This window comes from Bombella saccharophila (assembly GCF_026385475.1).
Lineage (GTDB): Bacteria > Pseudomonadota > Alphaproteobacteria > Acetobacterales > Acetobacteraceae > Bombella > Bombella saccharophila.
The window spans coordinates 519,045-575,813 of record NZ_JANIDW010000001.1 but is presented as its reverse complement, the minus strand read 5'-3'; the positions used below and the strand labels follow the sequence as shown (position 1 = coordinate 575,813).

The 56,769-nt window shown below is 50.3% G+C and carries 53 protein-coding genes, 3 tRNA genes and 3 pseudogenes (2 of these 59 running past the window's edge); 26 read left to right on the top strand and 33 right to left on the bottom strand.

Annotation, left to right across the window (positions count from 1 at the left end):
* Positions 1–971, top strand: the 3' portion of a protein-coding gene (locus NQF64_RS02580) for an ABC-F family ATP-binding cassette domain-containing protein (RefSeq protein ID WP_266106362.1). 847 nt of this gene lie to the left of the window's left edge; only the last 971 of its 1,818 coding nucleotides appear in the window; its start codon lies beyond the left edge, outside the window; it ends in the stop codon at positions 969–971.
* A gap of 19 nt (positions 972–990) precedes the next feature.
* Here NQF64_RS02580 and NQF64_RS02575 read toward each other — a convergent pair whose 3' ends face one another.
* Both NQF64_RS02575 and NQF64_RS02570 read right to left on the bottom strand, forming a co-directional pair.
* Positions 991–1,413 (bottom strand): superinfection immunity protein, encoded by a 423-nt coding sequence (locus NQF64_RS02575; RefSeq protein WP_266106361.1) that lies wholly within the window; start codon positions 1,411–1,413, stop codon positions 991–993.
* Positions 1,414–1,445: 32 nt separating this feature from the next.
* A complete protein-coding gene (locus NQF64_RS02570) occupies positions 1,446–2,429 on the bottom strand; it encodes a Gfo/Idh/MocA family protein (protein WP_266106360.1) in 984 nt (327 codons plus the stop codon).
* A 169-nt stretch (positions 2,430–2,598) separates the two neighbouring features.
* Between NQF64_RS02570 and secD the strand changes: the two genes are divergently transcribed.
* Both secD and secF read left to right on the top strand, forming a co-directional pair.
* Entirely contained in the window at positions 2,599–4,137 is a 1,539-nt protein-coding gene (gene secD, locus NQF64_RS02565; protein WP_266106583.1) for a protein translocase subunit SecD, read from the top strand.
* A gap of 5 nt (positions 4,138–4,142) precedes the next feature.
* Positions 4,143–5,075: a protein translocase subunit SecF gene (secF, locus tag NQF64_RS02560; protein WP_266106359.1), complete on the top strand. Its 933-nt coding sequence runs from the start codon at positions 4,143–4,145 to the stop codon at positions 5,073–5,075.
* A 72-nt stretch (positions 5,076–5,147) separates the two neighbouring features.
* Here secF and NQF64_RS02555 read toward each other — a convergent pair whose 3' ends face one another.
* Complete coding sequence (locus NQF64_RS02555; RefSeq protein ID WP_266106358.1) at positions 5,148–5,486, bottom strand: hypothetical protein; 339 nt, start codon at positions 5,484–5,486, stop codon at positions 5,148–5,150.
* The gene (gene mscL, locus NQF64_RS02550; protein WP_099027347.1) at positions 5,483–5,935 is read right to left on the bottom strand and encodes a large conductance mechanosensitive channel protein MscL; all 453 of its coding nucleotides are present in this window, start codon (positions 5,933–5,935) and stop codon (positions 5,483–5,485) included. The genes NQF64_RS02555 and mscL overlap by 4 nt, the downstream gene beginning before the upstream one ends.
* Positions 5,936–6,168: 233 nt before the next feature.
* Between mscL and rpmE the strand changes: the two genes are divergently transcribed.
* The 4 genes from rpmE to NQF64_RS02530 all read left to right on the top strand — a co-directional run bounded on the left by rpmE (position 6,169) and on the right by NQF64_RS02530 (position 8,898).
* Positions 6,169–6,396: a 50S ribosomal protein L31 gene (rpmE, locus tag NQF64_RS02545; RefSeq protein WP_099027348.1), complete on the top strand. Its 228-nt coding sequence runs from the start codon at positions 6,169–6,171 to the stop codon at positions 6,394–6,396.
* Positions 6,397–6,658: 262 nt separating this feature from the next.
* Positions 6,659–7,267, top strand: a complete 609-nt coding sequence (locus NQF64_RS02540; protein WP_099027349.1) for a DUF1013 domain-containing protein — start codon at positions 6,659–6,661, stop codon at positions 7,265–7,267.
* A 3-nt stretch (positions 7,268–7,270) separates the two neighbouring features.
* Complete coding sequence (gene purE / locus NQF64_RS02535) at positions 7,271–7,762, top strand: 5-(carboxyamino)imidazole ribonucleotide mutase (RefSeq protein WP_266106357.1); 492 nt, start codon at positions 7,271–7,273, stop codon at positions 7,760–7,762.
* Complete coding sequence (locus NQF64_RS02530) at positions 7,762–8,898, top strand: 5-(carboxyamino)imidazole ribonucleotide synthase (RefSeq protein WP_266106356.1); 1,137 nt, start codon at positions 7,762–7,764, stop codon at positions 8,896–8,898. Before purE ends, NQF64_RS02530 begins: the two co-directional genes overlap by 1 nt.
* Before the next feature lie 27 nt (positions 8,899–8,925).
* Here the strand turns inward: NQF64_RS02530 and NQF64_RS02525 are convergent, their stop codons facing one another.
* Entirely contained in the window at positions 8,926–9,591 is a 666-nt protein-coding gene (locus NQF64_RS02525) for a JAB domain-containing protein (protein ID WP_266106355.1), read from the bottom strand.
* A gap of 3 nt (positions 9,592–9,594) precedes the next feature.
* On the bottom strand, positions 9,595–10,218 hold the full coding sequence (locus tag NQF64_RS02520) for a JAB domain-containing protein (protein ID WP_266106354.1): 624 nt from the start codon (positions 10,216–10,218) through the stop codon (positions 9,595–9,597).
* A gap of 96 nt (positions 10,219–10,314) precedes the next feature.
* On the opposite strand from NQF64_RS02520, the gene NQF64_RS02515 reads away from it, so the two are divergent.
* From NQF64_RS02515 to NQF64_RS02505, 3 genes are read left to right on the top strand one after another with little or no spacing between them, the layout of a single operon-like run.
* Positions 10,315–12,546 carry an ATP-dependent helicase gene (locus tag NQF64_RS02515; RefSeq protein WP_266106353.1) on the top strand — a complete coding sequence of 744 codons (2,232 nt, stop codon included), beginning with the start codon at positions 10,315–10,317 and terminating at the stop codon, positions 12,544–12,546.
* A complete protein-coding gene (locus tag NQF64_RS02510) occupies positions 12,543–13,469 on the top strand; it encodes a 50S ribosomal protein L11 methyltransferase (protein ID WP_266106352.1) in 927 nt (308 codons plus the stop codon). The genes NQF64_RS02515 and NQF64_RS02510 overlap by 4 nt, the downstream gene beginning before the upstream one ends.
* Before the next feature lie 33 nt (positions 13,470–13,502).
* Entirely contained in the window at positions 13,503–15,272 is a 1,770-nt protein-coding gene (locus NQF64_RS02505; RefSeq protein WP_266106351.1) for a M24 family metallopeptidase, read from the top strand.
* A gap of 33 nt (positions 15,273–15,305) precedes the next feature.
* On the opposite strand, the gene NQF64_RS02500 is transcribed toward NQF64_RS02505, so the two are convergent.
* The gene (locus tag NQF64_RS02500) at positions 15,306–15,530 is read right to left on the bottom strand and encodes a DUF3126 family protein (RefSeq protein ID WP_099027357.1); all 225 of its coding nucleotides are present in this window, start codon (positions 15,528–15,530) and stop codon (positions 15,306–15,308) included.
* Between the two features lie 139 nt (positions 15,531–15,669).
* On the opposite strand from NQF64_RS02500, the gene NQF64_RS02495 reads away from it, so the two are divergent.
* On the top strand, positions 15,670–16,365 hold the full coding sequence (locus tag NQF64_RS02495) for a hypothetical protein (RefSeq protein ID WP_257875188.1): 696 nt from the start codon (positions 15,670–15,672) through the stop codon (positions 16,363–16,365).
* Between the two features lie 11 nt (positions 16,366–16,376).
* Here the strand turns inward: NQF64_RS02495 and NQF64_RS02490 are convergent, their stop codons facing one another.
* From NQF64_RS02490 to NQF64_RS02475, 4 genes are read right to left on the bottom strand one after another with little or no spacing between them, the layout of a single operon-like run.
* Entirely contained in the window at positions 16,377–17,072 is a 696-nt protein-coding gene (locus NQF64_RS02490; protein WP_266106350.1) for a pyridoxine 5'-phosphate synthase, read from the bottom strand.
* 18 nt (positions 17,073–17,090) lie between these two features.
* Positions 17,091–18,098: a 4-hydroxythreonine-4-phosphate dehydrogenase PdxA gene (gene pdxA / locus NQF64_RS02485; protein ID WP_266106349.1), complete on the bottom strand. Its 1,008-nt coding sequence runs from the start codon at positions 18,096–18,098 to the stop codon at positions 17,091–17,093.
* 6 nt (positions 18,099–18,104) lie between these two features.
* Positions 18,105–19,520 (bottom strand): M20/M25/M40 family metallo-hydrolase, encoded by a 1,416-nt coding sequence (locus tag NQF64_RS02480; RefSeq protein ID WP_407651783.1) that lies wholly within the window; start codon positions 19,518–19,520, stop codon positions 18,105–18,107.
* On the bottom strand, positions 19,513–22,728 hold the full coding sequence (locus NQF64_RS02475; protein WP_266106348.1) for a glycosyltransferase: 3,216 nt from the start codon (positions 22,726–22,728) through the stop codon (positions 19,513–19,515). The genes NQF64_RS02480 and NQF64_RS02475 overlap by 8 nt, the downstream gene beginning before the upstream one ends.
* A 234-nt stretch (positions 22,729–22,962) precedes the next feature.
* On the opposite strand from NQF64_RS02475, the gene NQF64_RS02470 reads away from it, so the two are divergent.
* From NQF64_RS02470 to NQF64_RS02455, 4 genes are all read left to right on the top strand, one after another.
* Positions 22,963–23,292 (top strand): DUF1049 domain-containing protein, encoded by a 330-nt coding sequence (locus tag NQF64_RS02470; RefSeq protein ID WP_099027361.1) that lies wholly within the window; start codon positions 22,963–22,965, stop codon positions 23,290–23,292.
* Positions 23,293–23,303: 11 nt separating this feature from the next.
* Complete coding sequence (pyrF, locus tag NQF64_RS02465) at positions 23,304–24,023, top strand: orotidine-5'-phosphate decarboxylase (RefSeq protein WP_099027362.1); 720 nt, start codon at positions 23,304–23,306, stop codon at positions 24,021–24,023.
* Positions 24,020–24,673 (top strand): phosphoribosylanthranilate isomerase, encoded by a 654-nt coding sequence (locus tag NQF64_RS02460; protein ID WP_099027363.1) that lies wholly within the window; start codon positions 24,020–24,022, stop codon positions 24,671–24,673. The genes pyrF and NQF64_RS02460 overlap by 4 nt, the downstream gene beginning before the upstream one ends.
* A gap of 26 nt (positions 24,674–24,699) precedes the next feature.
* Positions 24,700–24,790, top strand: a tRNA-Ser gene (locus NQF64_RS02455).
* A 62-nt stretch (positions 24,791–24,852) separates the two neighbouring features.
* Here the strand turns inward: NQF64_RS02455 and nfsB are convergent.
* Complete coding sequence (gene nfsB / locus NQF64_RS02450; protein WP_257875189.1) at positions 24,853–25,512, bottom strand: oxygen-insensitive NAD(P)H nitroreductase; 660 nt, start codon at positions 25,510–25,512, stop codon at positions 24,853–24,855.
* A 349-nt stretch (positions 25,513–25,861) separates the two neighbouring features.
* Between nfsB and bfr the strand changes: the two genes are divergently transcribed.
* The gene (gene bfr, locus NQF64_RS02445; protein ID WP_099027365.1) at positions 25,862–26,356 is read left to right on the top strand and encodes a bacterioferritin; all 495 of its coding nucleotides are present in this window, start codon (positions 25,862–25,864) and stop codon (positions 26,354–26,356) included.
* Positions 26,357–26,396: 40 nt separating this feature from the next.
* Here the strand turns inward: bfr and NQF64_RS02440 are convergent, their stop codons facing one another.
* On the bottom strand, positions 26,397–26,660 hold the full coding sequence (locus NQF64_RS02440; RefSeq protein WP_099027366.1) for a (2Fe-2S)-binding protein: 264 nt from the start codon (positions 26,658–26,660) through the stop codon (positions 26,397–26,399).
* Between the two features lie 427 nt (positions 26,661–27,087).
* On the opposite strand from NQF64_RS02440, the gene NQF64_RS02435 reads away from it, so the two are divergent.
* The 3 genes from NQF64_RS02435 to NQF64_RS02425 all read left to right on the top strand — a co-directional run bounded on the left by NQF64_RS02435 (position 27,088) and on the right by NQF64_RS02425 (position 29,915).
* Complete coding sequence (locus NQF64_RS02435; RefSeq protein ID WP_266106347.1) at positions 27,088–28,377, top strand: MFS transporter; 1,290 nt, start codon at positions 27,088–27,090, stop codon at positions 28,375–28,377.
* Between the two features lie 162 nt (positions 28,378–28,539).
* Positions 28,540–29,292, top strand: a complete 753-nt coding sequence (gpmA, locus tag NQF64_RS02430) for a 2,3-diphosphoglycerate-dependent phosphoglycerate mutase (RefSeq protein WP_099027368.1) — start codon at positions 28,540–28,542, stop codon at positions 29,290–29,292.
* 131 nt (positions 29,293–29,423) lie between these two features.
* Complete coding sequence (locus NQF64_RS02425) at positions 29,424–29,915, top strand: hypothetical protein (protein WP_266106346.1); 492 nt, start codon at positions 29,424–29,426, stop codon at positions 29,913–29,915.
* 397 nt (positions 29,916–30,312) lie between these two features.
* Here NQF64_RS02425 and NQF64_RS02420 read toward each other — a convergent pair whose 3' ends face one another.
* The 5 genes and pseudogenes from NQF64_RS02420 to NQF64_RS02400 form a co-directional block, all read right to left on the bottom strand.
* Positions 30,313–30,471, bottom strand: coding sequence for a VOC family protein (locus NQF64_RS02420; protein ID WP_266106345.1), 159 nt, complete (start codon positions 30,469–30,471; stop codon positions 30,313–30,315).
* A 505-nt stretch (positions 30,472–30,976) separates the two neighbouring features.
* Complete coding sequence (locus NQF64_RS02415; RefSeq protein ID WP_266106344.1) at positions 30,977–31,507, bottom strand: LPD7 domain-containing protein; 531 nt, start codon at positions 31,505–31,507, stop codon at positions 30,977–30,979.
* A gap of 300 nt (positions 31,508–31,807) precedes the next feature.
* A pseudogene (locus NQF64_RS02410) lies at positions 31,808–32,215 on the bottom strand (hypothetical protein); the annotation flags it as partial.
* A gap of 155 nt (positions 32,216–32,370) precedes the next feature.
* A pseudogene (locus NQF64_RS09000) lies at positions 32,371–32,490 on the bottom strand (relaxase/mobilization nuclease domain-containing protein); the annotation flags it as partial.
* A gap of 438 nt (positions 32,491–32,928) precedes the next feature.
* Positions 32,929–33,336: a hypothetical protein gene (locus tag NQF64_RS02400; protein ID WP_143813667.1), complete on the bottom strand. Its 408-nt coding sequence runs from the start codon at positions 33,334–33,336 to the stop codon at positions 32,929–32,931.
* 489 nt (positions 33,337–33,825) lie between these two features.
* On the opposite strand from NQF64_RS02400, the gene NQF64_RS02395 reads away from it, so the two are divergent.
* A complete protein-coding gene (locus NQF64_RS02395) occupies positions 33,826–35,829 on the top strand; it encodes a GTPase (RefSeq protein ID WP_266106341.1) in 2,004 nt (667 codons plus the stop codon).
* Positions 35,822–37,609 (top strand): GTPase, encoded by a 1,788-nt coding sequence (locus NQF64_RS02390; protein ID WP_266106340.1) that lies wholly within the window; start codon positions 35,822–35,824, stop codon positions 37,607–37,609. The genes NQF64_RS02395 and NQF64_RS02390 overlap by 8 nt, the downstream gene beginning before the upstream one ends.
* A gap of 514 nt (positions 37,610–38,123) precedes the next feature.
* Here the strand turns inward: NQF64_RS02390 and NQF64_RS08995 are convergent.
* From NQF64_RS08995 to gatC, 8 genes are all read right to left on the bottom strand, one after another.
* Entirely contained in the window at positions 38,124–38,366 is a 243-nt protein-coding gene (locus tag NQF64_RS08995) for a transposase (RefSeq protein WP_099027376.1), read from the bottom strand.
* A 90-nt stretch (positions 38,367–38,456) separates the two neighbouring features.
* Entirely contained in the window at positions 38,457–38,825 is a 369-nt protein-coding gene (locus tag NQF64_RS02385) for a site-specific integrase (RefSeq protein ID WP_099027377.1), read from the bottom strand.
* Positions 38,826–38,854: 29 nt separating this feature from the next.
* The gene (locus NQF64_RS02380; RefSeq protein WP_266106339.1) at positions 38,855–39,130 is read right to left on the bottom strand and encodes a site-specific integrase; all 276 of its coding nucleotides are present in this window, start codon (positions 39,128–39,130) and stop codon (positions 38,855–38,857) included.
* Complete coding sequence (locus NQF64_RS02375; protein WP_266106338.1) at positions 39,127–39,336, bottom strand: hypothetical protein; 210 nt, start codon at positions 39,334–39,336, stop codon at positions 39,127–39,129. The genes NQF64_RS02380 and NQF64_RS02375 overlap by 4 nt, the downstream gene beginning before the upstream one ends.
* A gap of 613 nt (positions 39,337–39,949) precedes the next feature.
* Positions 39,950–40,042 (bottom strand) — tRNA-Ser (locus NQF64_RS02370).
* A gap of 92 nt (positions 40,043–40,134) precedes the next feature.
* On the bottom strand, positions 40,135–41,595 hold the full coding sequence (gene gatB, locus NQF64_RS02365; protein ID WP_155573098.1) for an Asp-tRNA(Asn)/Glu-tRNA(Gln) amidotransferase subunit GatB: 1,461 nt from the start codon (positions 41,593–41,595) through the stop codon (positions 40,135–40,137).
* A complete protein-coding gene (gene gatA / locus NQF64_RS02360; protein WP_266106337.1) occupies positions 41,592–43,079 on the bottom strand; it encodes an Asp-tRNA(Asn)/Glu-tRNA(Gln) amidotransferase subunit GatA in 1,488 nt (495 codons plus the stop codon). Before gatA ends, gatB begins: the two co-directional genes overlap by 4 nt.
* Positions 43,079–43,366 (bottom strand): Asp-tRNA(Asn)/Glu-tRNA(Gln) amidotransferase subunit GatC, encoded by a 288-nt coding sequence (gatC, locus tag NQF64_RS02355; protein WP_099027382.1) that lies wholly within the window; start codon positions 43,364–43,366, stop codon positions 43,079–43,081. The genes gatA and gatC overlap by 1 nt, the downstream gene beginning before the upstream one ends.
* Before the next feature lie 68 nt (positions 43,367–43,434).
* Between gatC and ruvX the strand changes: the two genes are divergently transcribed.
* Positions 43,435–43,902: a Holliday junction resolvase RuvX gene (gene ruvX, locus NQF64_RS02350; protein ID WP_266106336.1), complete on the top strand. Its 468-nt coding sequence runs from the start codon at positions 43,435–43,437 to the stop codon at positions 43,900–43,902.
* Positions 43,903–43,976: 74 nt separating this feature from the next.
* On the opposite strand, the gene NQF64_RS02345 is transcribed toward ruvX, so the two are convergent.
* Together NQF64_RS02345 and NQF64_RS02340 are read right to left on the bottom strand one after the other, a co-directional pair.
* Complete coding sequence (locus NQF64_RS02345) at positions 43,977–45,221, bottom strand: Gfo/Idh/MocA family protein (protein WP_099027384.1); 1,245 nt, start codon at positions 45,219–45,221, stop codon at positions 43,977–43,979.
* Positions 45,222–45,717: 496 nt separating this feature from the next.
* Positions 45,718–45,792: transfer RNA gene (locus NQF64_RS02340), tRNA-Val, on the bottom strand.
* Between the two features lie 37 nt (positions 45,793–45,829).
* On the opposite strand from NQF64_RS02340, the gene NQF64_RS02335 reads away from it, so the two are divergent.
* Positions 45,830–46,726, top strand: a complete 897-nt coding sequence (locus NQF64_RS02335) for an N-formylglutamate amidohydrolase (protein ID WP_099027385.1) — start codon at positions 45,830–45,832, stop codon at positions 46,724–46,726.
* Positions 46,727–46,746: 20 nt separating this feature from the next.
* On the opposite strand, the gene NQF64_RS02330 is transcribed toward NQF64_RS02335, so the two are convergent.
* The 4 genes from NQF64_RS02330 to NQF64_RS02315 form a co-directional block, all read right to left on the bottom strand.
* Positions 46,747–47,085, bottom strand: coding sequence for a hypothetical protein (locus NQF64_RS02330; protein WP_266106335.1), 339 nt, complete (start codon positions 47,083–47,085; stop codon positions 46,747–46,749).
* Between the two features lie 103 nt (positions 47,086–47,188).
* Positions 47,189–47,569, bottom strand: coding sequence for a VOC family protein (locus tag NQF64_RS02325; RefSeq protein ID WP_099027387.1), 381 nt, complete (start codon positions 47,567–47,569; stop codon positions 47,189–47,191).
* 109 nt (positions 47,570–47,678) lie between these two features.
* The gene (locus NQF64_RS02320) at positions 47,679–49,091 is read right to left on the bottom strand and encodes a mannose-1-phosphate guanylyltransferase/mannose-6-phosphate isomerase (protein WP_266106334.1); all 1,413 of its coding nucleotides are present in this window, start codon (positions 49,089–49,091) and stop codon (positions 47,679–47,681) included.
* A 402-nt stretch (positions 49,092–49,493) separates the two neighbouring features.
* Positions 49,494–50,630: a hypothetical protein gene (locus NQF64_RS02315; protein ID WP_266106333.1), complete on the bottom strand. Its 1,137-nt coding sequence runs from the start codon at positions 50,628–50,630 to the stop codon at positions 49,494–49,496.
* A 771-nt stretch (positions 50,631–51,401) separates the two neighbouring features.
* Here NQF64_RS02315 and NQF64_RS02310 point away from each other — a divergent pair.
* The 3 genes and pseudogenes from NQF64_RS02310 to NQF64_RS02305 form a co-directional block, all read left to right on the top strand.
* Positions 51,402–52,168, top strand: a pseudogene (locus tag NQF64_RS02310) (transposase); the annotation flags it as partial.
* Positions 52,169–52,305: 137 nt separating this feature from the next.
* The gene (locus NQF64_RS08990) at positions 52,306–52,491 is read left to right on the top strand and encodes a VOC family protein (RefSeq protein WP_407651781.1); all 186 of its coding nucleotides are present in this window, start codon (positions 52,306–52,308) and stop codon (positions 52,489–52,491) included.
* Positions 52,492–52,676: 185 nt separating this feature from the next.
* Positions 52,677–54,050 (top strand): site-specific integrase, encoded by a 1,374-nt coding sequence (locus tag NQF64_RS02305; RefSeq protein ID WP_103765506.1) that lies wholly within the window; start codon positions 52,677–52,679, stop codon positions 54,048–54,050.
* 163 nt (positions 54,051–54,213) lie between these two features.
* On the opposite strand, the gene NQF64_RS02300 is transcribed toward NQF64_RS02305, so the two are convergent.
* A protein-coding gene (locus NQF64_RS02300) for a BPTD_3080 family restriction endonuclease (protein ID WP_266106331.1) crosses the window boundary here: on the bottom strand, positions 54,214–56,769 show its 3' portion. Its footprint extends 594 nt past the window's final position; 2,556 of the gene's 3,150 nt are visible here — the last part of the coding sequence; its start codon lies off the right edge, out of view; it ends in the stop codon at positions 54,214–54,216.

Genomic DNA, 56,769 nt, shown 5'->3' with positions numbered 1-56,769 from the left:
TCGCTGCGGAAGATATTGGCTGGTCCTACCCGGAACGAACCCTCATAGACTCCCTAACTTTAACAGTAAGCAAAGGAGACCGGCTAGGGGTTTGCGGGGCCAATGGTGCGGGTAAAACAACCCTTCTTAAACTTCTTATTGGCACATTAGAGCCCCAAAAGGGCGAGATACGCCGTAGCCCCTCCATCCAGATGGTCACACTGGACCAACAACGTAGTGCTTTAGAAGGCGACCAAACGGTGGCTCATTTCCTCACCGATGGGCATGGCGACATGGTGCAGGTTGGCACGGAGAAGCGTCACGTCATCGGTTATATGAAGGACTTTCTCTTTCGCCCAGAGCAAGCACGCACACCTGTCAGCCATTTATCCGGGGGAGAGCGAGGCCGCCTTGCCCTTGCTGCGGCCCTTGCACGCCCGTCTAACTTGCTTGTTCTTGATGAACCAACAAATGACCTTGACTTAGAAACGTTGGACCTTCTCCAAGATATGCTCGGGGATTATACGGGCACTGTCTTGCTCGTAAGCCATGACCGTGACTTTTTGGACCGTCTCGCGACATCCACCTTAGTGGCGGAAGGTGATGGCCGTTGGATAGAATATGCTGGTGGCTATTCCGATATGCTCGCCCAACGCAAGGGTACCCCACCACAAGAGCGGCAGGAAAAAACGGCTCCCACTTCCTCATCGCAAGAGAAGGCAGAGGCTCCCCCTACGCGTAGCAACAAGACAACGCACAAACTTAGCTATAAAGAGCAGCGTGAGCTAGACCAACTCCCTCTCACAATCGAGGCGTTAGAGAAAGACGCTATGCTCTGCCGCAAAGCCCTCGCTGACCCAGAGCTTTATAGCCGTGACCCCGCACGATTTGAGAAGATCACGGCTATATTAGCTGAAACTGAGAAAAAACTCAGCGAAGCGGAGGAGCAATGGCTGGCGTTAGAAGCCAAACGTGAGAGTTTGGAATCCTAACAACCCAACCCTTACAGTTTTATTTATGCAGGAACCGCTCTTTAGCTTGCTCGAACTCAGCCTCGCTCAAAACACCACGTTCTTTGAGCTGAGCAAGTTTGGCCAACTCATCAGCTGCGCTCTGCCCGCCGAAAGATTGTTCCCGATTTTGATACGGGCCCCAATCCTGCCCGGATGACGCTAAACGCCGATTCACGGCCAAAAGCTCCTCACGCGGCCACAAAGACCACAGCAAGAGGGCAATCCATCCCAGCCCCGTCCAGCCTGAGAAGACGTTTAGTCCGACGAGTATCCATTTCTGCGGGTGCCGTCTGATGAGGGCAATCACGCTCGGCAGAAAATACAACCCGAACAAAGCGAGCATTAATACGGCAAAAATGAGCAGGCTAACAAACGGATTTAACCCACCAACATGTGCGTAAGAGTAATCAACCGCATTCATTCTAGAGAATCCTTCCTCTCCAAGGGAGAGATTTAATGAGATAAAAGGCCTGAACTCTGTAATAGCTGCCGTGCGCGTTGCATGTCTTCCCCAACGCGTAAAGCAGCATCCAAAGCACGCAAGCCAGCGTCTCCATCCACAATAACGGGTTTACCATCTAAGCAAGACGCAACAAACGCATCATGCTCGGCCGCCAAATTATCATGATCACGCCACTGCACGCTCTGACGCCGGAAGCCACCGCTCCCCGGCATTATCAGACCTTCTTTTCGGTTAATAAAGGATAATGTGCGGCTTGTAAAATCGGCTGAGAGGTAGCCTTCTTGGCCAAATAAACGCATCTTCCGCTCTGTTTTAAACGAGACGCGGCTTGCTGTGATAGACGCTACACAACCATTGGCAAATTGTACCCGCGCATTGGCAATATCCTCATGCGCACTGGAGACGGCAGCGCCCATCGCATTAATGTGATGAATGGGACTATCTACAAGGGCTAGGATGAGATCAAGATCGTGAATCATGAGATCCAGCACAACGGAAACATCCGTCCCGCGCAATTTATATGGGGCAATGCGTGTTGCCTCTATGTAAAGAGGGTTTTTAATGCGCGCGCTAATGGCCTCATACTCAGCTGAATAGCGTAAAAGGTGCCCTACTTGCAGGATTAACCCTTTATCGTCCGCACAACGGACAAGAGCCTCTCCATCCTGCCGCGTAGAGGCGAGAGGCTTCTCAACAAGAACATGACATCCTGCTTCAAGAGCCTGACAAGCTAGGCTGTAATGCGCCTCCGCTGGTGCGGCAATAATAACCGCATCGCAATGCGATAACAGCGAAGCGTAATCTTTAAACGCAATGGTACCAACCTCATGCGCTATTTTTTGAGCGCGCACATGATCGGAATCGTACACACCTGATAAAACTTCCCGTGAATGACGGCTGGCTTGCAAGGCATGAAACCGGCCAAAATACCCAGTCCCTACCACTGCGACATTAAGGCTTTGTTTCTTCATCATGCTTTGGAGCATATCAACAAGGTGATGTCGCGCAAGCCACTAACGCCCTACATTCCATATCTGTGTATAATGGTTGCATTAAAATCGCTAAAAGGGCATGGTCTGCACCATCTATGGGATGGCCTTTGGCCTCTTCATTATTAACGTTTTTGAGGTTCTTGAACCCCCTATGTTGTATTATAGCCGCCTCAGGATGTTGGGCGTGGCGGGTGTCTGCCTTATTGCTGCCCTGCTTTGCCTACCTAACTTTATGAAGTCCCCCTTGCCTTCATTGCCTTGGCATCAAGTGCATCTGGGCCTCGACTTACGGGGCGGTTCTTACTTGCTATTGCAGCTTGATACACAAACCCTTCAGCATGACCGCCTACAATCTTTAGAAGGCCAAGTCCGCCAGAGCCTATTAGACTCCCATGTAGGCTATCGCGACATACGACGTGATGACGCTCAAGCCTCGCTAATCGTTACACCACGTGCAGCTATGGAGCATGATGCAGACCGTAACGCATTAGAAGCCTTAATCTCTGCAACACCGGGGGAAGTTACTCTTGAGGAACAAGCTGGTAGTTTCATCCTTCGCCTGACGAAAGAGTCCATTCGTAACCGTGCACGGGAGGCCGTAACACGCTCTATCGAGATTGTCCGCCGCCGTATTGATAGCACCGGGGCCATCGACCCCAGTATCGCCCGTGAAGGGGAAGACCGCATCGTCCTGGAGCTACCGGGCATTAGCGATCCACAGCGTATTAAAGCTCTGCTCGGCACAACAGCACGGATGACCTTCCATCTTCTCTCCCCTGACCTAACCCATGCAGGGCCCGGTACCACCTTACTTCCACTTGCCGATGGACATGGGCAACTTGCTGTAGAAGATAAAATTGACGTTGATGGTGCCAACCTTGCCGATGCCGCTGCGACAATGAGCGATAATCAATGGGTTGTGTCCCTAAAGTTCGACAATAAAGGGGCAGAAGATTTCGCGCGCATCACCACAGCAAATGTTGGCAAGCCATTCGCCATTGTGCTTGATGGCCGTATCCTAACCAGCCCCGTCATTAATGGCCCCATCACAGCAGGGCAAGGCATCATTACAGGGAGCTTCTCCGCACGTTCTGCTTCAGACTTGGCGTTGTTGCTCCGCGCCGGGGCTCTCCCTGCGCCACTCACTGTGGTGGAGCAACGCAGCATCGGCCCAAGCCTTGGGGCGGCCTCTATCCATGCGGGGATTATCAGCCTGGCGGTTGGATTTGTTCTCGTTGTGCTATTTATGCTCCTCTTTTACGCTCGGTTTGGCTTCTATGCTGATATAGCTCTGTTTGCCAACTTAGTGCTTATCTTGGCTGTGCTGTCACTCTTTGAAGCAACACTGACCCTACCGGGTATGGCCGGTATTCTCCTCACACTCGGTATGGCTGTGGATGCGAACATCCTCATTAACGAGCGTATCCGAGAGGAAGTACGCCTTGGGCGCAAGCCACTCCAAGCGTTGCAGGTTGGCTTCCAACGCGCGACAGGGACCATTATTGATAGTAATGCCACTGCGTTTCTTGCCCATGTGATGCTCTTTGTCTTTGGTACAGGGGCAGTGCGTAACTTCGCGCTCACCATTACCATTGGTATCGCCACGACGTTGTTCACAACCCTCATTGTCTCGCGCATGCTTATCATTCGTTGGTATGCACATAAACGCCCACAAGAATTGCCGGTCTAATCATCATGTTTTCTCATCCCCTTCTTCGTTTTGTACGTGATGACCGTCAGATCCACTTTATGCGTGGACGTCATGCAGGTCTGATCATCTCTGCGCTACTCTCTATCGCGTCTCTCCTATTGTTCTTTAAGCCAGGTTTAAATCTCGGCTTGGACTTCCGCGGTGGGGTAATTGTGGAGACACACTCCCCTTCCGCAGAGGACCCCGCCCATATGCGGGCCATCCTCAAAGCTGGACAGGTTAATGCAGCCTCAGTTCAAACATTTGGCTCGCCACAAGATATTCGTATTGCCATCAATCTCCCCCGCGGCGGAGAGGATGAGCATGTGACCCAAAAACTCGTCGATCATGTTCGTTCAGTAATCACTCAAGCCATCCCCGGTGTGCAGATTCAACGTGCTGATGCTGTTGGTGGCTCTGTCTCCTCTGAATTATTTCGTGATGGTATTCTGGCCCTGCTCTTTAGCTTGGGCATGATTCTCGTCTATATCTGGTTCCGTTTTGAACGTGAGTTCGCCCTTAGCGCAGTCATCACCTTGATTTTGGACCTTACCAAAACGATTGGCTTTCTCGTCATCACACGTTTTGAGTTTGACCTTGTGATGGTCGCAGCGCTTTTGACCATCCTCGGCTATTCTACGAATGATAAGGTGGTTGTGTATGACCGCGTACGGGAAAATCTGCGTAAATACCGCACCATGCCTTTGCGGGATTTGTTAGACCTTTCTATCAATGAGACCCTTAATAGAACTTTAGGGACTTCAATGACGGTCTTCCTCGCCGCACTGCCCCTCGCCCTTTTTGGCGGGAGTACGTTAACAGGTTTTGCAACCGTGATGCTCTTTGGCATCGTCGTTGGAACATCATCCTCCATTTTTATTGCGGCCCCGCTCCTTCTCTTAATGGGACGCAAACGATTAAGACCAGCCGAGCAATAAAATTTACCAGCCTTAAAAAAAGGGAGCATTTGCTCCCTTTTACGTATTGATCTGTCCTCTTTTCAAGGTGGGTCAATGCGGGAAAAGATCTAAATAATTCTTCAATACTTGATCTGCTTGAAAATCAGAACGGATCGTCTGAGCGCTCAGGTTATGGAGAATGATCTTCCGCGTTACCTCATCCATATGAATAAGCACCGGCATATCTTTTTGACGTAGTCTACCTAGCATAAACTCCCCTCGAGCCATCCCATTTATGACAAAATACGTATAGAGATGAGCATTGGGAGAAATAGGTATACCAAAAGCAGCATCACCTGCCTTGCTGACATCAATGAAAACCAAAGAATAAAGGGCAACGCTTAGCATTGCCCAATATTTCATTATCTTATGAACAGAAAATCTCTTCATTGTTCGGAAGTACGTCCAGCAAGAATGTCGCGAATTTCTGTCAAAAGAATTTCTTCTTTTGTAGGCGCTGGAGGTGGAGTTGGCTTTTCTTCTTCTTTGCGATGTAATTTGCTAATTAAACGCATAACCCAAAAGACAAAAAAGGCAATGATTAAAAATTGGATTACCGCATTAAGGAACAAACCAACATTAATTGTCACAGATCCAGCTTTTTGCGCCTCTGCCAACGTATCCTTTACAGGCCCTTTTAACGTAATAAATACGTTGGAGAAATCTACACCGCCAGTCAGGCAGCCTAAGACTGGTGTCAGAATGTCCTTAACCGCACTATTTACAATGGCAGTAAAAGCAGCACCGACAACCACACCGATAGCGAGGTCCATCACGTTGCCGCGCATAATAAACTTCTGGAAGTCGGCAACCCAACCAGGAGATTTAATACGACTCATAAACTCGACCTAACTCTTAAAGTGAAACGCCCTAACAAGCCCATGCCTATAGAGGCGTAAGACAATAGAGAGACATATTGTATATGTTCGCCAAAACCACAAGCGGCCCTCCTCATAAGAACCCCATAAAAAGAGAGGAAACGCGCTTTATTTTATAGAAAAAATCCTGTAAGAGAGCTGCGTCTGCTCCGGTCGGCATCGGAGTTTCTTTTTTTATAGATTCAGGAAATACTATGAAATCCGGCATCCACCCCGACTATCATGAAATCACAGTCGTGATGGCTGATGGCAGCGAATATAAAACCCGCTCCTGCTATGGCGAGCCTGGTGCTACGCTACGCCTTGATATCGACCCCAAAACCCATCCAGCGTGGACAGGTGTTCAGCGTATCTTGGATACAGGGGGACAGGTTGCAAAGTTCAACAAACGTTTCTCCGGTATTGGTAATATTAAGAAGTAATATCTTCTTTTTACACAGACCTCTGTTATGGAACCCTCTCTTTCTTCTGAAAGTAGAGGGTTTTTTATAAGCTGGAGGATTTATCTAACTATATCATATTATTCTACGCTTGACGTTACCTCCATCCTCAAGCATTGTAGCGGGACTGTCGTGCATTATGCAGGCACCGCCTCTTTCTAGGTGGCGGGTGATTCTTTTTCAGAGTGGCCCGGGCTTGCCAAATGCCGGACCATATACCGCTCTATAAAAGGACCGCCTTGACATGACTCTACCGTTAATGCCCAAAGCGACCGCCGTTTGGCTTATTGAAAAAACTGCCCTCACATTTGACCAAATTGCCGTCTTTTGCGGCATGCATCCCTTAGAAATTCAAGCTATTGCGGATGGTGAAGTTGGCGGGGGAATTAATGGTTATGACCCCATCAAAAATAATCAACTCACCGAGGCAGAAATTAAACGCTGTGAGGCCAATCCTACCGCTCGCCTCACGCTAAAAGCGGCTCCCAATCCTGTTGCACGACGCGCTAAGGGCGCACGTTATACCCCAGTCGCAAAACGGCATGATCGGCCAGATGCTATCGCCTTTATTCTGCGCCAATTCCCCCAACTTAATGATACGCAAATCGTCCGTTTATTAGGGACAACAAAAGATACTATTGCCAAAATCCGTAATCGTGAGCACTGGAACAGCCCAAATATTAAACCGCGCGATCCTGTTATCCTAGGCTTATGCACACAAACAGACCTTAACGCCGCTGTCCAAGCAGCAAATGACCGTCTTGTACGTGAAGGAACACCTTTGCAGGATATGCATGAGAATGATCCAAACCGTCTTTTTTCCTCTCATGATGAAACAACCGACGGTTTTTAAAAGATGAAGCACAACTCAGCCCCCTTAGTGGGTGTGATTATGGGTAGCCAATCTGATTGGGAGACAATGCACCATGGGTGCGAGCTGCTAGAGAAGCTCGCCATCCCTTACGAGGCACGTATCGTCTCCGCCCATCGAACCCCGGACCGCCTCGCTTCATACGCGAAATCGGCCCATGATAGGGGGCTGAAGGTGATTATCGCCGGAGCAGGTGGTGCGGCTCATCTCCCGGGTATGTGTGCCGCTTGGACAAGCCTACCTGTCTTTGGTGTACCGGTCGAAAGTCGAAGTTTAAAAGGGCAAGATAGCTTGCTCTCCATCGTCCAGATGCCTGCCGGTGTCCCTGTTGGAACTTTAGCGATTGGTCGTGCAGGGGCTGTTAATGCGGCTTTGCTAGCGGCGTCTGTTCTGGCCCTCTCTGATGCAGAGTTGGCCAAACGCCTTATTGCTTATAGAGAGACTCAAACAGCTTCAGTCGCGGAGGTCCCCGTTTAATGGCACAGCAGCCCTTACAACCCGGCGCGTGGATTGGCATCGTAGGGGGCGGGCAGCTCGGCCGCATGTCCGCTATGGCTGCGGCGCGGCTTGGCTATAAGGTCCATATCCTCTCCAACACAGCCCCCAGCCCAGCGGCGGAAACATCTGCCAAAGTAACGATCGGCTCTTATGATGACCCTTCATGCTTAGAGAACTTCGCCCAGAGCTGTGATGTCATTAGTTTTGAGTTTGAGAATATCAGTGCCAGCGGCTTAAAACATTTAGCACGTTTTTGCACTGTTCATCCTTCAGGGCATATTTTGGAGACCAGTCAGGACCGCATTGCTGAAAAAACAATGTTGGGTTCTTATGGTTTACCTGTCGCCCCGTGGCGTGAAATCAAAGGGGCTGAAAACCTCGCAGCACTAGCCTCCTTCGGCTTCCCATGTATTTTAAAGACAACCCGCTTCGGATATGACGGCAAAGGGCAATTCCGCCTTCCAGATGAGGAGGCGTTTCAGGCTCTATTACGCCAAGCTGATACCCTCCCTTACCCCCTCGTTGCCGAGCAGCATATTGATTTCGCACGAGAGATAAGCGTCATGGTCGTGCGCGGTCATGATGGGACTGTCCGGTGTTTTGATGTAGCGGAAAATCACCATCGTGAAGGGATTTTACGCGTCTCCATCGTCCCTGCCCCTATCATGCCTGCCTTAGCTGAGGAGGCGCAAAAACTCGCTGCACAGCTTGCTGAAAAACTAGGTTTAATCGGCATTATGGGGGTAGAACTTTTTGAAGATAAAAATGGCAAGCTCCTTGTTAATGAGATTGCCCCTCGCCCTCATAATTCTGGCCATTGGACGATGAATGCCTGTCTGGTGGATCAATTTGAGATGCATATACGCGCGGTTGCAGGGTTACCGCTCCCTCCGCCTCGGCGTCATTCTGATGTGTATATGCATAATCTCATTGGCCCTGAAGATATGGCCCTCCTGCCAGAGATTGTAGCGGAGGAAAATGCCTCTCTCCATCTTTATGGTAAAGAAGATGCCCGCCCGGGCCGTAAGATGGGCCATGTAAACCGCATCTTCCCACGCGGGGGATTACCTGGTGCTATGGTTTTACAAAATTATAAACCGTGCCTGAAACAATAAGATTCACAATGTCTATTATCTGGTAGATCATCCCTCGGACAATAAACCAAGTTGGCGAAAACTCGTTAGATTTTTGCGCGTTACAATAAGATGATCTACCAATTTAACATCTATCACATCTAAAGCTTGTTCAATATTTTGAGTCATCACGACATCCCCTTGAGAAGGCGTAATTTGTCCCGAAGGATGATTATGCACCATAATGATGCTGTATGCTTTTAGCTCGATACATCGTTTTGCAACTTCACGCGGATAGACAGGAGCATGGTTGATTGTCCCTCTGCTTTGGATTTCATCTAAAATAAGACGGTGATCTTTATCAAGAAATAAAAGCCGAAATTGCTCTATACGCTCTCGTGCCATATGCACCATAAGATAATCATAAAGTAATTCAGAATGTTTCAAGAGGTCCCCTTTTGGTAAAAGAGCGCGACTATATCGATGTGCTAACTCTTTTAACACCGCACATAAAACCGGAAGTGCGATTGTTTCTTTTGGTATTTTCTGCCAATCACTAGAGGATGTACATAATAACTCGGCTAATGAGGTGTAATGCTCCTCCAAGTAACATGCTAACTCTTTTTGAGACTCAGATGCAGCAAAAACGAACGAAGCAAGATCTTTAAAAAGATCCTCACGCGCTGGCTGGCTTAAACATGTTTGTGAAAATTTTAGAACATTTTGCTGGGACACGTTCTATAATAATCCAGCCTCACTCATGCTTACACTCCATTCCGGTGCGATTAAAATACCTTCGTGCAACGTAATAGACAAAGCCCGTAATGCCTGTTTCAACCCTCGCACATCTGCGGCCAATGCAGTAGCAGGGGCTTGAGGATGATAATAAACAACAATGAGGGCTGTAGCATGACACTCCAGAAGAGCACAAGCTATTGTACGATATGAAGTACGCAAGCTAGCCTTTGTATCAAGATTTTTTTCCTGAATAAGACTATTCTTACTATCTAAACAAATAAGGCCAATAGTCGGCTTGGAAATGCCTTGTAATGTCCCTTGTAGATACCGCATTAACGCATCACTACTGCCCAATTGCAAAGGGAGGTCTCCATCATGCTCCACTAATGACCGAGCGGCTAATACGGGTAATTGCAAAAGTTTTATGAGCCTATCATTCAGCCCAGCGTCTTTTAAAGTTGTTGGTGATGCTTGTAATAATGTTCCCAAATTTCCAAACTGTGCAAGAAGTGCCTTAGCCTGTGGTTTAGTATCGCGCCGCGGAATGGCATAGAACAACAAAACCTCCAGCAACTCGTAATCTGCCAAAGTTTCTGCTCCATGTGCAAGAATGCGCTCTCGCATGCGGGCCCTATGCCCTAATTTGGATGATGCTACTTTACTCACAATCTGCGGTTATGTCCTAGCTATTAGAGGATGATCGCATTATATCAGATAATTGTGGTTGATGATCTTTTTTCCCCCCGTCTTTCGCCCTCCGAGCCTGATTATCTCGTTGGGCTAAACGCAGAGCAACGCCTTGCTGTAGAGACAACAGAAGGCCCCTTGCTGATTCTCGCCGGTGCGGGAACGGGCAAAACCCGTGTGTTAACAACGCGCTTTGCTCATATTCTGCTCCAACAGCGCGCTTGGCCGGAGCAGATTCTGGCCGTGACCTTTACCAATAAAGCCGCGAAAGAAATGCGCGAGCGTATTAGCGTGATTTTGGATAAACCGGTCGAAGGGCTTTGGTTAGGGACGTTCCACTCCCTTTGTGCGCGTATGCTCCGCCAGCACGCCCCCCGTGTTGGGCTAGAGCGCAGCTTTACCATTCTTGATGCTGATGACCAACTACGCTTGCTCAAGCAAGTGATGGAACCTTGGAAGCTGGACCTCAAACGCTGGCCCCTTGCCCAGCTGATGCACCAAATCCAGTTATGGAAGGATAAAGCCCTCCTCCCTGAGGAAATTACCGCCGCGCATGATACGGACCTCGCTAATGGGCAAGCGCGTGCAATTTATGCAGCGTATCAAGCCCGACTAAAAGAGCTTAATGCCTGCGATTTCGGCGATTTAATGCTCCATATGGTGACCATCTTCCGTCAGCATCCCGATGTTCTTGCTCAATATCACCATCGTTTCCGCTATATTTTGGTGGATGAGTATCAAGATACAAACGCCATCCAATATCTATGGCTACGTTTATTAGCCAAACATCCTGACGGCGATCCTGCAAACATCGCTTGCGTGGGGGATGATGACCAATCCATCTATTCTTGGCGCGGGGCAGAAATTGCTAATATTCTGCGGTTTGAGAACGATTTTCCCGGTGCGCGTATCATTCGGCTAGAGCAAAATTACCGCTCTACACCGCGCATCCTTAGTGCTGCCTCTCATATCATTGCCCATAATGAGGACCGGTTGGGCAAAACCCTCCGCCCCGGTTTAGAGAGTGATGAGGGAGAGTTAGTAGAGGTCATCAGCACGCCTGATTCCGATGATGAAGCCCGTATTGTGGGGATGCGTATTCAGACCCTCCATCAAGGGGGACAGGCTTATGGGGATATGGCTATTTTGATGCGCGCTGGCTTCCAGACGCGTCCTTTTGAGGAAGCCCTCATGCGCATGGGGATTCCGTATCAAATCATCGGGGGCCTTCGCTTTTATGAGCGGGCTGAAATCCGCGATGCGATTGCCTATATGCGGGCCGTTCTTTACCCGTTAGACGACCTCGCTTTTGAGCGCATCGTTAATCTTCCCAAACGTGGCTTTGGTAATGTGGCACTCTCCCGCCTGCGCCTTACTGCGCGCGAAGCGGGACGCTCTCTCCAACAGACCCTCCAACAACAAATTGAGCATAAGCTCATCAAAGGGAAATCTGCCGCTACATTAGCCGAGCTACTCGCGGCTTTGGAGAAAGCACGGAAGATTGTTGCCAAAGAGGGGCATGTAGTCGCAACCGAGACTATCTTAGAAGAGAGCGGCTACCTCACGATGTGGCGTGATGACCCCAAAACAGTAGAAGCCGCTGGACGCTTGGATAATATAGGTGAGCTTCTCCGCGCCATTGGAGAGTTCCCCACGATGGAGGCCTTCTTAGAGCATATTGCTCTCGTTATGGAGAGCGATACCCTCCAAGAAGAACGCGACAAAGTAAGCCTTATGACACTCCATGCCGCTAAGGGATTGGAGTTTCCTACCGTGTTCCTTCCCGGTTGGGAGGAAGGGATTTTCCCTTCTCAACGCTCATTGGATGAAGGGGGCAATCGCGCTTTGGAGGAAGAACGCCGCCTTGCTTATGTTGGGCTTACCCGTGCGCGGGAGCGGGCAATTATCCTCCATGCCGCAAGCCGGCGTATTTATGCGAATTGGCAAGATTCCATCCCCAGCCGGTTTATTGAAGAATTGCCCGATGAGCATATTAAACGGTATAACCCTGCGCGCCATAATCCGCGTCCCGGTTCCTTTTTTGCACGCCAAGCTCAGGCCAACATGAGCAGGTCTCCCTCCTCTAGCCGTTATAGACCAGAGGCCCTCTCCAACCGTCCTACCATTCCCCTTGGGGCGACTGTGCAGCATAGCCGCTATGGTGAAGGCGTGGTCATTGGTGTTGAAGGGGAGCGACTCTCCGTTAATTTTGAAGATGTCGGCCTAAAACGCATCATGGCCGGTTTTGTAAAGGTCGTATCATGAAGGCAAAACAAAGCCCCATCGCCCCATCCCATATTGGCACACGCCATGCGCGTATGTTGGAGACCCTCTCCATTGTGGTGGAGGAAGCACATGTTCCACTTTTTGAGCAAGTTCTCCTCGGGGTGTGCGATACAGTCGGGATGTTTGAGGAAGATGATGAGCAACGCTATTGGCGGTTAGAGGCCGTTAAAGAACGCGGCAAGAATGAAGATGAATTAGAAAATGGCCTCGCCCTTGTCCGTGCTATGACAGGTGTTGAGGCCCCGCTCCTCCGGCGGGAAACGGAGGCAGAAGGATGGTTAGCCCGCACACAAGAGGCCTTTCCTCCTCAATATGTCGGGCGGCGTTTTTGTATTCGTGGAACACATTTAAAAGATAAGGCGGCGCGCAACCGGCTGAATATCACCTTAGATGCCGGGATTGCTTTTGGCTCTGGCGAGCATGGCTCTACGCGTGGATGCCTGCGCGCTTTAGAACGCATTGCGTACCGCAAACCACAACATATTTTAGATATGGGCTGCGGCTCTGGGATTCTTGCAATGGCTGCTGCGCGGCTGTTCCATCGTCCCGTTTTAGCGGTGGATATTGAGCCTTGGTCTGTCCGTGTGGCGGCCTCTAATGCACGGTTAAATAAATTGGGGCCGTTATTAGAGTGCCGCTTCGGCAATGGGTGGCTAACCGAGAGCGTGCGCAAAAAAGCCCCTTACGACCTTGTTTTTGCCAATATCCTCGCCCGCCCACTATGCCGTATGGCCAAGGATTTAGCCTACTATTTACAAAAAGGGGGTACGGCCATCCTTGCTGGGCTGCTCACCACGCAAGCGCGCATGGTTCTTGTCGCTCATCAACGCCAAGGGCTGGTTTTAGAACATCATCTAAAAGAAGGTGCTTGGAGCACCCTCGTCCTCCGCAAACCTTTTTAAGCGAATCCTTTCTCCTATCTGCATGGTGCCCCTATGTCTTTATCGTCTCTTCCACTAAAAGACCGTCCCGCTCTCGTGCGCCAACAATTCCCGCATTTTGATATTGCAGGGTTTATCGTAACGCGCGGGGATGAATATTTGGGGGAATATGTTGCCCCCTATGCAGAGCGGCTCGCATGGTTGACGGGTTTTACCGGTAGCGCAGGGCTGGCCATCTTACTAAACGATAAAGGCTGTGTCTTTTCGGATGGACGCTATACCGTGCAGATGAAGGACCAAACCCTCCCCGAGCATTGGGAAACGCGCCATAGTAGCAAGACCCCGCCCCGGCAATGGTTAGAAGAACATGCCCAGGGCTTACGCATTGGTTATGACCCAAAATTAGTCAGCCAGCGGGAGCTTGCAGCATGGTCCTCTCCCCATATTCAGCTCATCGCCCTAGAGGGCAATCCCATTGATACCGCTTGGACTGACCAACCCGTCCCCCCAACAACCCCTATCATCCATCATCCATTAGAGTTTACCGGCAAAACAAGCCGCGAGAAACGAGCAGAGCTTGCCCAACAATTACGCAAGGCAGGCCAAGAGGCCATGATTATAGCCGATTGCCCGTCTCTCGCTTGGTTACTCAATATCCGGGGCCATGATATTGCCATGACCCCCATAGCCCATGCTTATGGTATCCTTTATGCGAGTGGGCAGGTTGAGATTTTTGCTGAACAAAGCCGCTTTCATGATGCTGTAGAAGATGACGGCATTTTACCAAAAGCCCCATCTTCTTTACCAACGGCTTTACAACATCTTTCCGGCAAACTTGTCCGCCTAGACCCAGCAACAACCCCACTCTGGTTCCGTATGACGCTAGAGGCAGCAGGGGCTGAAATTGCTGATGGGCCAGACCTCTGCACATTGCCCAAAGCGATAAAAACCAAGACAGAGCAAGACGGTAATCGCCGGGCGCATCAGCTTGATAGTATTGCCCTTGCCCGTTTCCTCCATTGGGTAGAAAAACACGGTGTTGGCCAGCGTGAAACGGCACTTGCTGCGAAGTTAGAATCATTCCGGGCTTTATCACCTGATTATAAAGGCCCTAGTTTCGAAACAATCTCCGCAGCGGGGCCGAATGGGGCTTATCCTCATTACCGAGCGGAAGTAGGGCACGATAGTATCCTCACAGAAAATTGCGTCTATCTTGTCGATAGTGGAGCGCAATATCCCTTCGGCACCACCGACATCACCCGCACTCTATGGATTGGCCCTGATGAGCCACCAGCCGCCCTTAAAAAGGCCTTTACTGCTGTGTTGCGCGGGCATATCGCGCTAAGCCGCCAACGCTTCCCGCACGGCCTACCGGGGTATCGGCTCGATAGTGTGGCACGTTCTGCCTTATGGAATATGGGGCTGGATTTCGACCACGGTACAGGCCATGGCATTGGGAGTTATCTCTCCGTCCATGAAGGGCCGCAATCTATCTCCGTAGCACCAAGGCCAACCGGGTTAGTACCGGGTATGATTCTCTCTAACGAGCCCGGCTATTATGAGGTCGGTGCGTATGGGATTCGGATTGAGAATCTCCTTTTAGTGAAGGAAAGCACACTTAACGGCCCATCAGGCCCCTTCTTGGAGTTTGAAACCCTCACTCACACACCCATTGATAAACGTCTCATCGACACGGCGCATCTCACACCAGATGAGCGGCAATGGTTGGACCGTTATCACGCCACAGTGCAGGAAAGATTATTGCCCCTCCTAGAGAGGGAGCTTCATGAGTGGGTGAAAGAAAGCTGCGCCCCACTCACCTAAATAAGCCCATAAAATAAGGACGGTGCCTCCCCCTTAGGCAGCGGGGAGGTCCTCCTCCAACACGGTGAGGTTGACGGCATAAGAGACTTCGCCCTCATCCTCATCACGATATACCGTCCCTACAACCTCGCCTGCCACAGCGATCTCCACACTCATACCCTTACGAGGGGGGACATTCACCGTCAGCTTGGGAGACCCTAAGAGACGTTGTAACGCCGCCTGCAAGCGCAGGATTTCAGAGTGGGACATATCAGCCATAAAGCAAACTCCAAAAAGGGGAAAATACCTTCCCTCTCTAACCCATTGCTGAGAATACTAAAACCCATCTTCCCGATGGAAAGGAAAACATGATAGATCATCCCATATATTTTTATTCTACTCATTAGTGGGAGAGACAATGACGTTCCCAAAGGCCATACGCTGCCTTGCTTGTTTTTTACCTGTAACTCTCACGGCTTGCGGCTATTGGGATGCACGGGAGGCACATCGTGCGCAATATGAAATGATCGGCATGACAACATACGATCTACAAGCCTGTGCAGGCGGCCCTAATTCGACAAAGACGTTAAACGATACAACAGCTGTTTGGGAATATGACATTAATCGTTCTATTCCCTCTCTTCCGGATTCTGGTTTGATTCCTGCCAGTGCGGCCATTAGTGCGTATCAATCTATTTTTGGTGGGGCTGGGGCTAGCTGCCGTATGCTCGTCCGTATAGATCACGACCGCGTTTCAGAAGTCCATTATGCGGGTGATGATGATGAGTATCTCGGCCAAGATGGCATTTGCTCCATGCTTACACGCGGCTGTGCGCGTCAGCCAGAAGGGACAATGCGGGATGCACCAGGCATCTGGCCTATGGGGCCAATCTCTGCGTTCCATTCTACACCAACGCCAGAGCAGAGCCCCAAAGCCACCTATTCAGACCAATCGGGTAAATATGTACCTTTCTATAAGCATAAGCCCGGCACACCTCTCATCCAGCCTGCCCCTAAGGATGGAACAATACCAGATGTTCCCCGTAACCATGGGCTAATTAATATCCAACAGGGCGATAACGGCCTGCCTATTATTAATAACCCTGAGGAATAAAAGGGCTGATATTACGACAATAAATCCTTCATCCGCCTTACCGAGGGCCCCAACCCAACAAAAATGGCCTCGCCGATTAGAAAATGCCCTATATTTAACTCTTTGAGATGCGGTAATTTTGTAATCGGCGTAACATTTTCATAGGTCAGCCCATGCCCCGCATGGAGCTCCAACCCTACCTCCCCAGCAATGCGGGCAGCCTGATGCAACCGCTCCAACTCGCCCGCTTTGCCTGCAGCATAGCCCCCCGTATGCAGCTCAATCACCGGGGCCCCCAAGGCCGCAGCAGTGCGGATAGCCTCTGGCTCTGGGTCGATGAATAAAGAAACACGGATACCCGCTTGAAGCAGGCGCGTGATATGCGGAGCGAGATGATCGCGCAGACCGATCACATCCAAGCCGCCTTCAGTTGTCAATTCCGCCCGTCTCTCAGGCACTAAGCAGCAGGCATGAGGCTTTAAGTTGCACGCAATAGCGACCATCTCATCGGTAACAGCCATCTCAAAATTAAGTGGAGCGGGCAAAGCACGCAGCCGTTTTACGTCTTCATCTCGGATATGACGGCGATCTTCCCTCAAATGCGCGGTAATCCCATCAGCACCATGCTGTAGAGCGAGCTCTGCCGCGCGCACAGGGTCTGGATAAGCCTCACCACGCGCATTTCGTAATGTCGCAACATGATCCACATTAATACCAAGACGAATCATCGGCTTATCCTTTCTTGCTCACTTGCAGTGAGACTCAGTCACTGCCCGTTGATGCGCCATATCATGGGCCATTCTCATCGCTGATAAAAGACTAGAACAATCCGCACGGCTTTTTCCTCCACGCCCCACGGCAATATCAAAAGCTGTACCGTGGTCAGGTGAGGTCCGAATAATGGGAAGGCCCAGCGTGATATTCACCCCCCCTGCCATATCAAGAGTCTTTACAGGGATAAGCCCTTGGTCATGATATAAACAAATCGCCGCATCATAATGGCTACGCACAGCGGCACTAAACATCGTATCAGGGGGCATCGGGCCAATAACATTAATGCCCTCTTTAGTAAGAACCTCAATAGCAGGGCGGATAATCCGCACCTCCTCATCCCCCATCATGCCATGCTCCCCAGCATGAGGATTAAGACCTGCAATAGCCAATCTAGGATTCGTAAGCCCAAAATCACGCTTTAGAGCCTTGGCCGTGATTTTACTGACCTCAACAATACGCTCCGCCGATAAACACTTAATGGCCTGCTGGAGAGAAACATGAATACTCGTCAAAGCGACCTTCAGTTCTGGGCAGGCGAGCATCATCACCTCTTGCCCTGAAGCCTTACATAAGGAGGCAAGAAACTCCGTATGTCCCGGATGAGGAAACCCCGCAGCCGCTAATACATGCTTAGCAATCGGGTTAGTCACCACAGCCCCAGCCTGACCCGCCAAGCTATAATGCACAGCTTGTTTTATACTCTCTATAACTGCGGGGGCATTTTGTGGAGAGGGCTTACCCGGCTGCACAACCTCCGGGCACGATACCCTCTGAACGGGCAAAGCATGGGCAAAACAAGCTCTCGCCTCTGCTGGGTGAGTGATCTCTTGCCATACAATCGCCTCACCCAACAAAGTCGGGTCACCAATCCAGAAAAAGACACATCCCGTATCCCGCAATGCCTGCCAAACACGGCCTGTTAATTCTGGCCCTATGCCAGCGGGATCACCCATTGTGAGTGCGAGTGGTGCCGCCTTCATATCGTCTCACTCCGCTAAGGCTGCGAGAATGCGCACCCAAGAGCGGATCCCATGATGAAAAGACTCAAAACCATATTGCTCATTAGGGGAATGAATATGATCATCCGCTTGAGCAAACCCCACCATCAAGGCATCCATCCCCAAAGCATGCCGGACTTCCTCCGCAACGGGGATAGACCCACCACAGCCCGTTGTAACGGCTGGCTCGCCCCATTCTTCACTCAAGGCTTTGAGTGTTGCGGCAAGATATGGGCTCTCTTTTTCCACCGCAAAACCAGCAGAGGCCCCATGTGATGTAAAAGTGACAGTCACATCCTCTGGCAGGTTATCACGCACATAAGCCCGAAATGCCTCCCGAATCTTCAACGGGTCCTGCCCCGGCACAAGGCGAAACGATAATTTTGCTGAGGCTTGAGCCGGGATAACGGTTTTAAACCCATCATCTTGGTACCCACCGCCAATGCCATTAACCTCAAAACTAGGACGACACCATGTTTGCTCTATTGCGCTAAAGCCTTGCTCCCCTGCCGCGTGAGACAAGCCAACCTCACCTAACAAAGCAGAATCATCAGGGTATAAATGCGCCCATTGTGCCCGCGTTTGCCCATCTGGCACGGCCACACCATCATAAAAACCGGGTAAGGTGATGCGGCCTGTTTCATCGCGCAGGCCACTAATAAGGCGACATAACAAATAAGCAGGATTAGCCGCCGCATTGCCATACATGCCAGAATGTAAATCTTGCTTAGCCGCTGTTAGACAAATCTCCTCCGCCACCGTACCGCGCAGAGAGGTTGTAATGGCTGGGGTATGACGATTAGGCATCGCCGTATCGCAAATAAGGGCGATATCAGCGCGTAAATCAGCCTGATGCGCCTTGAGGAAAGGCAATAGATTCTCTCCGCCTGTTTCCTCCTCCCCTTCCAAAAGGATAGTCACCGCCACAGGCAAGCGGCCATGCACCGCCTTCCACGCTCGACAGGCCTCGATAAAGGTCATCACCTGTCCTTTATCATCGCTTGCTCCGCGTGCCACGATGACCTTCCGTCCCGTTTCATCCTCCTTTATGCACGGCTCAAAAGGCTTACTATGCCATAGATGATCCGGGTCCGTTGGCTGAACATCATAATGCCCATAGAAAAGAACATGCGTTTGCCCAGCCTTGGCATAAGCGTCATTCTCATCGGCATGGCCAACAACCATCGGATGCCCCGGCTCAGCCCATTTGACATCGTGCGTCTCTGCTGCAAAGCCTATAGTGCGCAACTCCTCAACCAACCATTGTGCAGCGCGGCGACAATCCTCACGATGTTCCTTTTGCGTGGAAATGCTAGGGATGCGCAGCAAATCAAAAAGCCGCTCGCGGGCAACATCTTGCTGCTCATCAACATAATGAAGAACGCCTGAGATCATCTTATTCATCTGTTTGTGCATCCCCGTTTGCATCAGGATTATTAGATAATGTTACGCCAAGACGTGTTGGCAAGGGAGCAAGATCATCCTCCACCTCGTCTGGCTCATCATCTTCTTCATGATCCGTCGCATTATGTGGCTCTGGCACTAAATGTGGCTTTGGTTTTACATATAAGGGTGCTGGAGCAAACGCCCGAGACTGTTGGTTATCAGCCCTCTCCAAAGGACGTTCCGCAATTTTAGTTTTTTGAGAGAGACCTTCTATAAAAGCTTTAAAAATTTCATACTGACGCTGAGCATTATGCTCCCGACACACAAAGGCATGAGCATTATCCCGTAATTTTGCCCATAAGTCTGGATCTTCATAAAGCCGAATGACTTGCTGAGCAAAATGCTCGGGAGCATTAAACCCACCATCTAAGGCTTCCTCTTCATCCTTCCAGCCCAAACGCTCCATCTGTGGTGTGCTTAATATAGCTGGAACCCCCTGCGCTGCAGCTTCCAACACTTCTAAAGCTTGCATACCTAAAACACGCGCAGGGTCGACCACAACACGGCATTTTTCTAAAAACGAGGAGAGCTTCCCTTTTTCGGCTAGGCCATCCAAAGGAGCCATACGCTCATAAAAACCAATATCAACAAGAGGATGATGGTACCCGCTAACCCCTATCGACAATTGTGCATCAAAATATCGTTGCAAATGAGGCATAACAGAGAGACAAAACCAGTCAAACCCGTCATGCCCCGCATCCCCCGCATGATAAATAGGGAGGGGGAACAAAGCACCATTGCGTTGCTGAAAAGTTCCATGCCCATCATGAGCTATATGTTGTGGGGCAACCGCATAAGGTATCTGAACAACATTACCATATCCTAAACGGCGAAGAAGAGTAACATCTGATACATCACCAGCAACAATGCCTTGGCACAGCCAAGCATATTCAAGCTCTTCTTGGGCTTCTTTTAGCAAGATTTGTGGCTCATCTACCATGCCGACAAGACGTCGCAAATGCCTTTCTGCAGCTTTTATTCCAACGCCATTTTGCTCCACAACATCTAGGATAATCCTCTTCTCAGAGGACAGCCATTCCCCAGAGGCCAAGACAGGTCCAACCCGCTTTAATGTGGCCGTCCCTGCTAACCAAAATAAATCCACACCATTTTGATGCTGCTGTAAAAACGCCGCTATATCCCCTACACCACGCCAGCATTCTGTATCAGAAGGATAATCCCTTGGGATAACGAGCCTATCCTCTTCTCCACGATCTAACCCGACGATCATTACCCGCCACCCTAGCCGGCGAAAAAGATGAATTTGTTGAATAATACGTCGCGCTGGTCCTCCCTCTACCGTGCGAGGTAGGTGAGGAAACAACATCATCACCTTAGGACGGCTTTTTCCTTCCATAACTGTCCCGCGGGATGAAATAGCGTGGGTTGGTAAAAAATTAGGGAAAAGCCGTCGTAATAACGCGCTACAAACCGGCGTATTGACGTAACCTTCTACCGTTGCATGTAACGCTTTGGCTTGCACTAACGGCCAATAAAACAATGTCTCCCCTATGGCCCTTAAGGCAATAGAAAGACACGTAAAGAGAGGGGCAGCCTCTTGTCCTTCCAAATAAGCCAAGGCTTGCTCAAGGCCTTTACGCTGGCAAAAAAGCAATCCCCCTTGCACAGCGTCTATTTCACGCTCAAAGCTGACTGACTGCGCTAACGCCTCTGCCCCTTGCGCGCATAATGTTACACTGCCATCTCGCCAAACGGCACTACCAGCCTCTAAAACTTGATTATTGGCTGCTAGAATTTTCCCACTTCCCCCCACGTGAGGCACAGCCATAGCCTGCAACACGGCAGGCAATGTCATTGGCAGAAGCTGCATCCCTGATTCCATCAGCAAAATACGGTCACTGCGGACTAAGGGAAGAATTTTTCCTAAACGTTGCCAAGATGACAGATGCTCATCATCATTATAATACTCAATTCCCTCAATGCTATTATTAAGTCGCCCTTGTACCACGTGATTACTTGGGCCTGCCCAAATAATTTGCAATCCCGCTATCCCTTGCATCTGAAGAGATATGAGACTTGCAATATCTAACAAGTAATTCCCTTGTGAAAAAAGTATTACTGTTAAGGAAGGAATAGAATGTGCCTCAAACCGTAACGGTTGACGAAATAAAGACGGTAAACTTGCTTCTATTTTCTTTAACGCCAAGGCTCTAGCAGCCGTGGACGAAACAGCAGAATGAGCAACGTCATCGCCTTTTTCCTGCCGCATCACCCACAAATGAAATGGATTCTCCGCATGAGCGCGATGGAGTGCAGCAGGAAGATCTAAACTCTCTATAAAAGCCCGCATATCTAATGCAGTAGATGGATTACGCTGCTCACGAATACCGCTACGCATGAAATGCGCATACCCATTACGAAAAGCCCCTTGATTTACGGCTTCGCGTACATCTGGATAAGTTTCTAAATAATACGTTTCATCAAAATAAGGGTTAGGGTTAAACTGAGATGGCTCATCACAACATAAGTAATGATGAAGCGCATTGATAAAATCACCAGTCTTAATCAGCTCTTTTACATCAGGATATTGCTCAAGATACCAAGAGGGGTCAAAATACCAGGAGGTGCGCAGTCTGCCCATCTCCGCATGTTCAAGAGACAAATATTGAGAAAATGTCCCTTGGGATGGATCAAACGGGATATCCTTATTTAAACATTCCCGTACAAAAACTTCAGGTTCAAAAAAAGGATGCGGCGTCCGAAAATGATGATCACCAACAGATAAAAAATGATCATACGCATTAACATAACCAGCGTTACGTAAGGCACGTAAACCATAATCGGGATTTTCTTTAAGATAATATTCGGCAGAAAATAACCAATGGCCTACACAACTTTGACAACCAACCTCGATGTAATGTTGAAAACCGCTGCGAAAAATTCCCTGTTCTTCTATGCTGCGACGTACATCAGGATAATATCTTAAATACCATTCCTCATCAAAATATCGGTTAGGCGAGGTGACCCCTTCTATCTCACCCGCCTCCCACCGCTCAGCAAGCGTTTGGTCGTCCAATTCTATACCCATTGCTCTCAGCACATGTGCATAACGACGACGATACCATGCAGCATCAAACCCGTACCAAACAGGAATCTTAACGTTTTGACTCGGAGTTGCGCCGAAAAAAATCCCGGTCTGGTCCATATGTCTGTCTGCTAACCTTTCGTACTAAAGAAGAGTGCTTGCTGAAATTATATCAGAAAATTATCTTCTTAGGGAGCATCTGCTCCTCATCTCTATGTTTCCAAACCTAATTTACTAAGCCTATGATGACATACCAAATAACTTCTTCTAGAATTGCTGCTAATCGCTTAACACGTTTTACAACCTCGATGCCTACCTTATGTTCCCCTCCTGAGGCCGGATAGGAGAAGCCCTATGATAAGACTTCTAATCATCGTTCTCTTTTTGGCATTTATTGCCATTTTCTCTATGAGCAATCTGGATGGTACAACCGTTTGGCTTGCCTCTTTTGGCATTTCCATTGGCATGGGAAAGCTAATCGCTCTTTTAGCAGTGCCTTCCCTTATCCTTGGCTTCATCCTCGGTGCCGCGGGGGATATTCGCCAACGCAGACGGGCTAGAAAGGCTGAATCTCAATTACGGAACGCACAAAAGCAGCTTATTGAGCTTCACCAACGCTTAGATCAGCTCAAAATGGCGCAAAACACCTCTCCAGAAGCAACTATATCTACCCAGCAGAATTAGGCTTTTATATCATGTCCGCCGCACGTACCCGTCTTATCGCCGCCCTTGATACAGCCTCTTATGACCAAGCCTCACAATGGGCTTCTATGCTGGAGGGTAAAGTCGACGCCATTAAATTGGGGTTGGAGTTTACCTATGCTTGTGGGTTAGATGCTGTTCGTACTTTAAGCGAACGTCACGCTTTATTTTTAGACCTCAAACTCCATGATATTCCCAACACCGTCGCTGCAGGGTTAAAAGCCCTTGCTCCCATTCGTCCCTTCTTGACCACTATCCATGCCCTTGGTGGCCCAGAGATGATTGCGCGTGCACGCGGTGCTTTGGAGGAAGCATTTAACGGTGGGCCAGACAGACCAAAATTGCTAGCTGTTACTGTATTAACAAGTATGAATGAGCAAAGTCTCACCGAAGTAGGGATTGATTCTACACCTCTTGAGGAGGTTGTACGGCTTGGGAAAATGGCCATTCAAGCAGGGGCAGACGGCTTGGTTTGCTCAGCACACGAGCTCACCGCCCTGCGGGAAGAGCTTGGCCATAAACCAGAGCTGATCGTACCGGGTATTCGCCTCGTTGGTAATAACGTTGACGACCAAAAACGCGTTATGTCACCCACTCAAGCCGCTGAAGCTGGGGCAGATTGGATCGTAGTTGGTCGCCCCATCACGCGTGCGGAAGACCCTGCTGCCGTAGCCCAAGCCATACAAGATGAATTAAAAACAGCCTCTTCATGAAGGTAGATGTTAAAATCTGCGGCCTAACACGGGTTGAGGACATAAAAGCGTGTGATGCTTTGGGGGCCCGTTGGGTTGGGTTAGTTTTTCATCCTGCCTCTCCACGCTTCATAAGCCCAGAATGTGCGGCTGCTCTACATGCTGCTGTCCCCCCTCCCGCACAAGGGGGACCGCTACGTGTTGGCTTGTTTGTGCGCCCTACTTACATGGACGTTCTCACAATTTTACGCCATGTTCCTTTGGATATTTTACAACTCTACACAGATGAAAACACCGCCATTCACCTAAAAAACACAACAGGCAAACAAGTCTGGCTCGCCCGAGGCATCTCGAATAAGGAGGACCTTCCACACTCCACAGCTATGGACGGTTATGTCATCGAGGCCCCTGCACAAACCGGGGATAATCGTCCTGGTGGATTAGGACGCAGCTTTGACTGGAAACTAACCGACCAATGGCATGCCCCCGCCCCTTGGCTATTAGCAGGGGGACTAACGCCCGATAATGTAGCAAAGGCTGTTTTTACCAGTAAAACACGAGCTGTTGACGTTTCCTCCGGCGTGGAAGATAGCCCCGGTATAAAGTCTACAGCAAAGATAAGAGCCTTTATAAAAAATTCTCAAAAAGGGGCTTGCGCGACCTTTAAATAATGATATTGTCCGCGGCAACGCTCGCTGGAGAGGTGGCCGAGCGGCTTAAGGCGCACGCTTGGAAAGCGTGTGTACGTTAATAGCGTACCGAGGGTTCGAATCCCTCTCTCTCCGCCAGTATCCCTAAAAAAGGCTGTTTTTTTTGTGGCCAGAGGTGACCCCCTGACCACTGCGTAGTCTTACGCTTTAGAGAATAATACCTTCTCTGCAAGGCGGGATTTAGGTCTTTTAGCATTATTATCGCTCTCGGCATGATAACCAAGTGCGACCACAACAAGCGGAGTCAGCCCCTTTCCTGCCAAACCAAACTCTTTAGACATTACCTCCGGCAAGAACCCTTCAATTGGGGTTGCATCAATCCCCAACATAGCGGCGGAAAGCAGCAAGAAGCCCTGTGCTAGATAAACTTGCTTTTGGTTCCAATGGGCTACATCGCCCGCTGTCTTATGCTGTTGCACATAACCCGCACGTGCTGCTGCAAACTCATCACGCGCCTTAGCATCTTGATAACGACCGTCTTTTTCTTCTTGCTCTAACACGGAGTGCAAGTACGATTCTGTTAGCTCATTACGTGCGCATAGCAAAACAACATGAGAGGCATCCGTAATCTTCCCTCTATTATATGCTAGCGCGCTCCCTTCTGGAGTTGCCTTCGCTAGACGTTGCTTACCAGCTTCATCGTCAGCAACAATAAAATGCCACGGCTGAGCATTTACAGAAGACGGGCTATAACGCAAAGCCGCAACCAACTGTTTAAACGTCTCTTCAGGGATACGGCGTGTCTTATCATAAGCCTTCGTCGTGTAACGTGTCTGCAAAATATGGGGGAGGTCCATCATCTCTCTCCGTTTTGTGGTTAATGGTTCCATTCATATCAAACAAAAAAGACCCCGTAAAGCATTTAAAAAAGTAGAACCTCCCTCTTCTATTCGTCCAACAATATTTGAACACACTAAAAAGAATAATTGATCATACAAATTATCTCCTCCCAAAATGAAGAAAATATAAGAGAAATAGGACTCCTCAAAGAATGAAGGTGATAATCTTTTTCAATTGAAAGTATATGATAATGATTATCAAGTACGAATACATAAATAATATTTTTTTATTGATTTTTTACAGAAGCGATATTATATCCGCTCTCGTTGGAGACGTTCCTACTTTTATCACTTTATTGAGGAGGCCATCATGGCTGTAAAAGACCCGAAGGTTATTGAGTTCCTTAACGCACAATTGGCAAATGAGTTGACGGCCATTAACCAATATTTTTTGCATTCTCGTACGTTAAATCACTGGGGTGTTACCAAACTCGGTAAGAAAGAATATGAAGAATCAATTGAGGAGATGCGCCATGCTGATTGGCTGATTGAGCGCATCCTTTTCTTGGGCGGCCTGCCGAATCTACAGCACCTCAACCCGCTTCAGATTGGTGAGAATGTTCAAGAAATTCTAGAATGCGATCTGAAAGTCGAAGCACTAGCCCTGGAGAAAATCCGCGAGGGCATTGCTTACTGCGAAAGCGTACGCGATTTTGTATCCCGTGACCTGCTCTTCCGCATCCTTGCAGATGAAGAATCTCATGAGGACTTCATTGATACACAACTCGACCTCATCAAACAGATCGGTATTGAGCGTTATATCACCCTGAACTCCGAGAGTGCCGACCAGAATAGCGGCGAGTAATTAATCACTGTTATTAATTACTTCTATAAAGGAGGCTTCCCTATAGGGAGGCCTCTTTTTTTGTAACCAGCTCTTCATCCCCAACAGCTTGAGCTGCCATTTGTTCTTCTAGCTCTAAGGTTGTGGGGCATGGGCACCTTGTCTCACGCGCCGCTTTTAATAAACAGGCCACACCCTTTACGCAATTCCCACATTTTACCCGGCACTGACGTGCCGCATAAATATCGGAAAGCCTCACGACTCCGGCCTGAATTGCCGCCTGTACATCTCTGTCAGACAACCCATTGCATGAGCATATAATCATCTAGGTTCCGCCTCTGACTGGCTAATCTTTTTTCACGCTAATGATAATGACATTCTTTCGCAACTAAAATTTTCTCCTCCCCATCTCTTTTTCCGTTGAGGTTTAAACACTGTTACATCTTTACCTCTTCTTCATACTGAAGATTCTTTTTAACAATAATCATCAAATTATAAGAAGTAATAAAAGATATAACATCATTCTATCCTCTATAATTCCTAATTGAAAAAAGAAAAAACCTGTGATACAAAGCCCGCATTCCTAAGCTTATAGATGTATGATGGCTGTAACAAAATAAGCCTTACATTATAGGCTAGTATATTTGAGAGGCTGCTCACTCTCATAGAAACTCAGTCTTCATCAAGAGGAAGGTAGAAAACCAGTTGTGATAACTTTTCCATCTTCCTTTACATAATGGGAGAGGTTTTTAATGGCAGAATCTTTGAACACAAAAACAAGTTTTGTCGAGAAAATAGGCATCCCAAAAGCACTCTTCTGGGCCTTTGTCGGGCAACTGCTTTTCATGGTCGGCGATGGGGTAGAGGCAGGTTACCTAGACACATTCATGCTTCATACGGGTCATCCGCAAAGCTTCGTGAATGAATTATTCACCTGCTACGGGATTACCGTCATGCTTGCTGCATGGTTTGCTGGCCCCCTATCGGACCTGATGGGGCCTAAAAAGGTTATGTGGATTGGCCTCATTCTCTGGGCCGTCTTAGAGGTTGGGTTTCTCATTTGCGGGCTGACGCCTAATAATAGCACGTGGATCCTCACTTTTTACACGTTACGCGGTTTTGCTTATCCCCTCTTCGCCTATGGGTTCTTAGTTTGGATTGCCGCAGCAACCCCAAGCACAATGTTAGGTGCGGCGGCTGGATGGTTTTGGTTTTCCTTCTCAGCTGGGCTGCCAACTCTAGGCTCTCAATTCGCCCGTTTCGCAATCCCTGCGATTGGTGAAATCAATACCTTCTGGTGCTCTTTAGGTCTTGTCGTTATTGGCGGGTTATTGGCCCTCCTTTTTACACATGAACCAACTGGGACAAAACGCCTTCTCCCCGCTGATGTCTCCCCTAAAAAGGCGTTTTTAGGCTCTATCAGCATCATATGGCGGGAGCCTAAAACCCTCATTGCTGGCATTGTAAGAACAGTTGATACCTCCTCCGAATATGCCTTCCTCGCTATTATGCCGGGCTTCTTTGTGGACCATTTAGGTTTTACTCTTGGGCAATGGCTAAACCTTCTATCATTGATTTTCTTGAGCAATATTATCGTTAACCTCATCTCTGGCATGGTGGCCGATAAAATAGGCTATCGTTTTGTTGTGGCTGTCTTTGGTGGGATTGGTGGATTTATTACCATTCCCCTCTTTTATTACATTCCCCTTTGGTATCCGGGTAATTTTGCCGCTGCCGCTGCAGTTGGGATTTTATATGGGGCCTCCATCGCAGCCTTTGTGCCTCTCTCTGGGCTTATGCCGCAAATCTGCCCCCGCGAGAAAGCCGCAGCCCTCTCTATTCTTGGCTTAGGGGCTGGGGCCTCAACGTGGGTTGGTCCGGCCATTGTATCCCTCTGCGAAGTAATTTTTGGCACAGGGATGTCTTACGTCATTTGGACGTTTGCCATCATTTACCTCATTACAGCAGGCTTAACGATGACACTCCGTATTTCACCAGAAGCACGCCGTTACATTGAAGAGCACGAAAAACAAAAGAGCTAACCACTATCAGAGAAAGGCCATGTAGTTATGTCGTGGCCTTTCTCGAAGTTCATAACGGCCATGCATCAAAATGAGCGTAAATCCTAGCGAAGGCCTTGCAGTTCTTGCCATACTGGCGCACTCTCTCCCTGTCGTTAAACCTTATGTATTAAGGAGTTCATCATGGCTGTAACCAAGCTTGTTCTGGTTCGTCACGGCGAAAGCCAATGGAATCAAGAAAATCGTTTCACCGGTTGGTATGACGTGGATTTATCCGAGAAAGGACGTAGCGAAGCCAAAGCAGCGGGTGAGCTCCTGCGTAAAGAAGGTTATTCCTTCGACTTCGCTTATACATCCGTTCTAAAACGCGCAATCCATACATTGTGGAACATTCTTGATGGTGTGGACCAAGCGTGGCTCCCTGTTGAGAAAAACTGGCGTCTTAATGAGCGTCACTATGGTGCGCTCCAAGGGCTGAACAAAGCCGAGACCGCCAAGAAATATGGCGATGAGCAAGTTAAGCAATGGCGTCGCGGTTTTGCTGTTACCCCCCCTGCTCTGGAGCGGTCTGACGAGCGTTTCCCCGGCCATGACCCACGCTACGCTCATCTTAGCCCTAATGAGCTTCCCACCACAGAGAGCCTCGCCCTCACCATTGAGCGCGTTATCCCTTATTGGGAAAAGAGCATTCTGCCCCGTATCAAAAAGGGTGAGAAGGTCATCATCGCAGCCCACGGGAACTCCCTGCGCGCCCTGGTGAAATATCTGGATAACATGACAGAGGATGAAATCCTCAACCTGAACATCCCCACCGGTGTGCCTTTGGTTTATGAATTCGATGAGAGCTTTAAACCTGTGAAGCATTATTACCTCGGCGATGCGGAAGAAATCGCCGCTAAGGCTGCTGCCGTAGCTAACCAGGGCAAGGCTAAGTAAGCTGCTGGCTTTACTTTGTTAAAGAAGGGGACGGTTTTTCTGCCGTCCCTTTTTTATATTATTAGCTGACACATAAGCTACTCTACTATACAATAAATAAAATGGTGAAACTTTTTCATGAGAAAGGAATCATGATGTTTGGAGTTAGAAGAACAGAAGACGATAAAATTGCTTCAGTTAATATTTATCTAGAGGCATGGAAAAGAGTCATTGATACACAAGAACATTTTAACGATATTAGTATGCGCGTAAGAGGATTACTCGGAACTTGTTTTTCGGCTCTTTTCTTATTCGCTGCTTACCTGTTGAAAGATTCAGATATAAACAATGAAAAATATATTATAATTTCTATATTATTTTTTTATGTTATCATTGCTCTTAGCTGCTTCTGTGCAGAAAAATGGTACAGAAACTTTCTTATTAGTGCCGTAAAAGTTGGAGAAGATATTGAAGAGAAGTTAAAAAACTATGGCTACGAGGAAATACAACTTACAACACAAATTAGTTATGATGATAAAAACAAAATAACTAGTAGCCAATTGTTCTTTATATCATTTTATTTTTTTCAAATATTCCTCCCGATTTGTGTGATTTGTTTGTTATTTTTCAAGAATAAAGTATAATATATATAAAACTCATGATAGCCAAACAAATCACAATATAATTTTCTAAGCTCTAGCAATGGAAAGATGACCATCATAATATCCGTGCTAGAGCTATTTAACGATTGCCACACATCCTAGAAATATACTGGCAAAGAAACCGACTCTTTAATAAGAGGATAATTCGATCAGATTCCCATCGGGATCACGACAATAAACGGAGGAAATTTTCCCACGGGCTCCTTCTTTTATTACAGGTCCACATTCAATCTTTACGTTATGATGTGTCAGATGCTTTACAACATCATCTGCGGACAGACTGACAAGGAAACACAAGTCTGCTGTTCCCTCGAGAGGATGCCTTGCTGTGAACCAATCTTCTTGCGATATATCCTTCTGTCTAAGATTTATTTTCTGACTACCAAAGAAAAGTATATTTTTTCGCACGCCACTTTTTTTTTGAAACAATCTTCTTCCCTCGCATTCCAAGAATATTTGAATACCAATCAAACGATACATCAATGTCATTAACATTCAGAACAAGATGATCAATCGCTTCAACAAATAAAGTAGGCATGGTCTATCTCCATGTTCATGCTGCGACTGCGTGATAACAGGAAGCGGACGAAAAGCTTTCGCTAACCCCAAAACAGCTAGACATCCAATTCTATACCATTTTGCCAAGAGTATAACAGACTGCGACGAAGAGACGGACTAATTGTAAGAGGCGCAGAAAAATTGGGGGCCTCGCTGGGGACCACAGAAATAGAAAACGCTCCTATTTGTGAGGTACGCTTTGCTTTTTAGTGGAAACCCGTGGCGGAGGGGATGGGACCTTTATTTGAAGTTCCTCTCAACTGCAAAAGCCCAATACCTACGGGAACGCGCCAATTCTGGTTTGTCCCTGTGGAACGCAAACGTGTAATACCGCTCTTAAGCGGTTTAACGGCTTCTGTCCAAAAAATCCTCCTGTCTATACGGACGCAAGCATACTTTCGGCCTTTCCCATGGCTTGCGTTTTCGTCCTCTACAGCCCTGCCATTTGTCGGGGTGTCTCCTGTCGATCAAAACAGTTCCTCACATCACCTCCATGCGCCGCCCCGCTTCCCTGAAAGCCTCCTGCGTTGCCGAGTCATGCGGATGGTCGGTGATCCGACGGCAACTCCGGTCAAACGCATACCGAAGCCGAGGCCCGAACTGTTCCTCTGCCAGCCAGCGTGCATAGGCGTCCGGTGCAGCTCCCGTTCCTGCTCCCGCCAGGTTTCAGGCAGGATCTTCCAGAAGGTGAGATCCATATAACCGGGCTTACCCTCCCGCTCGGTCTGCTGCAGGGCCCGATCTCTGTCCCGCGCTCCGGGGCTAGGTCGTTTGCCCTGGTACCAGCCTTCAAAACTGATCCTGTTCTCCCGGGCAATCCGGGTGGCCCGGGCCTTCCACTGCTCCGAGCCCTGCAGGGTAAAGCCCCGGGGATAGCGTTCCTCAGCCAGACGCAGCATGGCCAGCACGTCCTCATCGGTCGTGTGTTTCCTGGCCAGAATCTGTTGCCCCCTATCCGTGAAGGCCGTTTCCCGGTTGGCTTTCACATAATGAATGCCAGAGCCGGCAGAAGACATGACCAGTCTGTACTGCTCCAGCAATGATTGATGCCGGCTCCGCTCGGGAAACAGTGATCCCTTCCAGACCTACGTTCCCCGCAAGCCATCATGACGCTTGGCACGTTCTCCCCGGTACCGGGCCCAGGAAAGCCGCTGCAATGTTCCAGGTAGGATCTGCTGCTGCTTCCAGAGCCAGGCCTGATCCCTGACCGTGGCCCGCCGGAACGCTGCCTGGCTTTCCAGCAGGAGACACAGGGACAGCAAGTCGGCCCAACCATAAGCCCGAGCCACGTCATGGATCTGCTGTCATTCCCGGCTCTACCAATCCCTGATTTCGGCAAGCTGTTTTGACAGAGTGAACCGGTAAAGCCTATTCCGCTCACTGTACCAGGCGCGGCACTGCATCTCCTTCTGGGCCTCACTGTCCTTCCGGCAAGCAAAAAGCATGTCTGCCCTGTCAAGTGGCCGGGAAAAGATCCCCTCCTCAAAAGCCCCGAAACGTTTTCTCAGCGCCACCCGGGAAAAGGTCCGGCCCATAACGCCGGCCTTGACGGCCTGTCCTTCCAGCATGATGACCAGACCACGGCCCTTCCGCTTGAAGGTAGCGCCCTTCTTCCGGAACAAGGCATGAAGCTCTGCCCAGCTGCTGGCTTTCTCGGTAAGCGGGGCCAATCGCGTCCGGGCGAGGTGTTCCGCACTGGCCATACCGTGATAACGCTCGAAGCGTTGGGCCTGCTGGCTGAGCGCTTTTCGGGGACGCGGATTGAGGCGCTTTCCTTTATCATCATAACGGGGCGTTCAGGACTGACTGTGTAATCCAGCTTGCGCAACACCCTGTGCAGGGCCTGTTTCAGGGCCTTGATGTGCCAGCCTTTATTGATTTCGGTGAGTGTTTCCGTCAGAGGATCAACCCGGTTTATCACCAGATGGAGATGAGGATGGGCCGTATCCTCATGCAGCGCCCAGACCGCCTGATGATCGGACAGTCCCAGCTCATCCATGAGGGCATGAACGAGCTTGCGGCGTTCCTCGACCCTATTGCGGGATGAGCCACAAAAATGATGGCCTCGGCATGGCTACATTTTTCACCAGTAATCCGAGAGCCCGGATTGGTGATATAGCGCAGGAGGCCGCTGATCCGTTCGCGCTTACTGCTGCGTCGGGCACTGTCAACGAGCTTGATGTACATCCTGCTCCCTTTCTAGCTGTTCCCAAATCTGGGCGGCGAGACGCTGGACAGCCCGGAGGGTTGTCATCATCTCCTGACGGAGTCCCGACGTCCACTCGGAACGGGCCAGCATGTTGAGCAGAGCTCCCTGACGGCGCAGCTCCCCCACCAACTGTGCGATGTCACCCAGGGCACGCTTGCTGGAGGCGGTCCGAACCGGCTGGCGGAGGATCAGGGCGCAAACCAGCTCGAAGAGGGTAATGCCATGGGCCTAGCAGGCCTGCCGGAGCTCGTCATGGAGAGCCTGTGGAACGCGCAGCTGAATGACCTGGGAAACGCTTTTCCGCGGCTGTACTGGAGGAATGGATGGACACATGGCCAGCCCCCATTTCTGCAAAATAGCGTCGCCATTGAGCGGAAAGCAGGTGCGAATGACGGACGTCATGAGCGGGTTGTCGTGCAATTTTGACGCGGCGACGATCATGAAAGCCGCCCTAGACGATATGACCGGTCCGCGGTCCAGTATCGCAACAAGCGGAAACGTCACAGCAAAATCGGTTGTCTGTTGCAGATGGAACCGGCAGGAAAACAGGATCGTGAGGGAAGCCAGCGACAGGCCATTCAATCCCGATCCTGAATAAGGAGGAATAATAGACAGGATTGGGGGCGCATCCAGCATGGATGCGCCCTTAGGCTGCATTGACAAAAGATTTATACAATCTGTCTGAGTTCTGCTTCAGTGGTTGCTTCAACGCAGACGATAAGGTGGAGCGGAGATGGCATGAGGTGATCTGACAGATCAGGAATGAGCGATGATTGACCCGCTTCTTCCACCTGAACGCGCGTATTGGACGCACCCGCTGAAGACAATCGCCGATTTCTTAGGGGTATGTTACATGTTCTACGGACGGATTGTCCCTGATGGGACATAATTTATGCAAACCAGTCTCCGCAAATCCCGGAGCAATCTATAGGGTTGAGGCGATACGTCATGGGTAACTCACAAAAAGGTCGAAACAATATCATATCATCTCATCAAGATAATAGACACAGCGACGCATATCACCGAGCACTCAGGCAGTGCGCACATGTCGCCCGAGAGGAATTTAAAGTCGCCGTTAGTGCCCTCCACGATGCCGAGCAGGTTGGGCGGAAACTGAAGGCATCAATGGCAGCTATTGCGCGTCGTGTCCCGACTGATGGCGCAGCCATTGAAGACGCCAGAACACGACTTCAGGAACTCGACGCAAAGCTTGAGACGACGCTAGTGGACTCTCTCTGTGCAACAAGGACTGCTCTCCATACCAAGAAGAGTGTCCTCAATCGTTTTACGATCACGCTCTTCGGCCGAACGATGGCAGGCAAAAGCACGATCCGTGAGACGCTTACTGGCGGCGATGGTACCACTATTGGTAAGGGTGCCCAGCGTACAACTCGCGACGTGCGCGAGTACGTCTGGAACTCCCTCCGCATCATTGATACCCCTGGTATCGGGGCGTACGAGGGTGAAGAGGATCGCGCGCAGGCAATATCGGTAATCGACGAGACCGACGTCGTATTGTTTCTTGTCAGCTCCGACGGGGTTCAGGAGGAATCGTTCAAAGGTATGAGGGAGTTGCGCCAGCAGAACAAACCGATAATTTTCGTATTGAATATCAAGCGAGATCTCGAAAAATCAGTAAATATGCGTCGGTTTCTGAAAGATCCACGAAGCATATTTAACGAAAACGAGATCCGTGGACATTTCGACCGCATCTGCGAGCTTGCCCGTGATTATCTTGGCATGAGCAATGTGGAGATATACCCGATCCATGCACAGGCAGCATATTTTTCTACTCGTCCCGAGTATAAAGAAGATGCGGAACTTCTTGCGGATTACTCTCGTCTTGGAAAACTCCTTCACGCACTTGAGGTAGAAGTTTCCCAACGAGGTATTGTCCGTCGATTGCAGACCATCATAGATGGTACCCAAATTTCGTTGCTTGATCTCCAAGAGGAGCTTGGTAAGCAAGCAAAAACTGTGAGGCAAGTGGCCCATCACCTTAAAGATAAATTCGAAGAGCTTGACGCCTGGCTTAATGGCTTCATCCGGGCAACAAAGACCCGTGTAGAGACGGAAGCGAGCCAGCTCGTGCAGCCGCTCCGCGCATCGCTGTCTGCGTTCATTGACGAAAATATCGAACGAAAGGATGTCGGTGAACGCTGGAATCAAAAGGTGGTAGCGCTCGACATCCAGGGCTGGCTCAAACGTCAGCAGACGGTTATCCTTGATGAACTTCGCGCTTGCCTCGATGAGTTTTCACGAGAAATGTCAGTAAAGTCGAAAGTGATAGGAGAGTTCGACACCGCCAACCCATCACAATTTGATCCGTGGGATGTGAAGCGATCCCTGCATTGGCTCTCTGCCGCAGGGGGGGCCATGGCCAGCGTTTCCGCTGTAGCGGGGTACTTTGGCGCCGCGAACTTTTGGAACCCAATTGGGCTGACCGCTGGTGTCATTAGTGTGATCCCTCTAGGGCTATCGTGGTTTTTTAACGATCGCGAGAAGAAACTTCAAGGTCAGAAGGCAAAGGTGACCTCCGATCTTCGCAAAAATATCGATAACCTTGAGCGTGAAGTCGCTAGCAGCTTGAAGAAATGGTTCTATGACAGTGTGACAAGCCGATTGGTCCGCGCGATTCGTAAGGATACACGGCAGTTCTATACTGGCATGGGCAGGATTTCTCGATCCCTGGATGATGGGGCCCGTCAGGTAGCTACCATTGTTGAGGGGCTCAATCGCCGCCTTCTTGTCCGCACGGGGCAATTCATTCACATGCCCGTGGAAGAAGCTCTAATAGCCCGTGTAGTTCGTGATCCTGGCGTTCGCATCAAGTTCCTTTGGAGGGGGAATATCGAAAACGCAGCATTCTGCAAAGAAGTGGGTCGCGCGATCAACGAGTGGGTTGATGAGATTCCAGAGGTTCCTGTCGCTCAGAAGATAGCTGCTGCCCTGCGGCCTGCCAATGTCTTACCCACGAATGTATCAATCTCGGCCCGATCGGCTCTAGTTCGTGTCCCACAGAAAGAAGTAGGGCGAGCTATCGGAAAACGTGGTAGTAATATTTCCCTTGCCAGCCGTCTCGTGGACGTACGCATTAAGGTGATTGGAGAGGACCGCGCACATGTCTGATAAAGCTTCTTTCGAATTTGGCGAAATTCTCTCGGCGACCCAGAAAGTTCAGAGTGATCTGCGCGCGGCTACCGCGCGTTCAGAGGATCTAAAGGTCAGAGCTCTCGAGCGCGAGGTGGATGAGGTACGGATCACTGGGGGTTCGTTCGAGCGCGTCCCCCCTCTTACCATAGCCTTCGTCGGGCAGTATAATGCGGGAAAGTCAACAATCCTTCGTGTCCTCACGGGCCGCGAGGACATCGTGATCGACGCTAACGTCTGCACCGACTCGGTTACAGCTTACGACTGGGAGGGGGTTCGGCTCCTCGATACGCCGGGCGTACATGCGGGACGGCCCGACCACGACGAGAAGACCTACGCAATAATCGATCGCGCCGATCTCATCGTGTTCGTTGTTACGAACGAGCTATTTGACGATACGATCGGGCGCCACTTTCGAGAGCTTGCGTTCGGGCGTCAGCACGCGCGCCGGATGCTCCTTGTTGTAAACAAGATGGGCCAAGATCCAGGCTCGCCTGAGACGAAGCAAGGCGACATTGAGAAGGTCACGGCACCGCTCGTCCTTGAGGATTTCCGTGGTGTCTTCGTCGACGCCCAGTCATGGATTGAAGCACAAACCGCTGACGAAGAGGATCGCATAGACCTCCTCAAGCTTGCCAACATCGGAACGCTTATGGACGCTCTCAACGGATTTATAGCAGAGCGTGGTTTGACAGGTCGCTTGTCGGCGCCGCTCTTCACGATGCGTGGCATTGCAGAACAAGCGTCTGCGCTACTATCAACGGATTTTCCTCAAGAGCGTGCCGCGCTCGAACTCCTTCATCGCAAGCGAAGCATTTTTCTCGCATCGCGAGGTCGTTTGCGCGCAACGATGAATGGTGTCATCGCAAGAGCTGTCGTCGATATCGGGAGTTATGGCGACGAGGTTGCAGAGTCGATCGAGCCAGGCAAAACCGAGAAAGACGTCGAAGCACTTCATACCCGTGCCCAGGCCAATGCCAATGCTCGCAGTGAGGCGCTTTCTGAAGAGGCTCGTTTATGCATCGAGACAGAATTCAGCGAGTTGCGCCATCAGTTGGAAGCCCTCCGTGATGGCGTACTCGCGCGTGAACTGACTGGACAGGTTGAAGGCGAAGCACCTAGGGACGCTTATCTCGGCGACTTCGCATCCCTGGCATGGAACTCGCCTTCAAAAGTAGAAGTTCTTGCCGATTGGCCCGTCAAAGCCAAGAAGATCGGAAGCGTTGCAAAGGACATCGGGAACTGGACAGCTCGATGGGCCACGGGATCTACTGCTGAGGGAGTTTCCGCGTTCAGTGCCACGGCGGCTCGGGGAAGTGACGCGCATAAGGTTGTCTACAACGTCGGGAGATTTTTTGGCGTAAAATTCCGACCTTGGGGGGCCGTCAATGTAGCCCGGGCAATCGGAAATGCCGGTCGGTGCGTTTCCGCAATTGGCGGTGTCTTGTCAGTCTTCGCACAGATCGCTGAAGACCGTCAGCAGGAACAGCACTATCTACAACTCCGCAACGCGCGCGACGGCGTTCGTTCCGCTTATCGGGATTCTGCCTTGTCAGTTCAGGCTTTATTTTGGGAGCAATTCGAATTGTTTTCCAAAGAGTTTTACGATTCTGAGTTACTTGCCATAGATAAAACCGTTGAAGATCTTGTCGGAAAGCGCAATGAACGAAAGTCTGGAGCTGTGGATTTCCAAAATCTGAAGCGACGTATTGAAGAACTGATCAAGCTAATTAATGTGAGACAATTGCCTACCCCGTAGTTAAGTATTACGCAAGCTCAATCATCGTATTTAAGGACCAAATTGATCTTAAGATAAACAGCCACGGGATTGACAGTGACCGAAATGCTTAGGTTATTTTGACAAAGAGTTAAGTCAGAGTTTTGCGGCGGCGAACTTGAAAAAGCTCATGAAGGACAAAGCTGTCTTGTCGTAGCGATTTGCAATGCGCTGCCTCCGCTTGAGATGGTTGAACATCCACTCGATGCAGCTGCGCCCTTAGTAGCACTGCCAGTCTGTTTTCTACGGTACACTTCGGCTTTTGCGTGATGGAATGGACGGCAGGATACCACCTAGAAACAGATCCTGGCGAAAACTGTCGCCGTCATAGCCTCGTTCAGCCAGCATGGCCCGGAGTTTAAAACCGGCAACACCAGCAAGGCATCTGTAGCTTTATAAGCTGAAACCTGACCTCCTGATGAGGACAAAACCGAAAGGGCATCCCTGATTGTCGCATCGGGCGCGACTTTTGCTCGTAAAGCCGCCGCGTGATCGACTAAAACCTTTTCTTCAATGAGCCCCCTTTTGCACCCGTGGCCTGTGATTGAGTACGGACGATGATACCATCAATCATATGCTGCCAGCCATCATTCAGTCCCAGATCTATAAGAGTCTGAAGCAAAGCATCCCTCACGCCCCGTTCAGCCCGATGGTGAAATCTGACATAAACGGAGTTCCATATGCCGTGGCGTTCATGCCTGTCCCGCCAGGGACAACCCGTCCGCAGAACATGCAACATCCCTTTGAGAAATCAGCGGTTATTTCGGCAGGGCGGCCCCAACACCCATGCTCATTTTACTGAGGCCTTCCCCTTGAAAGACAGTTCCCATTATAAAAGAAAGGCCAACGAAAAAGGAAAATGAACCTTCTCCACAAAAACCTGCGCTTCAGCTTCCGACAGGCCCTTTCCATAACGCTCATAGGTTTTCCCACCACGATGACCAAAAACCTTGTTGGATAGTTCCAGTCCAATATTGGAGGCAGACAGCATCTGCCGGAAATGATGCCGGAAGGAATATCCCATGAGGTCCAGATCATCGGGGAAAACCGTACGGATCAGCCGGTTCAACCGGGTCATGCTGGCCTGCTCGGAACGCAGTCGGCCTGAGGGTCCTTCACCATAGATGAGAGGACGGTCCAATCGCTTCTGACGAGCCGCATAGTCAAGAAAGCCAAGCTCTTTCAGTTCGTCAATCACCGAAACCAGGCGAAAGGCATTCTTGGTTTTTATGCCCGCCTTCCGGACCGGAGGTCAATGCAGGGAATGTCCCCAATCATGACCAATTCGGAGGGCGCTTCCATAAGCTCTCCACCCCGCGCCCCTGTCATGGCGCACAGGACCGCAAGCCACCAGCCATCATCCTGTCCCGTCGCGGCAAAAGCATCCGACTGGAAAAAGCGCTTCAATTCGGCATGGGTAAAGGAACGTCGCCTGTCCTGGGCATTCTTTTCTTCCATGGTTGGCTTGCGGGAACGGACCAGTTCAAAACCGTCATCCTTCACAGGTAATCCTTGCCAATCGCCCAGCGCAGGAAGCTCCTGACCTCGCCAAGCTGGCGCTGGATCGCCTTGTAGCTCAAAGGGCGCTGGTGACGCTCACTGACAAAGTCGCGCAGGAAATCGGCCACATCGACAAGGTCACGCTTGACCAGACTGCCAAGCGGCTTCCTCTTCCATACCCGTTCAAGATAGGAAAAGGTGGTTTTCATGCCTGAGACGCTCTTGGCCGCATAACCGGGATTATCCTGCCAGAATTCATCCAGATAAGCCTGCCACGGCCTTCCAGTAACCAGCGTAGGGCATCCTCATGATTGTCTGACTTCGGCACCGTGGCAGACTTGGGCAGTTCGCCTATCTTCAAGAAAGAGCGAAGAGCCGCCAAGTGCTTGGCCTGTTCGGCATTGGCCTTATAAAGCGCCTGGAATTTCGACTGGCCATACAGGAACATCAACCGGCCTCCCGTTCCGCTGCGTAAGTGTCATCAGGGGTGCTTCCCTTGGAGACAGTCTTCCGGAGCGTTTCAAGGAGCGCCTTGCGGTCGGTCAGAAGCCCCCGATCCAGATAATCCCGGAAGGTTTTGAGCACATGAGACATCCGGTTGCGGGCCTGATGATAATCGGTCGTCTGGAGGGAGAGAACGACTTCCTGCCCGAAACGCTCTGTAAACGCGGCGAGAGTCGTGCCCGGAAATAATAGCCGTCACGACGTCGTATGATAAAATTGGGCATTGTATCTTTTCCCATGGTCAACACGTAACACGTGCACGAGACACAAGGAAAAAGAAAAACCTCAAAAACGGCAGTTTCCCGGGGAAAAGGATCTTGGCGGAGGGGATGGGATTCGAACCCACGATACGGGAGTTACCCGTATAACGGTTTAGCAAACCGCCGCCTTCAGCCTCTCGGCCACCCCTCCGCTATAAACGGTTTTTACACGGCGTTTGCAGGACGTTTTGTAGGGGGAAACGCGCGTGACGTAAAGCCCCCTACACCATTCTTTTTACGATTTTATGAGGCTAAAAGTTTCTTCAGCAACTCATTAACCATGGCCGGGTTGGCTTTACCTTTCATGGCTTTCATCGTTTGCCCAACAAAGAAGCCAAAGAGCTTATCTTTGCCGCTCTTATATTCAGCAACTTTATCCGCATTCGCTGCTAAAATCTCGCTAATTGCCGCTTCAATCGCGCCTGTATCCGTCACTTGGCGGAGGCCCTTACGGTCCACAATGGCGGAAGGTTTATCACCTGTCTCCACCATATCTTCGAGAACCTCTTTTGCGATTTTCCCGTTAATGGTGGAATCACTTATCAAGGCAAGAAGCTCACGCAATGATTCAGCAGAGACCGGGCTATTCTCAATCGTCCGGCCTGTTCGATTCAATGCTGCGAAGAAATCACCCAAAATCCAGTTTGTCGCCAAGCGTGCATCTGCCCCGCGTGCCACTGTCTCGTAAAAGTCCGCTACAGATTGTTCAGCCGTCAGAACGCCCGATTCATAGCGAGAGACGCCGTATTCTTTCTCCAACCGTGCGCGCTTATCCTCTGGCAATTCTGGCAGAGCCGCCTTCAGCTCATCCACCCAAGATTGCTCTAGCACCAAAGGCAGGAGGTCCGGCTCTGGGAAGTAGCGGTAATCATGCGCATCTTCCTTGGTCCGCAGAGAGCGCGTCTCGCCCTTTACATGGTCAAAAAGGCGGGTCTCTTGGTCAATTTCCCCACCAGATTCCCACACATCAACCTGACGCTGCGCTTCAACTTCAATCGCCTGCATGACAAAGCGTACGGAGTTCACATTCTTAATCTCGCAGCGCGTACGATAGCCCTCTTCCCCTTCACGCCGGACAGAGACATTGACATCCGCACGCATGGAGCCTTCCTCCATATTGCCATCGCATGTCCCCAAATAACGCAGAATCTGCCGTAATTTGCGGATATACGCCCCGGCTTCTTCTGGGGAGCGAATATCGGGCTCACTCACAATCTCCATCAACGCCACACCAGCGCGATTGAGGTCGATGAAAGAGCGTGTCGGGTCTTGGTCGTGAATGGACTTCCCGGCATCTTGCTCCATATGCATCCGGGTCACGCCGATATGCCGGGTTTCACCATCGGCTAGCTCGATCTCGACAGTGCCCTTCCCCACGATTGGATGCTCAAACTGGCTAATTTGATAGCCTGTCGGCAAATCCGCATAGAAGTAATTCTTCCGGTCAAAGCGACTGAAAAGATTAATCTGCGCTCGCAAGCCAAGCCCTGTCCGTACCGCTTGGGCTACGCACTCACGGTTCAAGACAGGCAGCATACCAGGGAAGCCTGCATCAATCAGGCTAACATGGCTGTTAGGCTCCCCGCCATAGGAGGCAGAGGCCCCAGAAAATAGCTTCGCTTGGCTTACAATCTGGGCGTGGACTTCCAACCCGATGACCACTTCCCATGCGCCAGTTTCACCAGTGATTCGATACGCGCTCATGCTGATACCCCTGCATGGATAGTAGGACGATGGGTAAAGGACGCTGCTTTCTCCAAAACGGAGCCCGCGGCTAAGAGTGTTTCTTCATCAAAGAAGCGACCAATTAACTGCAAGCCAAGTGGCACGCCGTGGCTATCCAACCCTACAGGTACGGACAAAGCAGGCACACCGGCCATGCTAGCAGGCACGGTAAAGACGTCATTAAGGTACATCTGCACGGGGTCAGTTGGTTTTTCATCCCATGCAAAAGCCCCAGAAGGTGCCGTTGGGGCGAGGATGACATCTACCTTTTCGTAAGCCTGCAAGAAGTCCCGCTGTAACAAGGTACGAACCTTTTGCGCGCGCAGATAATACGCATCATAATAGCCGGAGGACAGCACATAAGTACCCAGCAGGATACGGCGTTTTACTTCCTCACCAAAGCCCGCTGCACGCGTTGCTTCATAAAGAGCATCCAGTGATGCCCCCGTTACGCGCTCACCAAAACGCACACCATCATACCGCGCAAGGTTGGAGGATGCCTCCGCCAAAGCTGCAATATAATAAGCTGGGAGGCCATATTGTGTATGTGGCAGAGACATATCGACAATCTCGGCCCCTGCCTCTTTAAGCCAGGCAATCCCTTGGTCCCAAACAGCGGCAATCTCAGCTGGGAGGCCATCAATCCGATATTCTTTCGGAATCCCCACCTTTAGGCCCTTCACGCCTCGCCCCAAGGCCGCCTCATAATGTGGGACGGGTTTATCCACACTTGTAGAATCTTTTGGGTCGAACCCTGCCATAGATTCCAACAAAATAGCGCAATCTTGCAGGTTACGCGCCATCGGGCCCGCTTGGTCTAAAGAGCTTGCAAAGGCGATGGTCCCAAAGCGGGAACAACGCCCATAAGTCGGCTTAACCCCTGCAATACCGCAAAAAGCCGCAGGCTGGCGGATGGAACCGCCCGTATCCGTCCCAGTAGCCCCAAGAACCAACCCCGCCGCCACTGCTGCGGCAGAACCACCAGAGGACCCACCGGGCACTAACTTCGCTGTGGAGCCACGCCGTTGCCATGGATTCATCACCCCGCCAAAAGCGGAGGTTAGGTTGGTGGACCCCATAGCGAACTCATCAAGATTCAGCTTACCAAGAGAGATAGCTCCATCCTGCTTGAGGTTAGCTGTCACCGTGCTCTCATAAGGGGGGACGAAATTATCAAGGATTTTACTCGCAGCCGTTGTGCGAACATCCTTGGTGGCAAAAAGGTCTTTCAAGCCGATTGGCAGGCCACATAAAGGCCCCCCTTCCCCTTTTGCTAAAGCAGCATCTGCCTCCTTCGCGGCAAGGCGCGCTTGCTCTGGCGTACGAGTGATGAAGCTATTTAACCCATCATCAAGGCGTTCAATAGCCTCAATATGGGCATCGACCAATTCCACAGCGGAAATCTTGCGGGCGCGCAAAGCATCCCGTGCGGATGCTAATGTGTAATCAAACAGGCTGCTCATTATTCCACCACCTTCGGCACGGTATAAAAGGGACCTTCACGCTCCGGTGCGTTGGAGAGGACGGCTTCTGGGCAATTTCCATCCGTTACTTTGTCATCACGCAAGCGTGGCTGGGCCAAACCCGTGCCGACCATCGGGGGGACATCTGTAATATCAACCTCATTGAGATGATCGACCCAGCCGATAATTCCCTGCATTTCTTTCTGATGAGCCTGTAGCTCCTCCTCAGAAAGACCAATTCTTGCCAGTCTGGCCATTTTTGCCACTGTTTTCACGTCAAGCGACATGTATAGTCCTGTTCACAAAAAGCGTTACGTTAGCTTCACAGCTTTAGAAAGGATCATACCCTCTTGCTATGACACTATTCAATCCACAGGAGCTACGTAATCAGCTTCAACCTTCACATTCTGTTCTGGGGATAGACCCTGGCAGTAAGCAGATAGGCCTTGCCCTGTCTGATACATCGCTCATGCTGGCTTCACCCCTTACCATTGTGATGCGAAAAAAACTTAAACAGATGCTGCCAATCTTTCAGGAATTATGCACCCAGCATGCAATAGGGGGAATCGTTGTCGGCCTTCCCCTCTCCCTTGATGGCAGCTTCGGCCCTGCTGCTCGTGCTGCTCATGATTGGGCAAAAGATTTAAGCGAGCGTCTTAATATACCTGCTTGCTTATGGGATGAGCGGCTCTCCTCCAGTGCTGTAAATCGCTTTTTGATTCAAGAAGCCGATATGAGCCGTAAAAAACGCGGAGACGTGGTCGATAAAATGGCCGCAGCCTACATGTTGCAAGGCTGGTTGGATGCCACGATAGCCTCTTAATATATCTTACCCACAAAAAAGAGGGCCACATGCTCCATGCGGCCCCCTCCTTATCAGAGCGTCTTAAAGGACGATCAGATGGTCTTACGCCAGTCACCCCAATCAGTGGAGACAGGGCGACTACCAGAGTTAGCAGACTGATACATAGCTTGAATCAAGCGCACATCCTGCATGCCTTCTTCACCCGTTGCAGCGAGCGGTGTGTTATTAGCTACGCTGATGGCTAGATGGTCTAGCTGAGCGGAGAACTGGTTCAATGCTGGGATGGTGAACATCGGTGTGGACCATGTTTGTGTATCCCCACTTGTGCAGTGGCTTACGCTGTTACACCAGTAGCTTGTTGCAGGATCCATCCGCAGGGAGGCTTCCGTCCCTTGCAGGTTGAAGCGGGACATCGCATTGACGTTAAAGGAGGCACTACCATGTGCCACCGCGCCAGAGCGATACCGCATGATCCAAACGATTGTCTCGTCAATCTCACGGAACATCGGGTCAGATGGCGGCATGATTGTGGCCTGAACCTCAATCGGATCCTCATCCAGCATGTAACGAGAGCCGTTCACCCCGTAAATACCGAGGTCCATCAGCGCACCACCGCCAGATAGCGCGCGTGTTAGACGCCACTGGTAGGTAGGATCGGTCGGGTCGGTATTATCGCCGTTATCTGTGCTGATAATCTGTGGCTTACCGATGCTGGTGCGTGCCAGCTCAATAGCTTTATGTGTAACGGGGTCGAAGTGGCAACGATAGCCAATCATCAGCTTCTTGCCAGCTTTCTTACCAGCGTTAATCATACGCTGACATTCTTCCACCGTGACAGCCATTGGCTTTTCACACAGCACATGCTTGCCAGCGCGGAAAGAACGCTCCGTAAAATCAGCATGCAGGGAGTTCGGCAGAATGATGTACACGGCATCAACTTCCGGGTCCTGCGCGATTTTATCGAACGTGTCGTATGTATAGAGGTGAGATTCCTCAATACCATAATGCTTGCCAAGACGACGTGCCTTCTCGATGTCACCGCTGACAAGAGCTGTAACCTTCGCATATTCACACTCTGCAAAAGCAGGCAGAATCTGGTTCACAGCATATTTGCCAAGACCAACAATGGCATAACCAAACTTACGCGGGCCATCATTTAGCGGGCGAAGAAGATTCGGATAAGGGCGTTTCCCCAAGCCAGCCGGCGGTGCTGGGAAACCAAGAGACTGCGCCACAGCGGAGCTTGCCCCCCCTGCTACGATGGAAGCCCCAAGGGCGCCCAAAACATGCCGACGGCCTGTATTAACCGTTTTTTTGGATGATGAATGAGCATTCATTTTAAGTACATCCTCTCCACTGAAATAACGGCCTCGCAGAATTACGAAGCCTAGCGACAAGCGGGAAGATTTTTATACTCCCCGGCCTCTGCGGGGAGGTTAAAGCTGCCTAAAAGGGATTGGCAATCGCCCCTTGTTACGGAATATCTCCATTTACGATCCTGAAATATAAGATAAATCTATCACTGATATAAAATACTTATTTTACAACATATTATAATCAGGATCACGAAGGGTTTATTTTCACTCTCTTTCACAAGGTATAGATGAATTGCATTTTAGACATGGCACAACATCTTTCCTTTAAAAGATGTAGAGAAAACACGATGCCCATGCTATCTTCACGCAAGTAACAAGGTTTTTCATTACGCCTTGAACCATATTCATCGTTACTGCTGACATACAGCATCAATAGCAGCGACAAAAACAGCCTTGGACATTCCCGCCGCTGCGTTTAACACACATCAATTATTTAAGGAGATAATCACCAGAGGAGTGGTGGGCGCAACAGGGATTGAACCTGTGACCCCTACCATGTCAAGGTAGTGCTCTACCGCTGAGCTATGCGCCCCTCTTGGTGTGAGAGGGTATTTACCTTGCCCTATAAGATGTGGCAAGCCTCCATTGTGAAAAAAGTTCAAAAACCTCCGTGCGCACTCCCGCTTCGCCCTTCCCAGGCCGTTGGGATACAGCTCCCTCCTTGTAAGAGCCGGACTCCCTTTTTGTTATCATCCCCACATTCCGGGCGAAATTATCCTACAGATTTTCTCAAAACGACTATTCTTCCCCTCAATGAACTAGAGCGCATGGAGGATCGTTTTATCAATGAACTCCTACAAGACCTCCCCGCTCATGGCCTCAGCCTCATTCAAGCACTATTTCCACGAAGCTTTTGCGACGTAAATCGGGATTGGCGGGAGCTTGATGCCAGCATGTTTTCTCCCCCCCTTATTGAACAAGACCTCATCCATAGTGCAAAAGTACGCGCAGGCTATGGCGTCATACCGCGCTGTCTAGCGCCGGGGAAAAGTATTTACCGTTATTGCTTACCAGTTGAAGAGGCCAGAACGCGCCTTACCCATTATTGGCAACCTTATCATCACGCCCTCCACACAACGCTGGAATCCCTCATTGAGCAATTTGGCACGGCAATTTTGTTAGATATTCACTCCATGCCACCATTAGCCCAGGCAAGGCCATGCGACATTGTGCTCGGCAATAAGCACGGCACCACATGTTCTCATGATCTCATCAGTATGGCTGAAGATTTATTCACCGCTAAAGGGTATCACGTCCAACGTAATGTGCCCTATCCAGGTGGATACATAACAAGCCGGTACGGCGTAATGGAAGAAAATAAACAAAGCCTACAGATCGAAATTAACCGTGCTTGTTATGTAAATTTAGGAACATTAAAACCCAATCGCCATTTTACAACTATGCAAAAAGACCTAACAGACATCTTATCAGCAATGGCACACTCTTTCCCTACTTCCAAAGAATAGGGAAAGAGTAACAGCGTATCTTATTGCTCTAAAAGAAAAGCTACACCTGCCAGCTTATTTGTCTTTGCGACTTGAGCAACAGGCGTCCCAGCTTTATTGCGCACCAAGCCGTTATCATCGACAGACCCTACGGCACTACCTTGGTTGTTATAAACAACGCCACCGCGATCAATCTCGCCGATAATCTTGCCTGTTTTATTATCCAAAACCGCACCAGCAGGACTCACAGAGCCGGAAAACTGCGTCGTGATTTGCTTCACTCCAGCAGAATCTGCTTCAGGCTGGGACGCTGCTACACCCAATGATGCAGCACACAACCCGAGTGCCATACCGGACAACAAGCAAGTCCGCTTCAGCATAGAAGATATAGACATCTAAAACCTCTTTCTATCTCAGACAGCCCGCAGCGTTAGCACATGAAAGACAGCAGGCAAACCATTACGGAATGCTCGCCCCTCCCCATTACAGGTCGTAACGACCACAGAGCTTATTACCATCTGGGTCACGCAAATAAGCTAGAAAATATTGCGCATCACCCACATTCCGTACCCCCGGCGGGTTCTCAATATCCAAGCCGCCATGTTCAATGCCAGCTTTGTGCCATGCTTTCACCTCATCTTCACTCCTAAGAGCAAATCCTAGTGTAAAACCATTCGCTACCGAAGCCGGGTTACCATCAATTGGCTTACCAATCATGAACATCTGGCCGTCTTTTTCATAAAGCAGCTTACCAGGCATCGCCTCGCCTAGAGCTTTCCCGCCCATAACGGAGAATAACGCATCATAAAACTTCTTAGCGCGTGCAAGATCATTCGTCCCTAAGGCAACATGCGTGTAAAGCATAGCCAACTCTCCCAACTCGAAGAAAATTCATTCCTGCTAGGATATGGGGAGGCGTCTCTATCTTTCAATGAGGGCTATAGCCTCTAAAATCTAACATTTCAGTAAGAGGCTAACGTTTATATACATCCTCTAGCCGCACAATATCATCCTCTCCCAAATAAGGGCCAGACTGCACCTCAATCAAGGTGATCGGGATACGGCCGGGATTTTCTAACCGGTGAACAGCCCCTAATGGCAAATAAACACTCTCATTTTCTTTAACCGTAAGGACCTCATCATCACGCGTTACAAGGGCTGTACCAGCAACAACAACCCAATGTTCAGCACGATGAAAATGTTTTTGGAGCGATAATTTCTCCCCCGGACTCACATGGATACGCTTCACTTGGAAGCGATCACCCTGAATCAAACTCTCATAAAACCCCCAAGGGCGGTACATGCGCACATGCTTCTCAGCTTCACCGCGACCTTCATCCCGGAGGCGTGAGACCATGTGTTTAATATCTTGTGCACGGTCGCGATGTGAAACCATAACAGCATCTTTGGTAACGATGATGATAAGGTCATCCACGCCTGTTACCGTCGCAACAACACTATCAGAATGTACATAACAATTCTTGGCTCTGTCTAAAAAGACATTGCCTCGCGTTGCATTGCCGTCACTATCCTTAGGTGTTAGCTCCCAAACGGCATCCCAACTCCCAACATCCATCCAGCCGAAATGAGCAGGCACCACAGCAGCACGTTGCGTTTTCTCCGCCACCGCATAATCTACCGAGATAGACGGCGCTTGGGCAAAGCTTTCTGCTTCTAGCTGAAGAAAGCCTAAATCTGTCTGAACATTCTCAACCGAACGCTCAACCGCATTGTAAATCTCTGGAGCAAGAGCCTTTAACTCAGACAAAAACACCTTAGCTCGCGCCATAAACATGCCGGAGTTCCAAAGATATTTCCCCGCTGCTAAAAGGCGTTTTGCTTCCTCCTCATTCGGTTTTTCAAGAAAGCGCGTGATATGAAACGCTTTCTGCGTACCGTCTAACGCTTTGCCTTGCTCAATATACCCATAGCCTGTCTCAGCTTTTGTGGGTGTCATGCCGAATGTCGCAATATAACCTTTCTCGGCGGCTTCTCGCGCTTGAGAGACCGCCTCTTGTAGAGCGGGGATATCTGTAATCGCGGCATCAGCTGGCATAAACCATAAAATGGCCTCATCATCCGTTTTAGCCTGCCAAAATGCCGCCGCTGCCATCGCCGCTGTGGAGTTACGCGCGACTGGCTCCAGCACGATCCGCGCACCCTCTATCCCAACTTGCCGCAGCTGCTCGGCCATGACAAAACGATGGTCACAATTCCCCACGATAATGGGAGCGGCCTGCAATCCAAGCAGCTTCGTCCGTTGCACAGTCTCCTGGAAGGGTGTCTCCTGCCCTAAAAGCGCACAAAACTGCTTGGGATAGCTCTTACGCGAGACTGGCCATAACCGCGTACCAGACCCCCCAGACAATATTACAGGAACAATCATCCCAGTTCCCTTCATGAACCGACGAATACCGCTCTACAGATATATAGACGCTCTCTTCTCCTATCCCCCTTTAAAAGTCAACTCCCGGCAAACAGAATAACCATTGTAAGAGATAAAATTAAAATTACTTTTTAATAAAGAATGTTTTGTCTTTATCACATACAACGCTACACTCTGTTTCATTAAAAACAAAACCAATAACCGCACCCCATCTAAAAACAATTACGCTGAACTAAAAGGGAAGAATAATAGTCCTAAAAGTAAACTAACTTAATATGCTAGCCTCTACAGCTATAACCCTCAACCAATACAGAGGGTAACAAATGGCACACAACCATAGATTGCATCCGCACCAATCTCGGCCAAAAACCACCTCATAACGGAGCAACTTAACCCCTTGCTCTACCATCCCTCCCGTGGGTCATGATTCATATTATCCACATCGCAAACCCCATCCCCCATGCCACTACCTACATAATAAAACCCTTTATTTATCGCATCTACATGATGGGTAATATCTCCCCACTCATACCCCATATTATCCAACAACCCCCCTACAATAACCGCGCAACGCCAATAACGCCCCTTCTGGGAAAGAACTAAATCTGCCGCATCCTCAGCATGATCCCATCGGACGCCCGCTTTCTTCAACCTCTTAATCGTCCCTTTCCGGTCCTCCCGAAAAGCCTTCAATAACCGCTCAATCGATGGCGCATAAGGGTCTTCCGCATTCGGATCTTGATACATCCGCCCAATGTCACAATCTGTTTCCGCTGTATTAGGATCAGGTGTATTCATCTCCCTAACGAGTTCAGGGTCTAACCCCCCACGAATACCATCCACATACATATGATATATAATCCTAGCACACTCTTTATACCTTCCCTTCTGGGAAGTCACCAATATAGCCGCACTCTCCGCAACATTCTTCTCCACACCGGCCTGCACCATCTCATCAATCATCCCCTGCCGGTCTTGCTGAAAACTTCGCGCCATAATCTGAACAGGATCATTCTCCGGGTTATAAGCAGGCTTCGCAGGCGTCTTATCCAAAAAGGCCTTACTACAAATATGCACCTGCTCAATATCGTAAACAAATCGCCATGACCCAGAATTCGCTAAGCGAATACGCTCCTGCCTATCCTTATCCGGCGGCCCATCATCAGGGAACTCAGGATGCAACGCATCATACCCGCTCAACAGCAAACTCACATGCTGCGCGCACATAGACTCAGGCTTATACTTCGCCCCCCACAAAGCCTGCCGCGCTAACGCCGCACTCAAGCCCATCCGTTGCAACGCATATTGCTGCTGCGCCGCAACCATCTTCAACCCCTCCTCTATAGGCGGTATCCCATCAGCACAAACACCCAAACCAGGCATCAAAACAAACGCCACAAAACACAAAATACCCGCAACAAATCCCCGCATCACTACCCCCAATACGCAATAGAGCTTAGCTATCTTCCACAATTTGCACGCTGCAAACGTGCCAGCAAGGCTTATGCTCCGCTCTGTAATAATTGTTATCTTTAGCATGACGGTAACGTGCTCTATAGGCACGATAATGAGGCTACACAGCCGACCCTCTATCATCAGTGCATCTCCCCATTACAGATGCGGCCGCTGCTTCCATATGATCGCGCTGGACCATGCCATTAAAGAAAGGGGCACTTATGGCAGAGGGAAATCCCTAAAAATGAATGGGCAAAACTCTTGGACGCTCGCACATTTTCACGATCATGCGTAAATGACGATGAACAACATACCGGCCGTTACCGATATCTAAAAACACTCACTTTTCAGGAAGCTTTATGGTGGATGCGACAGGGATTGAACCTGTGACCCCTGCCGTGTGAAGGCCGATCCCACACGCTTCTTTATCTTCAAAAAACCCAAGTTTCTCTAGTGTTACAGCTAATCCCGAAGACAAACACACCATGGTTAAAAGGATGAAAAAGCTTATAAATCTGGGTCAAGCTTTTGGACGAACCTAAGACAATAAAAAACAAACTTGCAAACCAATTGAGAACTCACCAGACTAAAGCTGATGGGCCGCTACAATTCAGCAGCAGTACTGATCCTGCAGGCCGATAACGTGTCATTGCTACGCAGGATGACGCGCCCTCACCAAGGCATTATGATTAAGCTTGAACAGAGAAATCAGCAAAGTCACGTAATGCGGACTTGGCTGTGCCGAGTGTACGAGAAAACAGGGCCGATCATGTGCATGGAGGGTTCTAAAAACCTCTTGGTATTGAGGCCTACGCTGTGATTCCATTTTCCCGGTTCTGGTTGGAGGAATGAGGAGAAGCGTTTTCTCGGATTGTGGATTTTGAGGTGTTCCGCCGGAGCTGGACAGAGCACTGGCCTATTCAAACGGGAGCAAAGGCGGGTGTCCGCCGTTTGATCTGGTGCTGATGTTCAAGATCCTGTTGATCCAGACACTCAACAATCTGTCCGATGAACGGACAGAATAGCTGATCAACGACCGTCTCTCCTTCATGCGCTTTTTAGGTCTGGGACTGTCGGACCGTGTACCTGATGCCAGAACGGTATGGCTGTTTCGTGAGCGTCTGACACAGGCGGAAGCCATTGATGTTTTGTTCAACCGCTTTGATACGACCCTGCGGAATGCCGGTTATCTGCCGATGTCAGGTCAGATCCTAGATGCTACGCTGGTAGCGGCTCCAAAGCAGCGCAATACCAGTGCGGAGAAGGCGGATCTACGTGAGGGACTTCTTGATCGCAGCAATACGGCGTCTGATGTCTGGGCGGATACAGCCTACCGCTCAAAAGCCAATGAAGCCTTCATGGAAAAGCAGGGCGTTGTCTCGAAGGTTCACAGGAAAAAGCCGCATCTCAAGCCTATGCCATGCCATATCCAGAGATCCAATGCAGGAAAATCCGTTATCCAGTCGCGTGTCGAGCATGTCTTTGCCGATCAGAAATCACAGACGGGGCTGTTTGTCCGAACCGTAGGCATAACGCGGGCCACCATGAAGGTCGGGCTGGCCAATATCGTCTATAATATGCGCCGCTTTCTCCTCTTGGAGCGGATTAACACGAGCGCGTAGCAATACAGAGCGTGCCCCCCTCGCTCTGCTCAAAACCCAGAGCGAAAATCAACACATCAAAAGCCTGAAATCAGGCACAAGAAAAGTCAGACAAAGGTTTTTAGACCCCCCCCACCTCACGAACATGGAGACGTATTATGTCCGCCTTATCCGTTATAGCGATCGATCATCTTGTTCTGAACGTCAATGACATTGATATATCATTCGACTGGTATGTAAATATTCTTGGAATGCACGGGGAAAAAGCATTTCGCACAAAACCGGGTCCAACCATGCCTACATCTTCCCAGAATGCTTCACCAATGTTAAAAAGAAAAATCTAATTGGAAGACAGCTCATTATATTCTCTACGCCATTTCAATAAGTTAGAAAAGTGTCACTACGGGTTGATGCAGGTTCGAGTCCCGCAGTTCGCACCACAGACACCTGAAATAGCACGATTTTTCGGCTGAATGAGGGGCAAAGGCTGTCTTTGCTCCATCGTCCTTCCCCACCGAGGGAAGATTTTATGCTCCGCGTCCGAGGCACCACCTACCACTTCCGCCGTATCGTTCCCCCTGCCCTGCGAGTAGCCTTAAAACGGCGGGAAATCTGGGTTTCCCTGAAAACCGGCTACCAGAATGAAGCCCGCAAACGGGCATCCCTCCTTCACGCCAGAACCACTGAACTGTTCTCTCAGACCCATCTGGCCCTCTCTGAACCAGACGCTTTAAGCAGGCTTGAGGGACTGCGGGTTTCACTGCGGGATTTGCAGAGCGTGAACCTGCCTTCATCTGCTCATGAAACGGGGTCCGTGCCAGTTTCAGCACCGAGGCCAAAACCCCGAACAGTGAAGAAACCAGCCAGAGCACCCAAAGCCCAACCTTTAATGCTCTCCGGTGCCCTGAAACGCTTTGTCTTGGACAGCCCCCATGCCAGTGCTGACACCAAGAAAGCGACCCAGCGGGCCGTAGACCTTTTCCTGCAAGCCTTTGGAGATGCGCCCGTGTCCATCATAGGGGGCGAAAAAGCTGGGGCATTCCGTGACCTCCTGTTTTCACTGCCTGCATCACTGGGCAAACGCAAAAGCAGTCTTACCCTTGAGGAAGAAGCACAGAGAGTCAGAGAGGAAGGTTTACAGACCCTGAGCGGGAAAAGCGTCAAGAACCATATGATGCGCCTCTCTGCCCTCTGGAACCAGTTACACCAGAGGGAGTTGGTCACACGTAACCCGTGGACAGGCTGGAATTTTGAGAATGGGCAGAAGACCGTCAGGAGAAGCTGGACAGCAAAAGAACTCGCTTTGCTGGCCTCTGCCTCATGGCACAGCACTTCGGTGCCAGAACAGACCTTCAGGCTGGTCACCCTTATTGCAGCCTATTCTGGTATGAGGCTGGGCGAAATCTGCACCCTACGCAAGGAAGACCTCCAGACCGTTGACGGTATCCCTTGCTTCCTTATCCGACCTCACACCGAAACCGGCTGGGCACCCAAGACAGAAGCTGGCACTCGTATGGTGCCAGTCCATTCAAAACTGATTGAAGCCGGTGTGCTGGTGCTGACAGAGACCACGGAAGGCCCCTACCTCATTCCCGGCTTGGAAACCTCAAAACAGGGTGTCAGGAGCGCCGCCCTTGGCAGGGCTTTCTCATTACTCAAAACCCGTATCGGCCTGCCGGCAGAAATCACCTTCCACTCGTTCCGGCATACCGTCTCCACCCAACTCAGAAACGCGGATGCCAACATCCGAGAGGTGTGGATTGACCGTCTCCTTGGCCATGAAGCCACCCATAAAAGTCAGGGCACCACAACCTACCTGACCAGCATTTCAACAGCCAACCTCAAGCAAACCATAGAGGCAATCAGCTACCCGGAAACAGCCTTTGCAAACATGACGATTTAAAAGGGAGCCAGCAGTGCTCAATGGCTACCCATTGAGCATCTGGCAAGGGGGAGATACCCCCCGTTGACCCCCTTTTTTCTGTCGCCCGCAACGATGGGGAGCAATTCGCCCGTTTTAGCTATCAGCGCGACTATCCCCGACGTTATTAAACCAACCTGTATTACTAGGCTGTTAGCTCGAAAGAACCGTCTGTGCTTTTCGCAACTGTATATGTATTGAGTGCCTCGGCGACACGGCCTGGATCAGTCACGAACAGGTATGCCCATTCGCCATAAGTGCCCAGTCGGTTAACGCCGCTGACCCAGCGTACGCCAGCCTTTGCTTTGGTGTCCGCGCTATCTGTAACCTGCCCCTTGATTTCGACAATCACGTTTATGCTCTTGTCGGTCACAACGATGAAGTCGGGAATATAACGGGCTTGAATGCCACGATTGCGATAGGGAATGAAGAAACCCAGCCGGTCGTTCTTGACCCAGCGACGGACACCCGGATGGCTATCGAGCAAGAAAGCAGCGCTTTGCTCCCATCGCTTTGTGTCTGCAACCATCGCGTTTAGGTGGCATCGAGTCACGGGATATATCGGTTTGGTTGTGTAAAAATCCACGTAAAGTGTGCTGCCACACCCGGCAGCGCCCTGCGGGATGACGGCCACTTCAGCATCCAATGTCGAAGAGCCTTTCTTGATCGCTTCCAACAGCGCACCAACGGCCGCCTGCATATACTCGCCGACCAGCAGCACATCGCATGGCTGACTGTCGCCCTTGCGGTGCAGTTTTTCGACGAGAAAGCGTTTGGCGGCGAAGGCGACTTTGGGAAACAAGACCTGCATCGGCACTGCCGCAGCACCGTTATCGACGGTCCAGCGGGCGCAAATCTCTTTCGCCAGCCGAAAAGCTACCTGCTGCTCACGGAACATCGCCCGCCAGTCCTGTAAAGATAGGACTGGCTTTTCGCCGGGGCCGTAGGCGGCAAGTGTGCCATCTGACGTGGTGAGAGGGGTTAACTCCACGGTCTGCGGAATCTTCATCGGATCGATGGTGACTTTCGCCACCTGTTCCCAATCGACGAAAACATCGAACTGGCCAGACTGGTAATAGCCAGTGACAACTGGAAACGTGATCTCGAATTCGGCTTTTTCTGGTACGGAGTAGATATGGTTAGGATCAGGCTGCGGGGGCGTAGGGCCGGGTGGCGACACCTTGAATGGGATCAGTTCGAACGGCACGCCGAAAACCTTAGCGGTTTCCTCGGCGAACATCTGCGTTTCCTCGTTGAGTGCATAGTTCTTACGCCGCAACGCACGTCCGACCACCTGCTCACAAAGAAGCTGCGAACCAAATGGGCGCAAACCGACAATATGCGTGACGGTGTTAGCATCCCAGCCCTCGGCCAACATGGCGACTGACACGATGCATCGCACATCGCGGCCCGGCGGAATCCGCTCATCGATCCATTTAAGCGAGCCGTCGTTATCGTCACTCGCCGCCTTGTCGTTGTGCTTGCGGACAAGCTCGGCCCATTCGTCTGGCACCTTGCCACCCGGCCATTCAGCCTTACCGATGGTGTCGAGAATGAAGCGGAGGCGACGGGTTTCATCCTTCGAGCCACCTTCCTCGATGTCCTCGATCACCTTGGAATCAATGCGAACCGTTACTTCTTGACCAGGTGTATTCCGGAACCATACCGGAGCCTCACCATACCCGCCTTCGCCTGTGGCAAGCCAGCCATGTACTTCTCGCGCAACGGCAGTATCACGACAGACGACAATGAATACCGGGGGTACCGGGTGTTTGTGCTGCGCTTTGGCAAACTGCTCCCATTCGAGAAACCTTTGGTGCCATTCGATTGCCAGAAGATTGATGGGGGCGCTTGCGTAGTTCATGACAATTTCCGGCGTGATGTTTGTGCCAAAACCATCTTCCTTCGCTTTAGCCTGCACCCAACGCCAGATATTGAAATAAGCAGCTTCTTCAGCGCCACTTACATCACGGGATGGCAGTTGTGGGATCTTCACAAGGCCGGATTCGATGGCGTCCAGCAATCCGAAGTCGGACACAACCCACGGGAAGGGCTTGCCAACCTCGTTTCCTGAACCTTGAATGTAGAAAGGCGTGGCGGACAAATCGACGCAAAGGGTGACGCCACGACGACGGCTGCCGCCAGCTAGTTTGTGGATGCGGTCAAGGCCCTCGATCCAGATGGTCGCCTCACGGGCATTCTTCTTGGCGAGGTCTTTGTCCTCATCCAACGTCTGTTCGTCGCCTTCGGCATTATCACCGCGCCTGTAGGCGTGGTGGGCTTCGTCGTTGAAAATCAACCAGTGCGGACTGCGGCCTTTGCCACTACCAAGCTCGCGACGGATGCGTTTGAACCATGCAGCGTCAGACTCAAAATACTTGGTTTCGATAGTTTCGTTCGCCTTACCAGCGTTCTTCACCACTTCGACCGGTTCACCTGCCTTAACGACCTTGGCAGAATCGCCGTTGACAGTGTTGCTTTCCTTCTTGGCAAGGCGGTGCCAGTTGGCAATCATCACCTCGCCACGCCGTAATTCCTCCATGCGGTGCGGCGGCACAAGCTGGCGGGTTCGGTAAAGGCTTAGGTCACCAAGAGCGGGGTCCAGTTCCTGAAGGCGCTCCCGAATGGTGACGTTGGGGCAGACGATCAGGATCGTATCAGAGAAACGGTCATCACGCGGTGCGGCAACGCGGTTCAGGAT

What these genes read in the sequence shown, in the direction of transcription:
- NQF64_RS02575 (WP_266106361.1), bottom strand. Translation starts at nt 1,413, where the DNA reads ATGAATGCGGTTGATTACTCTTACGCACATGTTGGTGGGTTAAATCCG.
- NQF64_RS02570 (WP_266106360.1), bottom strand. Translation starts at nt 2,429, where the DNA reads ATGATGAAGAAACAAAGCCTTAATGTCGCAGTGGTAGGGACTGGGTAT.
- secD (WP_266106583.1), top strand. Translation starts at nt 2,599, where the DNA reads ATGTTGTATTATAGCCGCCTCAGGATGTTGGGCGTGGCGGGTGTCTGC.
- secF (WP_266106359.1), top strand. Translation starts at nt 4,143, where the DNA reads ATGTTTTCTCATCCCCTTCTTCGTTTTGTACGTGATGACCGTCAGATC.
- NQF64_RS02555 (WP_266106358.1), bottom strand. Translation starts at nt 5,486, where the DNA reads ATGAAGAGATTTTCTGTTCATAAGATAATGAAATATTGGGCAATGCTA.
- mscL (WP_099027347.1), bottom strand. Translation starts at nt 5,935, where the DNA reads ATGAGTCGTATTAAATCTCCTGGTTGGGTTGCCGACTTCCAGAAGTTT.
- rpmE (WP_099027348.1), top strand. Translation starts at nt 6,169, where the DNA reads ATGAAATCCGGCATCCACCCCGACTATCATGAAATCACAGTCGTGATG.
- NQF64_RS02540 (WP_099027349.1), top strand. Translation starts at nt 6,659, where the DNA reads ATGACTCTACCGTTAATGCCCAAAGCGACCGCCGTTTGGCTTATTGAA.
- purE (WP_266106357.1), top strand. Translation starts at nt 7,271, where the DNA reads ATGAAGCACAACTCAGCCCCCTTAGTGGGTGTGATTATGGGTAGCCAA.
- NQF64_RS02530 (WP_266106356.1), top strand. Translation starts at nt 7,762, where the DNA reads ATGGCACAGCAGCCCTTACAACCCGGCGCGTGGATTGGCATCGTAGGG.
- NQF64_RS02520 (WP_266106354.1), bottom strand. Translation starts at nt 10,218, where the DNA reads ATGCGAGAGCGCATTCTTGCACATGGAGCAGAAACTTTGGCAGATTAC.
- NQF64_RS02510 (WP_266106352.1), top strand. Translation starts at nt 12,543, where the DNA reads ATGAAGGCAAAACAAAGCCCCATCGCCCCATCCCATATTGGCACACGC.
- NQF64_RS02505 (WP_266106351.1), top strand. Translation starts at nt 13,503, where the DNA reads ATGTCTTTATCGTCTCTTCCACTAAAAGACCGTCCCGCTCTCGTGCGC.
- NQF64_RS02500 (WP_099027357.1), bottom strand. Translation starts at nt 15,530, where the DNA reads ATGGCTGATATGTCCCACTCTGAAATCCTGCGCTTGCAGGCGGCGTTA.
- NQF64_RS02495 (WP_257875188.1), top strand. Translation starts at nt 15,670, where the DNA reads ATGACGTTCCCAAAGGCCATACGCTGCCTTGCTTGTTTTTTACCTGTA.
- NQF64_RS02490 (WP_266106350.1), bottom strand. Translation starts at nt 17,072, where the DNA reads ATGATTCGTCTTGGTATTAATGTGGATCATGTTGCGACATTACGAAAT.
- pdxA (WP_266106349.1), bottom strand. Translation starts at nt 18,098, where the DNA reads ATGAAGGCGGCACCACTCGCACTCACAATGGGTGATCCCGCTGGCATA.
- NQF64_RS02480 (WP_407651783.1), bottom strand. Translation starts at nt 19,520, where the DNA reads ATGAATAAGATGATCTCAGGCGTTCTTCATTATGTTGATGAGCAGCAA.
- NQF64_RS02475 (WP_266106348.1), bottom strand. Translation starts at nt 22,728, where the DNA reads ATGGACCAGACCGGGATTTTTTTCGGCGCAACTCCGAGTCAAAACGTT.
- NQF64_RS02470 (WP_099027361.1), top strand. Translation starts at nt 22,963, where the DNA reads ATGATAAGACTTCTAATCATCGTTCTCTTTTTGGCATTTATTGCCATT.
- pyrF (WP_099027362.1), top strand. Translation starts at nt 23,304, where the DNA reads ATGTCCGCCGCACGTACCCGTCTTATCGCCGCCCTTGATACAGCCTCT.
- NQF64_RS02460 (WP_099027363.1), top strand. Translation starts at nt 24,020, where the DNA reads ATGAAGGTAGATGTTAAAATCTGCGGCCTAACACGGGTTGAGGACATA.
- nfsB (WP_257875189.1), bottom strand. Translation starts at nt 25,512, where the DNA reads ATGATGGACCTCCCCCATATTTTGCAGACACGTTACACGACGAAGGCT.
- bfr (WP_099027365.1), top strand. Translation starts at nt 25,862, where the DNA reads ATGGCTGTAAAAGACCCGAAGGTTATTGAGTTCCTTAACGCACAATTG.
- NQF64_RS02440 (WP_099027366.1), bottom strand. Translation starts at nt 26,660, where the DNA reads ATGATTATATGCTCATGCAATGGGTTGTCTGACAGAGATGTACAGGCG.
- NQF64_RS02435 (WP_266106347.1), top strand. Translation starts at nt 27,088, where the DNA reads ATGGCAGAATCTTTGAACACAAAAACAAGTTTTGTCGAGAAAATAGGC.
- gpmA (WP_099027368.1), top strand. Translation starts at nt 28,540, where the DNA reads ATGGCTGTAACCAAGCTTGTTCTGGTTCGTCACGGCGAAAGCCAATGG.
- NQF64_RS02425 (WP_266106346.1), top strand. Translation starts at nt 29,424, where the DNA reads ATGATGTTTGGAGTTAGAAGAACAGAAGACGATAAAATTGCTTCAGTT.
- NQF64_RS02420 (WP_266106345.1), bottom strand. Translation starts at nt 30,471, where the DNA reads ATGCCTACTTTATTTGTTGAAGCGATTGATCATCTTGTTCTGAATGTT.
- NQF64_RS02415 (WP_266106344.1), bottom strand. Translation starts at nt 31,507, where the DNA reads ATGTCTTCTGCCGGCTCTGGCATTCATTATGTGAAAGCCAACCGGGAA.
- NQF64_RS02400 (WP_143813667.1), bottom strand. Translation starts at nt 33,336, where the DNA reads ATGCTGGATGCGCCCCCAATCCTGTCTATTATTCCTCCTTATTCAGGA.
- NQF64_RS02395 (WP_266106341.1), top strand. Translation starts at nt 33,826, where the DNA reads ATGGCAGCTATTGCGCGTCGTGTCCCGACTGATGGCGCAGCCATTGAA.
- NQF64_RS02390 (WP_266106340.1), top strand. Translation starts at nt 35,822, where the DNA reads ATGTCTGATAAAGCTTCTTTCGAATTTGGCGAAATTCTCTCGGCGACC.
- NQF64_RS08995 (WP_099027376.1), bottom strand. Translation starts at nt 38,366, where the DNA reads ATGTTGCATGTTCTGCGGACGGGTTGTCCCTGGCGGGACAGGCATGAA.
- NQF64_RS02375 (WP_266106338.1), bottom strand. Translation starts at nt 39,336, where the DNA reads ATGAAAACCACCTTTTCCTATCTTGAACGGGTATGGAAGAGGAAGCCG.
- gatB (WP_155573098.1), bottom strand. Translation starts at nt 41,595, where the DNA reads ATGAGCGCGTATCGAATCACTGGTGAAACTGGCGCATGGGAAGTGGTC.
- gatA (WP_266106337.1), bottom strand. Translation starts at nt 43,079, where the DNA reads ATGAGCAGCCTGTTTGATTACACATTAGCATCCGCACGGGATGCTTTG.
- gatC (WP_099027382.1), bottom strand. Translation starts at nt 43,366, where the DNA reads ATGTCGCTTGACGTGAAAACAGTGGCAAAAATGGCCAGACTGGCAAGA.
- ruvX (WP_266106336.1), top strand. Translation starts at nt 43,435, where the DNA reads ATGACACTATTCAATCCACAGGAGCTACGTAATCAGCTTCAACCTTCA.
- NQF64_RS02345 (WP_099027384.1), bottom strand. Translation starts at nt 45,221, where the DNA reads ATGAATGCTCATTCATCATCCAAAAAAACGGTTAATACAGGCCGTCGG.
- NQF64_RS02335 (WP_099027385.1), top strand. Translation starts at nt 45,830, where the DNA reads ATGTGGCAAGCCTCCATTGTGAAAAAAGTTCAAAAACCTCCGTGCGCA.
- NQF64_RS02330 (WP_266106335.1), bottom strand. Translation starts at nt 47,085, where the DNA reads ATGCTGAAGCGGACTTGCTTGTTGTCCGGTATGGCACTCGGGTTGTGT.
- NQF64_RS02325 (WP_099027387.1), bottom strand. Translation starts at nt 47,569, where the DNA reads ATGCTTTACACGCATGTTGCCTTAGGGACGAATGATCTTGCACGCGCT.
- NQF64_RS02320 (WP_266106334.1), bottom strand. Translation starts at nt 49,091, where the DNA reads ATGATTGTTCCTGTAATATTGTCTGGGGGGTCTGGTACGCGGTTATGG.
- NQF64_RS02315 (WP_266106333.1), bottom strand. Translation starts at nt 50,630, where the DNA reads ATGCTAAAGATAACAATTATTACAGAGCGGAGCATAAGCCTTGCTGGC.
- NQF64_RS08990 (WP_407651781.1), top strand. Translation starts at nt 52,306, where the DNA reads ATGTCCGCCTTATCCGTTATAGCGATCGATCATCTTGTTCTGAACGTC.
- NQF64_RS02305 (WP_103765506.1), top strand. Translation starts at nt 52,677, where the DNA reads ATGCTCCGCGTCCGAGGCACCACCTACCACTTCCGCCGTATCGTTCCC.